Origin of the sequence: Gandjariella thermophila (assembly GCF_005405885.1) — a bacterium.
GTDB lineage: Bacteria > Actinomycetota > Actinomycetes > Mycobacteriales > Pseudonocardiaceae > Gandjariella > Gandjariella thermophila.
In genome coordinates this window covers 1-56,950 of the sequence record NZ_BJFL01000027.1, presented here as the reverse complement: position 1 = coordinate 56,950, position 56,950 = coordinate 1, and the positions used below count along the sequence as shown (strand labels likewise).

The window sequence follows — 56,950 nt, the reverse complement described above, 5'->3', positions numbered from 1 at the left end:
GAGCGCTCATCCGCCTACCACCGCCCGGACGGCGCCGTGCTCGTCCGTCCACTGCGGACCCGACGGCGTCGTCCCAAGCGGGCTAAACCCGTCTGGTGTGAAAGGTGAAGCGGACGATGCCGATTCGGACTTCGTCACCGTCGGCGAGCGTCGCCGGGGCCTCGAGGGGGTGCCGGTTGAGGTAGGTGCCGTTCAGCGAACCGGCGTCGACGATCGTGTAGCCGCCGCCGTCGCGACGGATCTCGGCGTGGCGTCGAGAGACGGTCACGTGGTCGAGCGCGATGTCGCAGTTGCGGTAGCGCCCGATGGTGGTCACCGCGGCAGTGAGGTCGAAGCAGGTCCCCACCTCGGGACCACGGGTGATCAGTAACCGGGCCGGCGCGGGAACCTCGTCCGGGCGGGCCTTCGGGGCCGGGTCCGGTCGCACCACCGGGTCCACGCGGGCGTCGGTGGGCTCGGCGGCGCGAAGCGCCGGGCGGGTCGGCTCGTTGTCGCGGTGGTCGGGCTTGTTCGGGGGACGGTCCGGGCCGGAGTTATCAACAATCCGTAGTGGGTCCATGAGTTCCACGGGGTTGGCGGGGCCGGTTCCGCGAGGGGTGCCGGACCCTTCGGGGGTCGGGGTCGGAAGCATCAGGCTAGGCGTTTTTCGAGGTCAACTGGAACCCTGCGGCGCAGAGATTGCGCTCTTGCACGCTGGGCGAGCGCCGAGACACTCAGCGCGAGAATCACGTCACCATGACGGGCCTTTCACGCTGAGTAAGCAGCGGTGCGCCGGTGCCGCGCCGCACAACCGGCCGGTACGGCTCTGGCACCAACCCGTGGCGCCGAATGCCCCGGACGAACCCGGAAAGCCGCGGGAAGTCATTGGACAGCCCTCGGCCGGCCGACCATGCTGCGAGGGGTGACCACAGGCCAGGACACGCCGGGACAGTGCCCGTTCGATCTGATCGGGGAACGCTACGAGCAGTCCTTCCAGGATCGCGCGGCCCAGGTTGCCGAGGGGGACTGGCTGATCGGGACGCTGCCGGCCGGTGCGCGGGTTCTGGACGTCGGGTGCGGCAGCGGTGTTCCGACCGCGCGCCAACTCAGCGATGCGGGGTTGACCGTTGTGGGGATCGACGAGTCGGCCACCATGCTGCGGCTGGCCGGCAGCCGGGTGCCCGCCGCGACCTTCGTGCGCCAGGACGTTCGCGCCCTCGGACCGGAGTTGGGCGAGTTCGACGCGGCCGTGTCGTTCTTCGCGCTGCTGATGTTGGGCAGGAAGGAGATTCCGGCGGTGCTGCGGGCCATTCGTGCGCGGCTGCGCGGTCCGCGCCTGCTGTCGCTCGCCATGGTGCTGGGTGACTTCGATCTCGCGCCGATCTCCTTCTTCGACGTTCCGCTGCACGTCACCGCCTACCCGGCCGACCAACTGGCCGCCGTGGTCAGCGACGCGGGTTTCGAGGTGACGGGGCTACGCCAGGTGCGGGCCAAGGTCGCTCCCGGGCGCACCGAGTCGCAGGTCTACCTGCGAGCCGTCGCGACGGACTGAGCGCCGGCGCGGCCGGTGGTTCTCCGCGCGGACCGGACCGAGCGCCCGGCACCAGCGGCGTGCTGGCCGGCGGTTCGCGTCCGGGCGCACGATCGGGGCGTGACGGGAGAGACCGGGTGGCCGCGCACCGTGGCTCGCCGGGGGCAACCGGATTCCGGGGCGCCGCCGCCGAGCGCGTGGCCGACCACGGTGCGGGACCTGGTGGCGGTGCAGGACGCGCTGCGCGATGCGCACCCGCCCGGGTGGCGGTGGACGCCCGGTTCCCTGGTGGCTGGTTGCTTCGCCGCTCCGGCGCGCGGGCATGCCGGTCCCGGCGCGGCGGGGCAACCGGTGTGGGCCGGAGCGGCGGCGTACCGCGGGCGGCGCTGCGTCGGCCGGGCGGCCCGCCCGGCCCGCGCGGGCGCCGGCTATGCGTTCGGGTTGCTCGCGTTGCGCTTCGGCGCCGTGCTGCAGGCGGTGGTCGCCGCGCTGCCGGAGCGGCCGGACGTGCTGCTGGTCGACGCGACCGGGCTGGACCATCCGCGCCGGACCGGGCTCGCCAGGCACCTCGGCGCGGTGCTCGACGTGCCGACGGTGGGCGTCACGCACCGGACCCTGCTGGCGCGGGGCGACTGGCCGCCCGACCAGCGGGGCGCCACCGCGCCGCTGTGGTTGGACGGCGAGCTGGTCGGCCACTGGGTGCGGACCAGGAGCGGCCGCCGGCCAGTCGCCGCGCACGCCGCATGGCGCACCGACGCCGAGACCGCCGCCCGCGTCGTCCTGGCGACCGCCGGGCACCGCACCCCGGCGCCGTTGCGGGAGGCCCGCCGGCTGGCCCGGCAGGCACGCGCGGCGGCCGCGTCGGCCGGCTACGGCGCCACCCGGTACCGGTAGCGATGTTCCGGGCGGCCGGTGGTGCCGTAGCGCAGCAGCAGTTCGACGACGCCGTGCCGGGCGAGGTAGGAGAGGTAGCGCTGCGCGGTGGGACGGCTGACGCCGAGTTGGGCGGCGACCTCGGTGGCGGACATGTCGGTGTCCGCGGCGCGCAGGGTGTCGCGGATCAGGGCGAGGGTGGGGGCGGAGTGCCCCTTGCTGGGAGCGGGCAGGGTTGGCGGGCGCAGCAGGCCGTACAGGTGGTCGACGTCGTCCTGCCGGGCCTCGCGGAGGGTGGTCAACCGTTCCTGCACGTCCCGGTAGGCGGTGAGCAGTTCGGCGAGCCGGGCGAACCGGAAGGGCTTGACCAGGTAGTGCACCGCGCCCAGTTGCATGGCGGTGCGGATGTTGCGCACGTCGCGGCCGGCGGTGATGGCGATGAAGTCGGGCCGGTCGGGAGAGTCGGGCAGGGCGCGGACCAGGTCGAGTCCGTGCTCGTCGGGGAGATAGAGGTCGAGCAGGATGAGTTGCACCCGCTCGGCGGCGATGGCGGCGCGCGCCTCGGCGGCGCTGTGGGCGGGGCCGACGGCGGCGAACCCGGGTACGCGGCGGAGGTAGGCGGCGTGGATGGCGGCCACCCGGTAGTCGTCGTCCACGACCAGTGTGCGGATCATGACGGCGCGCCCGTCCGCTGCGGTGTGCTCGCCGCCCGCTGGGACTGCGGCAGGCGCACGGTGAAGGTGGCACCGGGGCCCTCGCTGACCGTGATCGAGCCGCCGCGCCGCCGGGTCAGCCGGTGCACCAGGGCCAGGCCGAGGCCACGATGCCGGTGACCGTCCGCTGGTTTGGTGCTGAACCCGTCGTCGAAGATGTGCGCCGCGGCGTCGGGTGGAATGCCGGTACCGGTGTCGCGGACCCGGACGAGCACGTCGTCGGGGCCCTCCTCGAGATCCACGGTGACCCGCGCCGGAGGTGGGCCGGCGGCCGCGGCGTCCACCGCGTTGTCCACCAGGTTGCCGAGCACGGTGATCAGTTCCCGGGCGTGCGGGCACGTCTCGGTCAGCCAGGACTCCTCGGTGAGCACCAGGTCCACGCCGCGCTCGGCGGCGACCGTGGTCTTGGCGAGCAGCAGCGCCACGACCAGCGGGTGACCGATGCGCTCGCGGATGGCGTCGGCGCGTTCGGCGGCCAGCCCCTCGGTCTCGGTAAGGTAGCGCAGCGCCTGCTCGCGGTCACCGAGTTCGAGCAGACCGGCCAGGGTGTGCATGCGGTTGGCGACCTCGTGCTGCTGGGCGCGCAGCGCGTCGGTGAGGCCACGCGCGCTGTCCAGCTCGCGGACCAGGTCCTCCATCTCGGTGCGGTCGCGCAGCGTGATCACGGCGCCGAGGTCGCGGCCGGCCACGGACACCGGCGTCCGGTTCACCACCAGGCAGTGGTCGCCGGTGAGCACCACCCGGTCGGTGCCGCCGATCGCGCCGGAGAGCACATCGCGCAGCCGGCCCGGGGGCACCACGTCCACCAGCGGTACGCCGAGTTGCAGGTCCCGGGTCGGCAGCAGCCGCCTGGCCTCGTCGTTGGCCAGGGTCAACCGGCCGTCCGGGTCGAGGGTGATGACGCCCTCCCGGATGCCGTGCAACATCGCCTCCCGCTCCTGCAGCAACGCGGCGATCTCCGGCAGTTCCAGGCCGAAGGTGCTGCGCTTGAGCTGCCGGGCGAGCAGCAGCGAGGCGGCGACGCCGACCGCCAGGGCGAGCGCGGTGTACAGGGCGAAACTGGGCAACTCGGCCAGCAGGTGCCCGGTGACCCGGGTTTCCAGGATGCCCACCGACACCTCGCCGACGAGGTCGCCGGTCGGCCCGTACAGCGGCGCCTTGCCGTTCGCGGACGCGCCGAGGCTGCCCGGGTCGATCCCGACGTGCGTGTGCCCGTCGAGCGCCTCGACCGGTTCGGTGATCGGCTGCCCGACCAGCGCGGGGTTGGGGTGGGAGTGCCGGACGCCGTCGCGGTCGATGACCACGACGTAGGCGGCCTGCGAGTTCCGCCGGATGCGCTCGGCCACCATCTGCACCAGGTCACCCGCGTCGCCGTACTCCATGGCCGCGCGGATCTCCGGCACCCCGGCCACCGTCTGCGCGATGGCCAGCGCCTCACCCTGGTACTGCCGGTCGAGCTGGTGCCGTTCCTCGCCGGCGAACAGGGCGAAGCCGATCGCCACCGTGCACACCAGGATGGTGAGTTGGCTGATCGTGATCTGGGTCGACAGCTTTTTCGTGCGCATCCACGCGGCTCCTTCGGCGCCTGAATGCCCCCGGTTCGGCGTCCTGAGTGTCACCGGCCGGACCGGCCTGGTAAAGCCCGGCTGCTGAACAGAACGCACACAACCGCGAGAAACGCCGAATAGTCACGCAAGCCTCGCAAACCCCGCGCGGTGGCCGGGGCCACATCTAGCGTTCCGCGGCGAACGACGATTCCCGGACAGCGCGAGGACCTTCAGCGATGACACACTCCGATCCGTCCCCGCCGGCGATTGAGCTGCGCGACGTCACGAAGCGGTTCCGCACCCCGGCGGGATCAGTGCACACCGCGTTGCGGCGGCTCAACCTCACGGTGGCGCCGGGGGAGTTCTGCGCCGTGGTCGGCCCCACCGGGTGCGGCAAGTCCACCACCCTGTCCCTGATCTCCGGTCTGGAACCGGCCAGCCGTGGCGAGGTGCTGGTGGACGGCGGCCCGGTGCGGGGGATCAGCGAGGGCATCGCCTTCGTGTTCCAGAACGACGCCGTGTTCCCGTGGAAGTCGGTGCTGGCCAACGTGGCGGCCGGGCCGCTGTTCCGGGGCGTGCCGCGCCGGGAGGCCGTCGAGCAGGCGCGGGACTGGCTGCGCCGGGTCGGGCTCGCCGGGTTCGAGGACCGGCACCCGCACCAGCTCTCCGGCGGCATGCGCAAGCGGGTCGCGCTCGCCCAGAGCCTGATCAACCGGCCGCGCATCCTGCTGATGGACGAGCCGTTCGCCGCGCTCGACGTGCAGACCCGGCAGATCATGTCCGACGAGCTGCTGCGGCTGTGGGAGTTGACCCGGCCGGCGGTCGTGTTCATCACGCACGACCTGGAGGAGGCCATCGCGCTGGCCGACAAGGTGGTGGTGCTCACCGCGGGACCCGGCACGGTGAAGGCCACCTTCGAGGTCGGCCTGCCTCGCCCGAGGCGCGCCCAGGAGATCCGCTTCGACGCCGCGTTCGTCGAGATGTACCAGCGGATCTGGGAGTCGCTGCGGGACGAGGTCGAACTCGCCTACGCCCGCACCGCCGCCGCCCCGCCGTCCACCGCGGAACCCGAGAAGGAGACGCTGTGAGCACCGCCCGCCCCGATACCCGGGCCGTTTCGCCGACGCCGCACGCCGGAACCGACATCGCCGAGCCGGCGGAGGCCGGTACGCGGCCGCGCCGGCGCCGCCTCGTGGTGAACGCCGTCCGGTTCGTCCCGCTGGTCGTGTTCCTCGGCGGCTGGGAAGTCCTGGCCCGCGCCGGCGTGCTCGACCCGTTCTTCTTCGGGCAGCCCACCAGGATCGCCGCGCAGGTCGGCGACTGGGTCACCGGCGGCACCGAGATCGGTTCACTGTGGACGCAGGTCGGTGTCACCCTGCAGGAGGCACTGGTCGGTTTCGCCATCGGTGTGGTGCTCGGCATCGTGTGCGGCATCGCGCTGGGTCGCGTCCGCATGCTGGCCGACATCTTCGGGCCCTACATCAAGGTGCTCAACTCGATCCCGCGCATTGTGCTCGGCTCCATCTTCATCGTCTGGCTTGGGCTCGGCGTGCAGTCCAAGGTGGCCCTCGCGATGGTGCTGGTGTTCTTCGCGGTGTTCTTCAACGCCTTCCAGGGCACCCGCGAGGTGGACCGCAACCTGGTGGCCAACGCCCGCATCCTGGGCGCCTCCAAGCGCCAGGTGACCTTTCACGTGGTGCTGCCCTCGGCGCTCACCTGGATCATCGCCAGCCTGCACGTCAGCTTCGGGTTCGCGCTCATCGGCGCGATCGTTGGCGAGTTCCTCGGCGCCCAGCAGGGCCTGGGCCTGCTGATCTCCCAGGCGCAGGGCTCGTTCAACCCGAACGGCGTGTTCGCCGCGATGGTGGTCATCGCCGTCATCGCGCTCGCCGCCGAGGGCCTGATCACCCTGCTCGAGAAGCAGCTGCTGTCCTGGCGACCCCCGCAGCTCTCCGGCGCCGACCTGTGACCCAGCACGCGCCAGCCGTTCCCCATCCGCCCGTCCCGGAGGAGAAACACCATGTCCCGCACATCCCTCGGCATCGCCGCCGTCGGTGTCGCGCTGGCCCTCGCCGCGACCGCCTGCGGTGGTGGCGGTACCTCGACGTCCGGCGGTGCCGCCGCAGCGGGCGGCGCGACCACCGTCAAGCTCATGGTCGGCGGCCTGAACAAGCAGATCTACCTGCCGGCGATGCTGACCCAGCAGCTCGGCTACTTCAAGGACGAGGGACTGGACGTCCAGCTCTCCGACGAGCCGGCCGGCGTTGACGCCGAGGATGCCATGCTCGCCGGGCAGGTCGACGGCGTGGTCGGGTTCTACGACCACACCCTCGACCTGCAGGGCAAGGGCAAGCAGGTCGAGTCGGTGGTCCAGCTCCAGCAGGCGCCGGGCGAGGTCGAGCTGTGCCGCTCGGACGAGGCCGGCAGCATCTCGTCACCGGCGGACTGGAAGGGCAAGCGGCTCGGGGTCACCGGGCTGGGCTCGTCCACCAACTTCCTCACCAAGTACCTCGCCGTCCACAGCGGACTGTCCGAGAAGGACATCACATCGGTGGCCGTCGAGGCGGGCCCCACCTTCATCGCGGCGATGCAGCACAAGGAGATCGACTGCGGGATGACCACCGAGCCGACGGTGTCCCAACTGCTCAACACCGGCCAGGCCAAGGTGCTGATCGACATGCGCACCCCGCAGGGGGCCAAGGCGGCACTCGGCGGCACCTATCCGGCCGCCTCGGTCTACATGCAGACCTCCTGGGTGGACGGCCACAAGGACGCCGTGCAGAAGCTGGTCAACGCCTTCGTGAAGACGATGAAGTGGATCCAGGCGCACTCCGCCGCCGAGATCACCGACAAGATGCCGCCCGCGTACTACGCCGGGGTGGGCAAGGACCAGTACGTCAAGGCGCTGGACGCGGAGAAGGCCATGTTCACCGCCGACGGCGTCATGCCGGCCGACGGGCCGCAGACCGTGCTCACCGTGCTGACCGCCTTCGACCCGTCCGTCAAGGGCCACACCATCGACCTCGGTAAGACCTACACCACCCAGTTCGCCAACAGCGCACACTGACCACGCGACCCGGCCGGGTGCGGCGCCAGCGCGCCTCACCCGGCCTTTTTCATGGCCTCGCGCCCCCCGGCAGGGACATCGACCGGCTCGAGCCGTCGAAGACCGCCTGTTCCGGCTGATCGCCCGCGGTATCACCGCGCAGGGCACCCACACGTGTGCTTTTTCCGGCCATTCAGAACGAACCGCGGCGGGGTCGCGGCGCGCCGAAATCCCTTACGTGTCAACGTATCCCGGCCATGCCGGCGGTGCCCGTGACGGTAGCGCCGGCGAATCCGGGCGGCCTCCGGTGTCACCCGCGCGGCGCAGTCGGCTTGATGTCTTGTTGATGTTGACGTTGCCGCGGGTAGCGGCATCCTCGCCGAGTTGCGGCGAAATGGGTGAACGGATTCGGCCGTCCCGGGTATCCGGACGTGCGCCCCGACCGGTTTGCGCCGGACCCTTTTACCCGCCCAGAGCAATCGCCGCGCAATTTCGGTAGTCGGGTTGGCGGATACGCGGTTTTGGCGCGCGAAGAGTTAAATAGAGCCAGGCGGCAATGGGCTCGGCCCACATCGGCGGCGTGCACAAGTCGCAGGGATAAGACATGTGGGCGACATGTCTTTCCGGTCGCACAGAAAGGGTGAGGGTTCCTCCCATGGCCGGACTGCTGCCGTACATCGGTCTATGCGTGTTGCTGGCAATCACACCGGGGCTGGACACCGCGGTCGTCATACGCACATCGTTACAGGGCGGCACCCGGGCCGGGGTTTTCACGGCAATGGGCTGTGCCAGCGGAATGCTCGTCCACGCCGCGGTGGTCGCGCTCGGCATGGCGGAGTTGGTGCTGCGTTTCCCCATGGTCTACGAGATCATGAAGCTTCTCGGAGCGCTGCTGTTGATCGTGCTCGGCTGCCGGACGGCGTGGCTCGCGCTGCGCATCCGCGGTGCGACCCCGGAGGGGCCGTGGGAGATGACGCATCCGGGCCGGCCGTTGGCCCGCCGTGGAGCGCCGTACACGCAGGGGTTGTTGACCAACCTGACCAATCCCAAGGTCACCCTGTTCTTCATCGCCACGCTGCCGCAGTTCCTTCCGGTTGGCCGGCCATCGGTGGCGGTGCCGATCGCGGTGGCACTCGCCACGATCACGCTGACATGCAGCCTGTCCTGGCTGACGGTGACCGCGATAACCGTGAACCGTGCCCGTCGCCTGCTCAACTCCGCGCGGGCCCGGCGGACGCAGGAGCTTCTGCTGGGTGCCGCGCTGGTCGCGCTCGGCGTCTGCCTGGCGACGCAGCAGGTGTGAGCGCCGGCCCCCCCGGGGGAGCGGCGGTGGAGTCGCGGTCGGTCACCGCGCGGGCGGGCCGGGTGAGCCGGCCCCCATGCCCGATTTCTACATCACCGCGGCCGCGGTGGTCGAGGCTCGCATCATGGCGCGAGCAACGTTCTGCCGAGCGACGTCGGGGAGCTACGGATGAGCCTGCTGGAGGCCGCGGGGCGCCCGCCGGCGGCCGCGTACGGCCTGCACGTCTCGTCCGCGCTGTTCCCCAACAAGTACGCGTTCGTGGCCGAGACCGTGCGGGAGGTGTTCGGCCCGCACCGGTTCCAGGAGATGGAGCACCCGCTCGCCGGCGCGGAGGACTTCTCCCGGGTGCTGCAGGCGGTGCCGGGGCGTACGTGTTCCTCGGGGCGTGCGTGGGCGACGACCCCGAGTCGGCGCCCAACAACCACTCTCCGCTGGCGGCCTTCGACGACGGCGTGCTCGCCGACGGCGCGGCACTGCTGGCCGAACTCGCCGCCCGGCGTCTCGCCAGGGGAGACTGACCGCCGCCCACCGTCCCATCCCGACGCCCCGAGGGAGTTTCCGTGATCGTGTCAAGCCGCGGGCCGCACGATCGCGGAGGCAGGGCATCCCTGCGCGGCAAGCCGACGCCGTCCGCGAGCCGGCCGTGCCGACGGGATCGTGGGCGCGCATACCCGCGGACAAGAAGGAGGCACGCATGCGCATCCACTACCTGTTCCCGGCGATCCCGGTGGTCGCACTCCTGCTGATGCCGTTCCTGCCGTTCGTCAACACCAGTGCGCTGTGGCTGGGGCTGCCCCGGATGTTCGTCTGGGGCGGCGCCTGGTGCCTGCTGCTCACTCCGGCGTTGCTGCTCGCCGAACGGTGGATGACCCGAGGGCAGGAGGGGGCGACCGGGAATGAGCACGATCCTCGCGTTCACCTTCGCCGGCATCGTCCTGATCGGGGTGCTCGGCTTCGTCGGGCGGCGCCGGCCCGCCGCGGACCTCACCGAGTGGACCGTGGTCGGCCGCCGGTTCGGCGCGCTGACCATGTGGTTCCTCCAGGCCGGCGAGATCTTCACGACGTTCACCTTCCTGGGCATGGCGGGTCTGGCCTTCAGCGGTGGGGTGGCCGCGATGTACGCGCTGCCCTACGTGCCGATCGGGTACGTGGTGGTGTTCTTCATGGCCGACCGGGTGTGGCGGCTCGGCAAGCAGCGCGGCTACCTCACCCAGGGCGATTTCCTCGCCGACCGCTACGGCAGCAGGGCGCTGGGCACGCTGTCCGCCGTCCTCGGCGTCGTGTTCGTGCTGCCCTACCTGCAACTGCAGATCACCGGGCTCGGGCTGATCGTCAAGCTGGTCACCGGGGACGCGGCGTCCAGCACCGCCAGCATGGTGATCGGCACGCTGCTGGTACTCGCCTTCGTGCTGTGGGCCGGGCTGCACGGCGTCGCGACGACGTCCTACTTCAAGGACGCCATCATGCTGGTCGTGCTCGCCGTGCTCATCTTCGCCATCCCGGCGCACTTCGCCGGCGGTATCTCGGCGATGTTCCACCGGGTCGCGCAGCTCCGGCCGGACATGCTCACCATCCACGCCGGGCACAACGACCACGTCTGGTTCATCAATGTGGACTCGCGCTGCTGCTCGGCATCTTCCGGCCCGACCTGCTGGCGAACCTGCTGCTGCTGACGTTTAGCGGCGCCGCGCAACTGGCGCCCGCCAACGGGCTCGGCCTGCTGCGCCGCCGGGTGACCGGCACGGCTCCCGTGCTGCTCGGTCTGCTCGCCGGCGAGGTCGTGGTGGTGTGGCTCACCTTCGGCGGCCCGGCGGTGGGCACCGTGAATGTGGGGATCGTCGGCCTGGTCGTGAACATCGCCGTGCTCACCGTCGCCGCCGCCGCCGAGCGGGCCACCGGGCACGCGCCCGCGCCGCGGGTCGAGGAGCCGGTGGCCGCACCGAGCGGGAGCGTGCGGGTGTGACCGGCCCGAATGGATCCCCGGCGCGCCGCACCCTGTTCGCCGGCGGCCTGGTCTTCGACGGCACCGGCAGCCACCCCGCCTCGGCGGACGTGCTGGCCGCGACCACCTCGTCGGCGGCGCGGCTGCTCGGGTACGAGCAGGAACTCGGCCGGGTCGCTGCGGGTTTCCGGGCGGACCTGGTGGTGGTCGACGGCGACGCGCTCGACCTGGACCGGTTGCCCGGCAACGTTCGCGAGGTGTGGCAGGACGGGGTGCGCGTGGTGGCGAGGGAACCGGAGCCGGCTGCCGAGGCGGCGGAACGCACCGCCCTCCGTCCCGCCGGCCGCCCGTCGGGCCACGCCACGACGTGAGCCGCGGGCAGGTGCTCGTCGGGCCGTGCGGCGGTCACCGGGGTCATCGAGGTGTCCGCTCCCGCCGGCGGCGCAGCACGTGGCGAAGGACCAGCCCGACCACCAGTGCCGCCAGGGCGGCGAGCAGGGCGTACTGGTAGCGGTGGAGCCGTTCGATGATCGCGCCGACGTGCGCGCCGGCCAGATCACCGAGGCTGGCCCACACGCCGACCCACAGCGCGGCACCCAGCGCGTTGAACGCCAGGAACCGTCGCCACGGCATGCCGGTGATGCCGGCGATGATCCCGTTGGCCTGGCGCAGGCCCTCCACGAACCGGGCCACGACGACGATCTTGCCGCCGTGCCGGCCGAAGAAGGTCTCGGCGGCGCGCAGCCGGGCCGGTGTGAGCCACACGTACCGGCCGAACCGTTCGACGACGCGGCGCCCGCCGAGGCGGCCGATGGCGAAGCCGATGTTGTCGCCCAACACCGCGGCGGCGAAGCCGACGAGTGCGACGACGCCGATGTTGAGGCGGCCGGTGCCCGCGTAGACCGCGGCGGCGATCAGCACGGTCTCGCCCGGTGCCGGCACGCCGAAGTCCTCCAGCGTGATCAGCGTGGCGACCGCGAGGTAGCCGTAGCGGTCCAGCAGCGGGCCGAGAGCGCCCAGCGCTCCGGGCAACGACGGCCCACCGGCCATGAACTCACATCACTTTCGGTCGACGGTGCGGGCACCGGCGCCACCGATGTCGCCGAGACCACGCGGCTCATCCAACAACGATCATCGGTCGCCGCCGGTGACGTGGCGCGGCGGCGCTTCGCGGATCTCCCGAATCGGGCTACGTCCCGGTTCCGGCTGTGGTAGGTGCCGAATCCGGCGGCGTCGTCGCCGTCGCGCGCTGGGCCCGCGAACCCGCGACACACCGGCTGAGTGAGGAAGAAAGTGGCCTCGACGCCGGCGCGGAACCTCCGGTCGGGTGGTCACCCGCGTGTCGGCATCCGATTCACCCGATGGGCGAGATCGTCACCCGCCCAGGTGTGACCTTCCGGCCGCGGGAACCGGTGCCGGGGCGGCATTTCTTCGTGGTCTCGTGATTCCGTCGATTGGGAACGTCGCGGTCGGTCCGATACGTGGTCTGGGCCGCCAGGATGTTCGGCGGTGGGCATGATTCGCTGGGCCGGTGTCGTTTTCCGGTGGCGTTCCGTCATGACCGCTTATCGGCATGCGACCCGTTCTGGTGGGTAGGCGTCGCACGGGCCGGTGTGAGAATGGTGCCGCAGCGCTACGTTTTTCGGCCGTCTCGGGAACCTGACTGCCGGCGAGAATGACGACCTCTGCCTACCTTCCGCGCAATGGATGGCGCTGCGCGGCGGTGGGGATTCCGGCCCGACATCGAGGGCCTGCGGGCTGTGGCGGTGCTGGCCGTCGTCCTCTTCCATGCCGGCGTGCCCGGTGTCTCCGGCGGGTTCGTCGGCGTCGACGTCTTCTTCGTCGTCTCGGGCTTCCTCATCACCGGGATGCTCTGGCGCGAGGCGGAGAGCACCGGCACCGTCCGGCTCGCCCACTTCTACGGCGCGCGGGCCCGCCGGCTGCTGCCGGCCGCGGGCACCGTGGTGGTCGTCACCGCGATCGGCGCGGCCACGCTGCTGCCCCCACTGCAGGCCCGCGACGTGCTCGGCGACGGCATCGCCAGCGCGCTCTACGTCGCCAACTACCGGTTCGCCGTGCAGGGCACCGACTACCTGGCGGCCGACGCGGCACCGTCACCGTTCCAGCACTACTGGTCGCTCGGCCTCGAGGAGCAGTTCTACCTGCTGTGGCCGGCCCTGGTGCTCGGCACCGCCTGGCTGGCCCGGCGCGGCAGGGGCAGCGGCGCGAAGGCCGCGCCGTCGGCGACGCCGTACCTGCTCGTCCTCGCGTCGCTCGGGGCGGCGTCACTCGCGGTCGCGCTGGCCTGGACCCGCACCCTGCCGCCGTGGGCGTTCTTCTCGCTGCCCACGCGGGCGTGGGAGTTGGCGACCGGGGGCGTGGTGGCGCTCTCGGCGCGCCGGTGGTGCCGGCTGCCTCCGGCGTCGGCGGCCGTCACCGGGTGGATCGGGCTGGCCCTGATCGTCCTGGCATGCGCCCGGCTGGGCGGGACGACGCCGTATCCGGGTACCGCCGCGCTGCTGCCCGTGCTGGGCACGGCGCTGATCCTCGGCGCCGGCTGTGCCGGGCCCCGCCGAGGGGTCGGCCGCGGGCTGTCGCTGCGGCCGATGCGGGCGCTCGGCCGCCTGTCCTACTCCTGGTACCTCTGGCACTGGCCGGTGCTGCTGCTCGCGCCGCCGCTGCTCGGCCGCTCGCTGGGGCTGGCCGGTCGGCTGGGAGCGGCCGCGGTGTCCGGCGGGCTCGCGGTGCTCACCCTGCACCTCATCGAGAACCCCGGCCGGTTCGCCGCTCCGCTGCGGCGCTCGGCGGCGCGCAGCCTCACCCTCGGCGGCGCGGTCACCGCGGTCGCCGCGAGTGCGGGGCTGGTGCTGCTGGTGGCGGTGCCCGTCCCGGTCGGCCACGGGGCGGTGGCCGCCGCACCGACGGTCCGCACCCCGCCTCCGCCGGCGTCCCCCGCCGCCGATCCGCAGGCCGCGGCGGTGCGGCAGATGATCGCGCAGGTGCAGGCCGCGGTCGCCGCATCGGCCGGGGTGCGCGCCGTCCCGGCGAACCTCGCACCGCCGCTCGCCCACGCGCCGGCCGACAAGCCGGCCGTGTTCCTCAACGGCTGCGTGCGCTCCTGGCTCGACGTCGGGCAGCCCCCGTGTGTCTCCGGCGACCCAGCCTCGACTACGACGGTGGCACTGGTCGGCGACTCGCACGCGGCGATGTGGAGCCCGGCGTTCGAGTCGCTCGCCGAGCAGCGGCACTGGCGGCTGGAGACCCTGGCCAAGGTGACCTGCCCGCTGCTCGACCTGCCGATCACCAGTCCCTACCTGGGCCGGGAATACACCGAGTGCGAGCGGTGGCGTGGCGAGATCCTCGGCAGGTTGCGAGCCGAGCACCCGCGGCTGGTCGTGCTGAGCATGTCCCGCCGGTACGGCGCCGACTTCGGGTTCCCCGTCTACGGCCGGCCCTGGCTGGACAGCCTGACCCGCGTGGTGGCGCAACTGCGGGCCGCCAGCGCCGCCGTCCTCGTCCTCGGGCCGATCCCCGACCCGCACTCGACCGTGCCGACCTGCCTGTCCGCCCACCTGGACGACGCCACGGCCTGCGCGCCCAGGCGGTCCGTGGCGATGAGCGACGCGGGTATCGCCGCCGAGGCGTCGGCGACCGCGGCCGGCGGCGGTCAGTACGCCGACCTCACCCCGCTGTTCTGCACCGCGGACCGCTGCCCGGCCATCGTCGGCAACGCCCTGGTGTACCGGGACGACAACCACCTGACGATCAGGTACGCCCAGGTGCTCGCGCCCGTCGTCGGCGGCCTCGCCGAGCAGGTTCTCGCGCGGCCCGAACCGCCCCGGACCCCGGCGGAGCCACCGGGGCCGCGGTAGCCGCATCGGGCTGGCTCCACCCGGAAGGCAACGAGTTCCGTGGTGCCCTGTCGGAGCGGCCGTGCGTGGTTTCCCCCGGCTGTCAGGAAGGGATCACGCCGTCGGGGTCGAGCACGGGGACGTCCTCAATGGACACCGTGTCGGGATACTTCAGCCCGGCACCGGTGTTGAGCACGACGACCTCGTCGTCCGGTGTGATCCAGCCGGATGCGGACAACGCTCGGACGGCGGCCAGGGCGGCGGCACCCTCCGGGCAGACGAAGGTTCCCTCCAGCGCGGCGCAGCGGGACTGCTCGGCCAGGGTGTCCGCGTCGTCCACGGCGATCGCGGTCCCGCCGGTGGCGTACAGGGCGTCCAGGATGAGGAAGTCGCCGAGCGGCTTGGGCACCGTGATGCCGAACGCGATCGTCCGCGGGTCGGGCCACGGCTCGCTGGTGGACGCACCGCTGTGGAACGCCTGGACGATCGGCGCGCAGCCGGCCGCCTGCACCGCGACCAGCCGCGGCAACCTGTCCCCGATCCAGCCGATTCGCTGGAGTTCCCGCAGTCCCTTGTGGATGCCGATCAGGCCGACGCCGCCTCCGGTGGGGTAGAGGATCACGTCCGGCACGCGCCACCCGAGTTGCTCGGCAAGCTCCAGGCCCATCGTTTTCTTGCCTTCGAGCCGGTACGGCTCCTTGAGGGTGGACACCTCCTGGTATCCGCCGCGCTCGGCGACGGCCCTGTTGACCAGTTGCCCGCACTGCCCGATGTGGCCGCGGACGGCGTACAGCTCGGCGCCGGCCACGACGCACTCGCGTCGGGTGATCTCCGGGGCGTCGACGGGCATCGCGATCAGGCTGCGCATCCCCGCACGTGCGGCGTAGGTCGCCCAGGCCGCGCCGGCATTGCCGTTGGTGGGCATCGCGACGCCCTTGACGCCGAGTTCGTGTGCCCGGGACACACCGACGGCGGCGCCGCGTGCCTTGAAGCTGCCGGTGGGGATCAGTCCCTCGTCCTTCATCAGCAGTCGCGGTGCGCCGTACTCGGCGCCCAGCCGCGCGAGCGGCAGCAGTGGCGTCATGCCCTCGCCGAGGGTCACCACATGGTTCGGCGATCGCACCGGCAACAGCTCGTGGTACCGCCACAGCGACGGCGGGCGCGTGGCGATCACCTCCGGGCCGACGCCCGCGGCGACCTGGTCCAGGTCGTACCCGGCCAGCAGCGGAGACCCGCAGTGGCAGAGGTTGGTGACCCGGTCCGCGTCATGGCGGGCACCGCACCTCGGACATTCGAGGTGGCTGAGGGCCGAGAACATCATCCAGTCCTCCCACGACGATCCGGACGAGGGTATCCCGGCAGGCGGTCGGTTCAGCCCGCCCGGTTCTCCGGCACGCCCGCTGGTGCCGGTCCGGATACGGCGGGCGGTCGCCCGGCCCGGCGCCCGCGGGACCTCGCCGGCGGCTCAGTCAGGGTCGGGGACGCGGAGCGCGTCGTCGTCGAAGCGGGCCGGCAGCCACCGAGGTGGCGAGCTTTCCGCGTCCAGCAGCCAGGCCACGCGTGGATACCCGCCGGACGGAACGGTGTGGAAGCCGGTCTGGGCCACCTGGTAGGACTGCGGCGAATAGTCCGTGACGCCGACTCGGCCGTCCACGCTCCACACGATCTCGGGCACCCAGGTGCGGTCGCAGTGGTAGCTCAGCAGGGTCAGGTCGAACTCCTGCGGGTCGCCCTCGGAGACCGAGTAGGGGAACGTGGTGGTTTCGCCGCGGTCCGGTGCCAGGCGCGGGACCGGGTCGTCCCGGCTGGCATGGAAATGGTGGGGCTCGATGTTCCCACCGCAGCCGCCGCTCTGGAGTTGCACCACGGTGGCGGCGTCCGGGGTCGGCGGGGCCGCCCGGCGCAGGATCTTGACGCGGATGTCGTGGATGACCACCGTGTGCCCCGGTTTGGCCTGCACGGTCAGCGCGACGATGGTCCAGTCGGGGTCGGCGGCGCGGTAACGCCTCAGGTAGTCGAGGAGGGCGTCACCCTGCGGCTTTCACGCCCGCCCGCCGCCACCACGGCTTGCCCCGCGGCCGCGCACGGTTACCCCCCGCAACCGTGCGCCGCCGCGAGGCCGACCCCGCCGACCGTCGACGGCCGGCACGGGGGATGCCGGTCCCTCCCGCCTGCCCCGAGGTGTCCGCCATCGTCCCCCTGCCCTCGTGAACCCGCTGCCCCGGCCGGTCCCCGCGCCGTCGCCGCCTTCGACGGCCCCGGCCGTCCCAGCATGGCGGACGATCAACCCTGGTGGTATACGGAAACGTACGTACCGGGCGACTCGCGGTAAGGGGACACAGTGGCGCGGCTGTCCGCACGTGACTACGAGCGGATCCTCGATCTCACCGCCGAGGTCGTCACGCATTTCGACGCTCCGGCGCCGTGGCAGCCCGTACTCGAGGATCTCGTGGACCGGCTGGACGGCAGCGCCGCCGTGTTCTCCGTGCTGCACTGGAACTCCGCTAGCGGGCAGGTCACCACGTGGACCCCCGCGCGGCTGGCACGGCTACCGCTGGACTCCCTGCTGGCCGACAACATCCGCCGCGACCACCCGCTGGCCAAGCACTACGCCACCACGGCCGATCGCCGACCGCTCGCCGTCACCGACGTCATCGACGCGCGCGCCTGGCGTCGCACCGACACCTACGCCGTCATGCGGGCCGCGTTCGGCGCGACCCGCCACATCGCGCTGCCGCTGCCCACCGAGCGGGGCCGCACCCGGGCCGTTGTCGTCCACCGCCGCGGCCCCGACTTCACCCGCCTGGAACGGGACTACCTGGAGCGCGTCCAGCGACTCCTGGTCCGCGTCGACGGGCACCTCCGCCAACTCGCTGGCTGGCGCGCCACCCTCGACCCGTCACGGCGCCTCCCGCACGCGCTGGCCGGCGCGGTCGAGCACAAGATCACGCCGCGCGAACTCGCGGTACTGACCATGCTTGCCGAACCGTTCACCGCGGAGACCATCGGCCGCCGGCTCGGCATCACGACCCGCACGGTGTACAAGCACACCGAGAACCTCTACCGCAAGCTGGGTACCACCAGCCGGCTGGCCACCGTCCGCCGTGCGCGGCAGTTGGGCCTGCTGTAGAGCGGGCTTTCCTTGTCCACCCATCGGGTGAAGTTTGCCGCGATGAATCTGGGCGCAGGCGCAATCTCCGGCCGCGAGTTCGCCTGCCGCGCGCCCGCCATGGCACATAGGTGCAAAAACGCATCGGTGGCGGTCCGCGGAGTGATGGTCGACCATGGGGTGGCTGGTGTGGTCACGGTTTGGTACGACAGATGAAGGGGCTTGCGGCGATGGGTATTCCGCTGCGTCAGGCGGTAAAGATCGGCGCCTACCTGCTCAAGCAGAAGGTGAAGGGCCGCAAGAGATTTCCTATCACTCTCGAGTTGGAGCCACTGTTCGCGTGCAACCTCGCGTGTCAGGGTTGCGGCAAGATCCAGCACCCGGCGAACGTGTTGAAGCAGCGGATGCCGGTGCAGCAGGCGCTGGCCGCTGTCGACGAGTGCGGCGCTCCGGTGGTGTGCCTGGCCGGCGGCGAGCCGCTGATGCACCCCCAGATCGAGGACATCGTCGAGGGCCTGATCCGGCGCCGGAAGTTCATCTACCTGTGCACCAACGCGCTGCTGATACCCCGCAAGATCGACAAACTGCGGCCGTCGCCATACCTGGCCTTCGCGGTGCACATCGATGGGTTGGAAGAGCGCCACGACGCGTCGGTGGCGAAGCGAGGGGTCTTCGCGCAGGCCGTGGAGAACATCAGGGAGGCGCAACGGCGCGGTTTCCGGGTCACCACCAACACCACGTTCTTCAACACCGACACGCCGCAGACCGTCATCGAGGTGCTGGACTTCCTCAATAATGATCTCAAGGTGGACGGGATGATGCTCTCGCCTGCCTACGCCTACGAGAAGGCGCCCGATCAGGAACACTTCCTGGGCGTGGAGGAAACCCGTGAGTTGTTCCGCAAGGCGTTCGCCGACGGCCGCCGTAGGCGGTGGCGGCTGAACCATTCGCCGGCGTTCCTGGACACCCTCGAGGGGAAGCGGGAGTTTTCCTGCACCGCGTGGGGGATTCCGTCGTACTCGCTGTACGGGTGGCAGAAGCCGTGCTATCTGATGGGCGACGGCTATGCCAGGACCTACCAGGAGTTGCTGGACACCACGGATTGGGATGCCTACGGTCGCGGCCGTGACCCGCGTTGCGCGAACTGCATGGCGCACTGCGGTTACGAGCCCACCGCCATTCTCGCCACCATGGGCTCGTTGAAGGAGTCGCTGCGCGCGGTGCGCCCCTCGGCGTGACCTCGCCATCGGCACCACCGCGCGGTCGGCGCGTTCCGGTCTGCCGCAGCGGCGACCCGTTGGCGGCGGCAGGGTCGATCAGCCCAGGAGCGCGTCGACGAGTTCCCGCGCCCAGCCGGCCTGGGGCGGGTCGTTGGTGAACACCGCGCGGTAGTACAGCGGTCCGAGCAACGCGTCCGCGGCGCGCTCGACCTCCGGAGCGGAGCCGCCACGCGATCGTTCGCGGTCCAGGATGGCGGCGAGCTGGGCGTGCCGGTCGGCGGTGCAGGCGCAACCGCCCTCGGGTCCCGAGCCGACCGCGGCGCGCATCAGCGCCAGCACGTCCGGGTCGGCGAGGTCGGTGGCCACGTCGCTGACCCACCGCTCGAGGTCCTCACGCAGCGACCCGGTGTCCGGAACCACGATGTCGCCGCTGAACCGGCTGGTCGCAACGTCGCCAAGCAGCTCGGCGACCGAACCCCACCGACGGTAGAGCGTGGTCGGGTGCACCCCGGCGCGTCCCGCGACGACGGGCAGGGTCAGTGCCTCGGCGGGCTGTTCGGCCAGCAGCTGCTGCACCGCCCGGTGCACGGCGGCGCGCACCCGTGCGGAGCGACCGCCCGGCCTGGTGGTGCCTGTGGTCGTCCCGGACATGACCTCATTATCGCATCGATCGTTGCGTTTGCGCTATGGTGGCGTAAACGCACTGATCGTTGCATTAGAGGAGCCGCTGGTGTCCCAGGCATGCCCCGCCGCGATCGCGGCCGCACCCGCCCGGCGCGGACCGCGCAGACTGTCCCGCCGGGCCGCCTTCGCCGTGGTCGCGGCGATCATCGTGCTGTTCCTGGCCGCGTCCAGCGCACCGTCCCCGCTGTACGTGGTCTACCAGCACCAATGGCACTTCTCCTCGGGCACGCTCACCGCCGTCTTCGCGGTGTACGTGGTGGGCATGCTCGCCTCCCTGCTGGTGTTCGGCGGGCTGTCCGATCACCTCGGCCGGCGCCCGGTGCTCGCCGCCGCGATCGGCCTGGAGGCCGTGGCGCTGGTGCTGTTTCTCGTCGCCGGTGACGTGTCCGTCCTCTATCTCGCCCGGTTCCTGCAGGGCGTCGCCACCGGGACGGCCATGACCACGCTCGGCGCCACCCTGGTCGACCTCAACCCGCCGCACGCGCCCGGCCGGGCCGGACTGGTCAACGGCGTCACCCCGACCACCGGCCTGGCGCTGGGTGCGCTCGGCTGTGGCTTCCTCGTCGAGTACGCGCCCGCGCCCACGCGGCTGGTGTACGCGCTGCTGCTGAGCGCCATCGTGTTGGCCGCCCTCGCCGTCGCCGCCATGCCGGAAACCTCCGCCCGCCGGCCCGGCGCCCGCGCATCCCTCGTGCCCCGGCTCGGCGTTCCCGCAGGCGCCCGCGCGGACTTCTACGCACTGGTGCCGATCATCGTCGCGAGCTGGGCGCTCGGCGGGCTGTACCTCTCACTCGGCCCTTCGGTCGCCGCGGGGATCTTCGGCCTGTCCAACCATCTCATCGGCGGCCTCGTCGTCACGGCGCTGTGCGGCACGGGTGCGCTGACCACCTTCGCGCTGCGCAGGCGTGCCACCGGCGAGGTGCTGCGTATCGGCGCCGGCCTGCTCGCCACCGGGACCACCGTGACACTCGCCGGGATCGCGACCGACTCGGTGGTATCCGCGCTGGCCGGCACGCTGATCGCGGGCGTCGGTTTCGGCGCGTCCGCCCTCGCCATGTTCGGCGCCCTGGGAAAGCTCGCCGGCCCGGCCGAGCGTGGCGCGCTGTTCGCCGTCGGCTACACGATCGCCTACCTGGCCTTCAGCGTGCCCGCGGTGGCCGCCGGCCTCGCCACCACGGCCGCCGGCCTGCGGCCCACCGCGATCGTGTACAGCCTCACCGTCATCGTGCTCGGCCTGGCCGCGCTCGCCGCGCACGGCTTCCGCGCGGCCCGCGCCAGGGCTAAAGCAGTGCGGTGACCTCGGCCGGGCTCGTCAACGGTGCCGGCGAGCCGGCGGAGTGACGAGCTACCGGCTTCCCGGAGCCGACCCCGTGGCCGCGGGAATGCCCACCGCGGCCACGGGAGGCCGCCCGGCTTCGACGTGGCCCAGGCCGGGTGGCGTTCCGTGCACGTGATGAATCGCTCTCAGCGGATGCCCTACCAGTCCGGGTAATGGGACGTGCCCCACACCCAATCCCGGCTCCAGCCGAACTTCCAGAATCCGCTCTGCCAGAACCAGCCGGCGGTGGTGTCACTCCAGAAGCACCGACCCAGAAAGCCGGCGCGCCACCAGCCTCCCCGGTGCCAGCTCGGCCCGTACTGGCGGAGGCCACGGCAGAAGTCGCCGGACCCCGCCATCGGCGGGGTCCGGCCGCGGTAGGCGGACATCGCCACCGACCGTCCACATGTGACCGCCGCGCTGGACGGCTTCGCCCTGGGAACTCGCCCTTGTCACGTCGTCGCCACGGTCGTCGGCCGGGAGGACGACCTGACCGGCTGTGCCGCGCGCCGGTTCACGCCACCCGCCCCGCGTGCCGGCCGGATGATCCGCTGCCCCTGGCGGATACGCGCGTCTCGGAGCACCCTGGTACCCACCCGGTCATCACCGCGGAGGTGAGAGGGCGATGCGGATCCTGGGAATGCTTCTGGTCGCGGCCAGCGCCGCGTTCGTGGCACTGCTCGTGCGCGACAACATTCGTGGCCCGGTCTACACGCCGACGATCATTGGGCACGCGTTGCCGAGCCTCAACGTCTTGGCGATCTTCGTCTCGGGCGTCGTCCTCGCCGTGCTCTTCTGCCTGGGGATCTGGATGGTCGCCGCCGGAGCACGCCGGCATCGGGCCGCCTCCGGTGGCCGGCACGGACCGTCGCAGGCGAGCGCGACACGCGCGAGCTGACCTCTGCTACGTCGTGGTGCGCGACGACCGCTGTAGATCGTGGCGGTTCACCCGAGTGCGTCGCGCGCGGTCAGTGCGTGCCTGCGGTATTCCGACGGGCTGATGCCGTAGGCGGCCCGGAACGACCTGCTCGCGTGCGCGGGGTCGGGCATTCCCCACCGGGCGGCGATGGCGGCGACGGTGCGGTTGGCCAGGCCGGGATTCTCCAGGTCGCGGCGAATCCGGTCCAGCCGCCGGGACCGGATCCATGCGGCCAGCGGCTGGTCGCGCGTGGCGAACAGCTTGTGCAGGTAGCGGGTGGATATCCCGTGCGCCCTGGCCACCGTGTGCACGGAAAGGCAGGGGTCGGACAGGTTGGCCTCGCAGTGCGCGATCACGCGGTCGATCAGCGCGGACCGAGCGCAGTCGTTTCGCCGCTCGGGCCCGAGAAAGGCCATGACAACCATGTCGAGCAGCGAGTCGGCGAGGTACGCCCCACCTTCCGGCACGGTGCTGTCCAGTTCGCCGGCCAGGCCGTTGAAGAAACCGGCCACCAGCCGTCGAACACCGCTGTTGGTTCCGATTGGCACGGCCGTGGTTCTGCTCAGAGCGTTGGCGTGCGCGGCGAGCCGATCGCGGGGGCAGGCGATCACGACGGTGCGGTAGTCCTCACGGAAGTCCAGCGTGTAGGGACGAGTGGTGTCGTAGATGACCAGATCACCCGGCCGTAGCCGGTGCTGCCGCCCGTCCTGGCTGATCGTGGCGGTGCCGGAGACGTGCAGGGCGACCTTGTAGATCTCGTTGTCGCCGGAGGTGATCAGCTTGGCGGTGCGCGCCACGGTGACCGGCGCCGAGCGGATGTCCGCGACGACCAGACCGCCGGCCTGCTCGTGCCGGATGTGCCCGGCGAAGCGGTCGAGGTTCGCCGGCCTGATGCGCAACGGAGCGAATGCCGTGGAGGCCGCCTGCTGGTAGTGGGCCAGCCGGTCATCGGCCGGCATCGACGCGTCGGCGACGAAGTCAGCCACGCTTCCACCACCTTGTGGTCGCCCACCGAGGACTACCAGGGGTCACAGCACCATCGCTACTTGCCACGAGAGGGTACTCGGATGGGCAAGATCCAGTGCGCTCATGGCCAAGACCCGGGGCTCCGACCGCCCTACGGTGCTGGCCACGACATCGGGACAGGTGTACTCCGCTCGCTGGGCGGGCGGTATCGCGTGGACGCGGCGTTCGCGGTCGGTCCGCGGTACCGGTGCCGCCCGCTCGCGGCGACAACAGCGCCGAGGACGGTGATGACGACGAGTTCCTCTGGCCAACCGGGCGCCGACACGGAGTCCGCCCTGCGCCGGCTGGTGCTGCGCGGTTTCCGGTTTCTGCACCCGCGGGACGGCGCGGGGGAGTTGGTCGCGGTCATCGGTGTCCGCGCACATCACCACGTCATCGACGTCGTGCGGCTGCATGCCGAGGACGACGCCGTCGCCAACCGGATCCCCGCCTCCGAGATCGACGTCCTGGCACCGCGCCGAACGCTGTGGCAGGTTTCCGGCCGGGCCGCCGACGTGCTTGCGGACCTTCTCGCGCTCCCGGACGACTACCCGGCCGGCGAACCCGCCGGCCGGGAGCAGGCGCATGCGGCCTGCTGGGCGCCGGTCGCGACCGGCCGTCTCCTCTGGGCGACCCGTCGGTGGTGACCACCGTCCGACGCCGGCGAGCGCGAGCCCTGCCGGGGGATGGTGGGCACAGCCGCCAGCCCGCGCTACCGGGGTTGGGGTGGAGCACCGGAAGCCGGCGGGAGTGCCGGCACGGACCCGTCCGTCCGGTCCGGTGTGCCGGCCCGCCAGACCAGCTTCACATCGAACTGGCCGTGCACCCCGGTTTTCGCGATCACCGCGCCGGCCTCCGCGTCCAACTTGATCCCAAACTTGATCTCCACCTCGTCCGGCCGCCGAGCCATCGACTGAAACTGGCCCAGCGCGGCCGCTGCGGCGTCACGGACCGGACGGAGCGTCCGCTCCAGGGTCTTGCTCGCCGCGTGCAGCACCTCCTCGCCCCGTCCCGCCGGGGCCGGCCCGCCGGGCAGGTCCACCTCGACGAGCACCGTGCCACCACCATCCAGATCGAACCTGGCCAACGGCATGTGACTTCCCTCCCGAACAGGGCTACGCGCGTCCACATTTGAATGTGCCGGTCTGCGTCGAGTACGCCTGTTGCCGCAGGCTCTCCAACTGGGCCAGCAGAGCGTCCAGCCGCGCGGGGTCGCTCAGGTAGGCCAGCACGGCCTGGTTGAACGCGGCGCTCAGGGATGCCGGCATGAGGTCGGAGGCGTTGAAACAGAGCGTGCCGCTGTGCAGCGTCGCGGCCACCCGGCGTTTCACGTCGTCCGAGTACACGCTCGGCGGCAACTCGGCGTCGGCCGAGAACGCCGAGCCCGTGGCGATGCCCGGCCAGATCCGCTGCGCGGCGTCCGAGGCCAGGAACTGGATCAGCTTCTCGGCCTGTGGCGTGGCGTTGAACATGGTGGCGAAGTCGGCGGACACCTCGCGCACGTCGCCGGTGCCGCCGCCCGCGTCGGGAGAAGGGAAGAAGTCGAAATCGGCGCCGGGCTGGGCCGGCGGCGTGCCGCCCCGGTAGTTGGCCATCACGAACGCCGCCTTGTGGTCCAGGTAGCACCCCGGCGGCTGGGCGAACATCAGGTTGCCGGCGGCGGCGTAGTTGGTCAGCAGGGCGCCCTGGGTGCCGCCGGCCACCGCACCCGGCCCCTGCACGAGGGACCCCCAGGTGGTCCACGCCTGGCGCACCACCGCGGACGTCCACGGCAGCCGGCCGTTCGTCCAGTCCTGGTAGGCCTCGACGCCGGACTGGTGCAGCAGGATGTCGGCGATCCAGTCGGTGCCCGGCCAACCCGAGTTCGGCGTCGACTCCATGCCGACGCACCAGGGGATGCCATGTGCGGCGCGAATGCGGTTCTGCAGCGCGACCAGTTGGTCCCAGGTGGCCGGCATCGCGGCGGTCTCCTGTGGGCCGAGCAGCGCGCGCAGCGCCGTCGGGTCATACCAGATCGCGCTGCGCAGATCGGCCTTGAACACGAAGGCGTACCACTGGTCCGGTGCCGCGTCGCCCGGTCGCACATCCTGCGACCACCGCAGCCACTGGCGGCCGTACCGGTTGGTTTCGGCGCCGGGCAGGGTAAACGGCTTGAGCACGCCGGCCGCGGCGTAGCCGGCCAACTGGCCGAGGCTGGACACGATGGCCACGTCTGGCGGGTGACCCTGCCGCACGTCCGTCTCCAGTTCCTTGTTCAGCGACTGGGACCCGTGGTAGATGGCGTGAATCCCGGTTTCCCGCTCGAACTCGTGCAGGACCTCCTGGAAGCTGTTCTCCTCCGCGCCGCTCCAGTTGCCGATCACGCTCACCGTGCCGGCCGGCGCGGGACCGGCGCAGGCCGCCGGTACGGCACAGCCGGCCGAGAACGCCACGGCCAGCGCCAGTCGACCGAGTCCCGCGCGCACCTCAGCTCACCTCGTAGCGGTATTCCCGGACGCGGACCTCGACGCCCAGCACGATCAGCACGGCGATGACCACGCCGAGTCCGGGAATCACGTAGCGCAGGCCGTAGTCGGCGCCGGCGGCGCCGGCCGCAGCGGTGGCTGCCGCGGCGTCCTGGGCCTGGACCGCGTCCGGCGCGGCCGGCTGGCTGCTCCCGCAACCGAACCCGGCACCCTGCGCGCACCGGTCGTTCAGCAGCCCGACCGCCGCCGGGTCCGCTCCGCCACCGCTGATCGGCCCGAGTGACACGTGCTGATCGGCCACCACCTGCTCGAGGTTGGTCCTGGCCACGGTCAGCCGGTCCTCGGCCTGCCGGACCACCATGACGATGCTCACGCACAACACCACCAGCAGCGCCGTGGCCGCCGCCAACCACCAGTTGATCAGCCGCCGGAACCGCCGCGCCAGGCACCGCTGAGTGGACAGCAGCAGGACGAACAGGACCGCGGCCGGGACTCCCCAGAGCAGCACCGCGCGCGGCCCCAGCCACCAGGACGCCGCCTGGTCGGCCAGGGCGCGTCGCTGGGTTCCCTCGAGGGAGGAAAGGCCGGCCAGGATGCCGTCCTGGGCATGCATCAGCGCGGAGGCGTAAAGCGTCTCGGCGAGACCGAGTTGGGTGGCGCCGCTGGCATAGTCGGCGTGCGCCTGCTCGACCTGGGCGATGTACGCGGTGAGCTGGCCGTCCACCTGGCTGAGCGTCAGCTCGCCGAGCACCCCGGCCTGGTTCACCTCGGCGACGCGTTGCAGGCTGAGCTGGGCGAGCGCGATGTGGTTCTGGTACTCGTTGCCCGGTCCGGCCAGACCCGCCACGCCGGCGGCGAAGGCGTGCACCGCCGCACTGTCCGCCTCGCGCAGGGCCTGTTCCGCCGAGGACACGTCCATGATCGCCTGGGTGGTGCGCTGGCTGGCCACCACGATGGTGTCCTGGGCGTGGGTGAACACGGTGTACGCGGTGGCGAGCACGGTCATGATCGCGACGAGCATCGCCATCCGGAGCCGCCGCAACACGATTCGGGTGGTGGACGGCCGGTCGACCAGGGTCAGCCGGCGTAGGTCCGCGCGCACGACCCGACCCAGCCGGCTCGCCGCGCCCGCCGGGGCGGTCACGACGGTTCCCTTTCCGCGGGTTCGCGCGCGCTCGCGACCGTGCCGGGGGGGCGAGCGCCGAAGTCGGCCAGGGCGTCGCGGCCTGACACACGCATCAGTGAGCATCCTCCTGCCGAGCCGGGAACTGATGGCTGCACCGCTCGCACACCAGCGGACCCGCCGGCGCCGCACCCCGCGAGACGAACGAGCACTCCGGGCAGGTGCGGGACACCGTGGCGGCGGTGCCCTCCGCGTCGAGTCGCCGCGCCCTGCCGCCGCGGCTGGTGCTCACCGATCCGGTGTAGGTCGCCAGGATTTCCGACAGCGGCACGTCCGTGCGTAGCCGCACCAACCCGGCCGCCGCGTCGACGACCTCCACCAGCCGACGCAGGTTTCGCAGGATGTCCTCGTTGCCGGACCGGTCGGCCAGCATGACCGCCCGGCCGAGTTGCTCCACCGCGGTGGCCGCGTCGCCGCTGTTGTACGCGTCGCAGCCGGCCCGCACCGCGTCGCCGAGTTCCTCCTGGCCCGCGTAGTGCGTGACCTTCTCGTCCAGGCGGGTGAACAGGCCCGGGTCGTCGGTCCAGTGCACCAGGATCAGCGCGGGCGGGATCGGCCGCGCGTCGAAGCCGGCGCCGCGCACCAGCACGTCCACCCGGGCGGCCAGCAGGTCCTCATCCTTGGGCTGGCCGGCCGGGTCGACCGCGATTCGCACCTGGTACTCGCGGGTCTCGTCGGCCCAGGAGCCGGTGGCGATCTCGACGGTCCGGTCGTCGCGGCGCACCACCCGCGGGGTGAGGTCGGCGAAGGTGGGGTGCACCTGCTGGATCTCGTGCAGCCTGGCGGTCGCCACGGTGCGTACCCGCAGGTCGACGTCGGGCACGCTCCTGCGCATGGCCGCCACCGTCAGGTCCCGGAAGTCCGCGACCATCTCGTCGAACCGGGCCACACCCCTGGCCTGTCCATTGAGGACGGCGGCGATGTGCAGCAGCTCGGTGGGTTCCCAGTGGTCGCCGATGCCCCGCGCGTCGCAGACGAAACGACCGGTGCAGTCGGCCAGCACCGCGTCCAGCTCCGCCCGGGTCTCGTGCTCCTGCCGGCCGTCGGTGATCAGGGTCGCGTGCCGCACCGCGGACGGATGGTCGGCCAGCAGCTCACCGCCCAGCGCGAGCCACCGCCCCATGGCCGTGCCACCGCTGGCGACCAGCCGGTTCACCGCGTCCTTGGCCTCGGTCCTGGTCCGCCGGTCGGCGACCGCCAGGCCGGGCCGCTGCGGGTAGGCCAGGGCGGCCTCATGGGTGCCTCGCACCACCGCGAACCGCACACCGTCGCGGAGCGCGTCGATGGCCGCGCACGTGGCCCGCTTGGCGGCGGCCAACTTGGTCGGCGGGTCGGACATCGAGCCGGAGCAGTCCAGCAGGATCACCTCGGCCGTGTCCGACCCTGCTCCGTCCACCGTGGACAGGCGGCCCAGCCCCGTCGCGCTCACCGTGAGCACGGCGACCACCTCGGTGTCCTGCTCGGCCAGGTACTTGTTCTCGCTGACCGTGATGGTGAACCCGGTTTCCGCGCGGTCCGACATGTGTGCCCCTCAGCGCCCGTTCCGCGAACGCACGCCGCTGACCCGTCGCCGGGGCTCGGACGACCCGGACCACGGCTCTGCTCGGCCTGCCGGGGCGCCCCGGCGCGCTCGTGTACTCCTCATCGCGGCTCCGTTCGGTTCTGGAAACAGGCTGTCAACACCACGTCCGGGGACGGGCCGTGTTGGCCAGGTCGACGAGGACGTCATGGTGCGTCTCGGTCTCCGCCTGCCGGGCGGCGAGTTCCCGGAACGAGGCGGACAGCAGCGACCGCACGCCGCGCTCGGTCACCGGGTCGCCGAGGACGGGCCCGGCGGGTAGCTCCCCGGGCGCGGCCGGCATGCTCCGAAGCCGGACCAGGGCGGCCTGGCGGACGAAGGTCACCAGCCGGGCGCGTGCTCGGGCCGCATCCGCACCGGCGAAGTTCTCCGGCGCGAGCCGCCGCACGGCGTCCGCCAGGTCGGCCGGGCGGGGCGGTCCGGCGGGCCGGAAATGCCCGGCCCGTAACCGGATCGCGGCGACCCGCGACCGGTCGTAGTGCCGGGACCGTTGCGGCACCTCGTCCAGCACGGCCACCGCGGCGTCCCGGTCACCGCTGGCGAGGTGCACCCTGGCCAACCCGAACGCCGCGCTCACCGCGGTGCCGTCGGTACGCCACACCGAGTGGTAGTGATCGGCGGCGTCCGCCAACCGGTCCGTGTACTCGGCGGTGAAGCCGAGGGCCAGCCGCGGCGTCGGTTCGCCCGGCAACCAGCCACGTACCGCGGTGAACAGGTGGTCCGCCCGTGGCAGGCGGCTCGGGTCCACCGCGGACATGGCCAGCGCGAGCAGCCCACGGTGCCAGGTGATCCGCCAGTCGTGCGGCGCCGGTGCGATGTCCGCGGCAGCGGTCAACGCCCGCTCCGCCTCGGTGTGCCGGGCCAGCGCGAGATACGCCCGGCACCGCCACAGCTCGATCTCCACCGAGGGATCGCAGAACGTGGCCAGTTCGTCGAGCAGCCGGCGCGGGTCGGTGGTGCTCACCCCGGCGAGGAAACTGGCCGCCGGATCGGATCCGTCCGGCCGCGGCTCGGGCAGCCCGCTGGCCACCGAGGCCACCGGCGGCCGGCCGTCGGTGGCCTCGGTGGCCAGCAGCACGGCCTCGCTCGCCGGAGCCGCGGTCCAGGTGGTCAGCGGGGGCACCGCGCCGAGGCCGTCGTCCAGCAGGTCGAGCCGGTCCGCGAACAGTGTGGACGGCTTGGGATCCGGCCGCTTCCCGGCGAGCGCGGTGATCTCCCGCAGCACGCCGACTAACTGCTCGCGCAGTTGCGCGGCGGAGGCGAACCGCTGATCCCAGTCCTGGTGGCAGGCGCGGTCGAGGACCAGCCGGAACGACCGGATACCCGCCTCGATCTCGGGCGGCGCGGGAAGCTGCGGGTTGCCGCCCGGGCTGGCCGCGAACAGCGCGCGCAGCGTCCGGCCCACCGTGTACAGGTCGGAGCGGACGGTCAGACCGCGGGCCCTGATCTCCTGCCGGGACACCTGGAAACCCCGGGTACCCCAGGTCGGTGAGGTGCGGTCGTCGATGGCGCGCACCGCGCCCATGTCGATCAGCCGGACCTGGTCGCCCTGGTGGATCACGTTCTCCGGCTTGAGGTCGCAGTAGAGAAATCCGCGCTCGTGCAGGTACTCGAACGCGTCCAGGATGCGGATCCCGTAGCTGATCACGTCCTGCACCGGCAGTTCGCGCTCGCCGGCATACGCCTGCATCTTCAGCTTCTGCAGGGTCCACCCGCCGGCGTACTCCATCACGATGTAGCCGACCGGATCACCTGTGCGCGGATCGAGCTCGGTGACGAAGTCGAAGATCCGCACGATCCCCGGATGGTCGAGCAACACGAGGGCCCTGCGTTCCCGGTCGACCGATTCTGCGGCGTCCGGGTCGTTGGGCCGGATCAGTCCCTTCACCACGACCTGCCTGCCGCCCAGGTGCGTGTCCTGGGCGAGGTAGGCCCAGGAAAGGCCGCCGTGGCCGAGCGCACCGACGATCTCGTACCGGTCGCCGACGCGGTCGCCGGCGCGCAGCTTGGGCACGAACGAGTAGGGCGCGGCGCAGCGCGGGCAGAACCCCTCGGTGAGCGCGGGTTGCCCGTCGTGGCTGCGGCCGACCGGGGCACCGCAGTTGCCGCACTCACGGTGCTGTTCCGGCACCGCGACCCCGGTGAACAGCTGGCTGGCCAGTGCCGGTGGCTGCGCCAGCCAGGGCAGCGCGTCCGGCCGGTTCGCGCCGTCCGTGCCGCGGCCCTCGCGCGCCGTGGATCGCAGCGTGGTGGTGTGGTCGACGCCCAACGGATCGGTAGCCGCCGTAGCCGGGGCGGTGAGCGTGGGCGGCGGGCGGGCCACGGCCGTGCCGCTCGCCGCCGGCGCGGCCGCTCGGACCGACTGCTGGTGTCCACGCAGATCGCAGAATCCCGTTTCATCCACCGTGCCGGTGCATCCGGGGCGATCGCACTGGCTCATCGTGCGCCCTCTCCCCGGTCGACGGCCGTGCCGAGCCGCTGGCGGACGGCCGGCAGGTAGCGGTGCACCGCCTCCTCGGCGGCCGCGAGGTCGCACGGACCGCACGCCAGCAGCCGGTAGGCGTGCTCGTACCGCGCGGCCAGATCGATGTCCTCGGCGAAACCGCCGGCCACCGCCCTGGCCCGATAGGCGTCGAGCAGCCCGCGCAGCCGGGCTCGCCGGTCGAGTAACTCGTCGTACCGCCGCAGCGACTCCCTGGCCTGGCGCAACGCCTCGGCCACGTCGTGCTCGACCGCGGCCAGGCCGGCGGACAGCCGTGGCTCGTCGGGCCGGCTGTGGCCGACCGCCCGGAGCTGGGTGGCGCGCAGCCGCAACAGCGGAGTCCGTTCGGTCGGTCTCGGGATGCCCCTGATCCTGCTGGCCACCGCGCGAAAGCGTTCGCGGGCAACGGTTTCGGCGGCGTCCACCTCGTCGACCAGGCCATCGAGCCGATCGAGCCGCCCGGCCAGCGACTCCGGCCGGTCCGGGCTCCGGGGCGCCGAATACCCGCGCCCGCTCAGCCGCAGGGTGGTGGCGCCGGATCGGGTGGGCAGGGCGGCCCGGGACCCGATCACCAGGCGGGCATGCCGCCCGGTGGACCGGCTGTCCGCCATGGGCAGCAGCACCTCGGTGAGCAGCGACTCCGGGTCGGCCGCCTGGTCGACCGAATCCACCACCACGGTCACCGGCGGCAGCGCGTCGCCACTGCCGTTCCGGGCGTTGCCGTTCTCGGGCGGGCCGACCCGCTCGGCGATCCGCCGGCCGACCTCCTCGGTGGTCTTCCCCGCGGCGTCGACCGCGAGGTCGATGGAGCGCATCGGCAACACGGCGTCGGCAGGCACGGCGGCGATCATCTCCACGGGCAGCGCCGCGCGCAGCCGAGGGTCGGCGAGGGCGACCAGCACGACCAGCACCACGGAGCGGTCCGGAGGATCGCCGACCAGGTTCAGCACGTCGGTCGCACCGGCGGACGCCAGGCGGTCGACGAGTTCACGCACGTCCCGGAGCAGTTCGCCCGCCTGGCCGACCTCGGTGAGCCGGTCGATGCGGTCCTGGAACGCCGGGTCGACCGGCGGCGTGCCGGTGACCTCGCCGGCCAGACCGGGCAGGTAGTCGAGGATGGTCTCGGTGGGGAACATCCAGGACACGTCGCGGTCGGCGTACGCGCTGACCACCATGCCGAGCACCTGGCCGGTCTGCTCGTCCAGCACGCCGGCGCCGCTGAACCCCCGTTCCACGCGCAGCCCGCTGGTGGAGATCGGGTCCAACTGCATCAACTCGTCGTGCGGCCCGGTGGGTCCGGCGATCATGGCACGGACCCACGCGCCGTCCGGGGTGTCCGCGGGAAAGCCCTGCACCCACACGGTTCGGCCGCGCACCGACCTCTGGTGCAGGACGGCGTGGCGCCCTGCGGGCACCGCCCCGGCCAGATCGAGCAGGGCCAGGTCACCGCGCCGATCCGCGAAGGACGGCTGCCACCCGCCTTCGGCGACCGTGGCTTCGAGCGGAGACACCGTTGGCATGCCGACGAACTCGACGAGCACCTCGGGCGCGGGCCGCTCGGCACCGCGCTGCCGCACGACATGCGCGCAGGTCAGCACCTGCCGATCAGGTAACAGGATGCCCGCACCCCGGATCACCTTCCCCACACTGATCCGCACCCGCCACGGATCAATGGGGTGGGAATATCCCCCCATGTGACTGATCTTACACCCATGGTGATCGCCCGACCTGCGAGATCCCACCGGTTGTGCGGTCGTATCCGCACGTGAGTTGATGGGGTGACCGCCTGCCGGCGGGAACCGGGTGACATTCCGCCGCGACCGCGATGATGCCGCTACCCGAACGATGACTGCGGCCGGTGAATCGTGATGGGCGTTGCTGCGAACGGGGAATGGTCCGCGGGTGGCGCGGTGCTATCCGTTCCGGCCGCTGTTCCGCCCGTCGGTACGCGCGGCCGCCCTGCGCAGTTCGGCCAGGCTCAGGCCCTGCAGCGCCCGGGAGGCCACCGAGTTGGCGATCTGGCGTGGCGTCATGCGTCCCCGGCCCGGTGGAGCTTGGTAGGACTGGCCGTCGGGTCCCTTCCGGTACTCGAGGTCGGAGGCGACACGCTGGTATCGGAGATGCCGGCCGCGCTTGGTCGCCTCCCATCGCTCGACCCTGACGGCGAGCCCGCAGCAGGTGCAGGTGACCCGGCGGATGAACAGCCCGTCGCGGTCCACGCCGGTGAACTCGATCCCGGCCTGGCGGATGGTGGGAAACAGGTGGCGGCCGCGTTCCCGGCAGGCGAGGACCTCGTCGGGAGCGTCGTCCACATAGCGGTCGACGTCGTCGTCCGATGCCCGGACCGGACCCTGCTCCTGCTGCTGCTCGCCCTGGATGGACAGCGGCCTTGCCTTGTCCGCCACGTGACTGACTCCTCCCGTCCGAGCGCGCCCGCTTCGCGGTGAGTGTTTGCGTTGACAACCATCTTGCCTTGCTGGTGATCCGCCGGCGCCCACCGGTCGGCGGCGGAACGGATCATGCGGACGTGGTGCACGACGGCCGCGGTGCGCGGGTACCAGCACCCGCCGCGTGGTCGTCGCCCGGCCGGGTGGTGGGCGCGCTCCGGGGTCGGACACGCGGTCCAGGGCAGACGTCCGATTCTTGATTGGTTCCAGAAATTGCGGCACACTGCGGCGCGTGCCAACGCCCTCGGACTTCGAGCGCATGCTGCGCGAGGTTGCTCTGCGTGTGACGCGTCCTCGGGTAGCAGTGCTGTCCGCGGTGCACGACCATCCGCACGCCGACACGGAGTCGATCATCGGTGCGGTGCGGGAGAACCTCGGTGCGGTGTCTCACCAGGCCGTCTACGACGTGCTGCGCGCGCTGACGGCGGCGGGTCTGGTGCGGCGCATCGAGCCGCCGGGCTCCGTGGCGCGCTACGAGGCGCGGGTCGGGGACAACCACCACCACGTGGTGTGCCGGTCGTGCGGTGTCATCGCCGATGTCGATTGCGCCGTTGGCACCACGCCCTGCCTGACCCCGTCCGACGACCACGGCTTCGTGATCGACGAGGCGGAGGTCATCTACTGGGGCCTGTGCCCCGCGTGCTCCATCGCACCCAGTTCCTGAGCACAACCTCTGATCCCGGAAGGATTGCCGTGTCCGACAGCCCTGACGCCGTTGTTGGAGAGACGAACGACGAGCCCACGGGCGGGTGCCCGATCTCAGCCGCGCACCCCAAGCACCCGACCCAGGGCGCGAGCAACCGCGACTGGTGGCCGAACCAGCTCAACCTGAGGATTCTTCGGAAGCACCACCCGAGGGCCAACCCCATGGGGGAGGACTTCGACTACGCCGCCGAGTTCCAGACCCTCGACCTCGACGCCCTGGCCAGGGACGTTGACGAGGTGCTCACGACGTCGCAGGACTGGTGGCCGGCCGACTTCGGCCACTACGGCCCGCTGATGATCCGGATGGCCTGGCACAGCGCGGGCACCTACCGCATCCACGACGGTCGCGGCGGCGCGGGCGCCGGCATGCAGCGTTTCGCGCCGCTGAACAGCTGGCCCGACAACGCGAACCTCGACAAGGCGCGCCGGCTGCTCTGGCCGGTCAAGAGGAAGTACGGCCGCAAGATCTCGTGGGCCGATCTGATGATCTTCGCGGGCAACCGCGCCCTGGAGACGATGGGCTTCAAGACCTTCGGCTTCGGCGGCGGCCGCGAGGACGTGTGGGAGCCCGACGAGGACGTCTACTGGGGCCCCGAGGACACCTGGCTCGGCGACGAACGTTACAGCGGTGACCGGGAGCTCCAGAACCCGCTGGCCGCCGTCCAGATGGGCCTCATCTACGTCAACCCCGAGGGCCCGAACGGCACTCCGGACCCGCTCGCCGCGGCCAGGGACATCCGCGAGACGTTCCGGCGCATGGCGATGAACGACGAGGAGACGGTCGCACTGATCGCGGGCGGGCACACCTTCGGCAAGACCCACGGCGCGGCGGACGCGGACGCCCACGTCGGTCCGGAGCCGGAGGGCGCCTCGCTCGAGGAGCAGGGCCTGGGCTGGAAGAACAGCTACGGCACCGGTAAGGGCCGGGACACGATCACCAGCGGCCTCGAGGTCACCTGGACGCCCACCCCGACGAAGTGGGACAACAGCTTCTTCGAGACCCTCTTCGGCTACGAGTGGGAGCTGACCCGCAGCCCCGCCGGCGCCCACCAGTGGGTGGCGAAGGACGGCGCCGGGGCGAACACCGTGCCGGACCCCGAGGACGGCTCGCTGACGCGCCCGCCGACGATGTTGACGACGGATCTCGCGCTCCGGGTCGACCCGGTCTACGAGCGGATCTCGCGGCGCTTCCTCGAGCACCCGGACGAGTTCGCCGACGCGTTCGCCCGCGCGTGGTTCAAGCTCACGCACCGTGACATGGGGCCGCGCGCCCGCTACCTTGGACCGCTGGTCCCCGAGGAGACGCTGATCTGGCAGGATCCCGTCCCCGAGGTGGACCACGAACTGGTCGACGCGGAGGACATCGCCACCCTCAAGGAGCGGATCCTCGCCTCCGGGCTGTCGATCTCCCAGCTTGTGTCCACCGCATGGGCGTCGGCCTCGACCTTCCGCGGCAGCGACAAGCGCGGCGGAGCGAACGGGGCGCGCATCCGGCTCGAGCCGCAGCGCGAATGGGAGGTCAACGAGCCCGACAAGCTGGCCACGGTGCTGCGCACGCTGGAGGGGATCCAGCAGACCTTCAACAGCTCCCAGACCGGGGGCAAGCGCGTCTCGCTCGCTGACCTCATCGTGCTGGGCGGGTGCGCCGCCGTCGAGTTGGCCGCCAGGAACGCCGGTCACGACATCCGGGTTCCCTTCACCCCGGGACGCACGGACGCGTCGCAGGACCAGACCGACGTGGAGTCGTTCGCCGTGCTCGAGCCGACTGCGGACGGGTTCCGCAACTACCTCGGCAAGGGCCACCGGCTGCGGGCCGAGTACCTGCTGCTCGACCGCGCGAACCTGCTGACCCTGAGCGCGCCCGAGATGACCGTCCTGGTGGGCGGCCTGCGCGTGCTGGGCGCCAACTACCAGCAGTCCTCGCTGGGCGTGTTCACCTCGACGCCGGAGTCGCTGACCAACGACTTCTTCGTGAACCTCCTCGACATGGGCACGGAGTGGAAGGCGACGTCCGAGGACGCGGAAACCTTCGAGGGCCGCGACCGCGCCACCGGCGAACTCCGGTGGACCGGCAGCCGCGTCGACCTCGTCTTCGGCGCGAACTCCGAGCTGCGTGCGCTCGCGGAGGTCTATGCGAGCGACGACGCGCAGGAGAAGTTCGTGCGCGACTTCGTGGCCGCGTGGGACAAGGTCATGAATCTCGATCGGTTCGATCTCGCCTGATCCCGAGGTCCGGGTCGGTCGTTCGCCGGCCGACCCGGACAACCTCGGTCGGGTGACCCTTCCTCGTCGATGCCGTCACCGGAGGAGACGCCCGGCCTACGACTCGGCGGTGGCTTGGGCGAAGGCGCGGAAGATCAGCGCGGTGGACGTGGCCCCCGGGTCCTGGTGGCCCATGCTGCGCGGACCGAGGTAGGAGGCGCGGCCTTTGCGGGCCTGCAGTGGTGTTGTCGCGCGCATGCCCGCCTCCGCGGCGTCAGCCGCCCGGGCCGCGGCGGTGGCGAGGCTGGCGCCCGCCGACAGCGCCTGGTCGAAGGCCGCCATCGCGGGCGTGTAGGCGTCAACGATGGTCTTATCCCCGGGCACCGCCGCCCCGAGTCGCTGTATCGCGGCCAGCCCCTCGGCGAACGCCGCAAGCAGTTGCTTGCTATCGGCGACCGGCTCGTCGAGCGCCTTGCCGATCGCGCGGAACGCGGCCCCGTACAGCGGGCCGGCAGCACCACCGACGTTCGCGAACAGGTGGTTGCCGACCCTGACGAGGACATCCCCCGCGGTCCGGTCCCGGGGATCTTCCAGATCGGCCAGCGCGGCGGTGAACCCCCGATGCATGTTGACGCCGTGGTCGGCGTCGCCGATCGCCGCGTCGAGCAGGGTGAGATAGTCGACCTGCCCGGCAATGGCCGCTGCGATGGCCCGCACCCAGTCGCGGGCGAGGGCGATGTCCACCGCATTCTCCTTCGATTTCGGTGACTGTCAGCGTCGTCGTTGCCTGGAAGCACGGCCGCGGCGAATGTGGCAAGGAACTCCTACGGGTGGCTGTCCTGTTCCATGATGCGTCCGCTCTGCCCGTCCTGCCACGCGGTTCTCTTCGTGGGGTGTTGACGCCAGTCCGAGTTTCGGTCATTGCCAGTCACATTCGGCATCACCGAACATTTTTCCGGCCGAGCTGTCAGGCCGATGCGGGCGGTGGAGAAACGGGGGACCAGCGGTTCAGACACCGCGGGGGCCGGCGGTCCGCGCGGCGCCGAGGTCACGAGACAGATTCCGCGCGACTTCCCGCACCAGGATGGCGTGCGTTTCGCGGGCCTGCTCGGCCAGCAGCCGTTCGACCGGCCCGACGAGGCCGATCGCGCCCACTGGCAGCCCGGACCGATCGAACACGGGGGCGGCGATGCCGGCGTCGCCGAGTGCGGACTCCTGGTCTTCCACGGCGTAGCCCACCCGACGGACCTGCTCCAGCTGGTCGGCCAACTGGTCGCGGTCGTTGATGCTCGCCCCGGTCAGTACCGGCAGTTCCCCGGCGAGCAACGCCTCCCGGTCCGCCTCGCCGGTGAAGGCGACGATGGCCTTGCCCAGGGCGCAGGTATTCCACGGGATGCTGGCGCCGACCTCGAGAATCTGGACGGTCCCCTGGGGGCGGAACGCATGGTGCACGACCAGCACCCGGTCGCCGGTGAGCACCGCCACCCAGACCGCCTCGTTCGCTCGGCTGGCCAGCGAGTCAGCCCAGGTCAACGAGCGGGTCCGCAACAGATGCGTGTCGAGGTAGGCGTTGCCGAGATGGAGCAGCGCCGGGCCGAGCAGGTACTTGCCCGTCTCGACGTCCTGCACCACCAGCTTCTCCGCCTCCAGCGTGCGCAGCAACGCGTGTACTGTCGGTTTGGCCACGCCGATCCGCTCGGCCAACTCGCTCACACCCAGCCGAGGACCCGCGACCGCCAGCTCCTGGAGGATCTTCGATGCCCGGCGCACCGACTGAACCAGCATGCGAACCAAACCAGCTTTCGGTATTGCTGAACGGCGTTCTGATAAGGTAGCATCGTGTTCAGACCTAGCTAGATCCTACTCGTACCACACAGCCCGACCTAGCCACCGGACTCTGAGGGTCGCGGGCGGACGACAAGTCCGACCTGCTTCGCATCCGGTGTGCTGGCTGCCCAGGGGGCCGCCACCAATGTCACCAGAATCGGAGACCACCCCGCGGAGCCTCCTCCGGATGATCGGCGACCAGGGCACCTCCAGCCCCGGGGACGTCGCCACCCTGCTCCGACCCGAGTCCGCTGAGATGCCCGCCGAGCTGGCCAGCTTCGTGGGACGTCGACGCGAGCTCAGCGAGGCCAGGAGCCTGCTCTCCCGATCGCGGCTGCTCACCTTCACCGGTGTCGGCGGGGTGGGCAAGAGCCGGTTGGCGCTCCGGTTGGCAGCGGCGGTGCGCGGGGCGTACCCGGACGGCGTGCGGGTGGTCAATGTGGCGGCGCTTTCCGACGGGCGCGCACTGACCAGGGCGGTCGGGGATGCCTTCGACCTGCCCGAGGAGCACACCTGCCGCGGACCGACAGCCGTGGCGGAGGCCCTGGCCGGCGCCAGGTCACTGCTGGTGCTGGACAACTGTGACCGCCTCACGGACGCCTGCGCCGAACTCGTGCTCGCGTTGCTGCGGACCGTGGCCGACATGCGGATCGTCGCGACCAGCCGCTCGCTGCTGGGCGTCTTCGGCGAGCATGTGCTGGCCGTGACGGGGCTGTCGGTGCCGGAACCGGACCAGCCCGTGATGCCGAAGACTCTGCTGCGATACGAGGCACCGGCCCTGTTCGCCGAGCGCCGGGCAGCGATCCAACCGGGGTTCCGTATCGATGCGGACAACTGCGCGATGGTGGCGGTGCTGTGCCGTCGGCTGGACGGGAATCCCTTGCAGATCGAACTCGCCGCCAGGCGACCCGTCCCGACCATCGAACAGCTCGTGCAGCGGTCCGGCGATCGATTCGAGTTTCTCGCGACGCAACGCACGCTGGTCGAGCCACGGCATCGCAGTCTTCGGGCCCTCATCAGCTCCAGTTTCGAGCTGTGCTCACCGCGCGCGCAGGAGTTCTGGGCGCGGCTGTCGGTGTTTCCCCGCGACTTCGACCTGGCGGCGGCCGAGGAGGTCTGCTCGGGCGGCCGGGTCGATCGCGCCGAGGTGCTCGATCTGGTGACCGAACTGGTCAACGGTTCGATACTGCTTCGCCATGATTACGATGGCCAGCCCAGGTTCCGGCTGCCGTCGGCGATGCGCGAATACGGCAGGGAACGTCTCGCCGCCCGCGGCGACGAGCGTGTGTTCCTGCGACGGCACCGCGACTGGTGCCTGTCACTGGCCAGGCGGGCGGAGGCGGAGTGGCCGACGCATCGCCAGCTGGAATGGTTCGCTCGGCTGCACAGCGAGCACCTGAATCTCCGCGCCGCCATCGACTTCTCCCTGGCCACCCGGGACGAGGCCGGCGCAGGAGCCGAACTGGCGGCCGCCCTGGGCAGCTACTGGATCGCCTCCGGCCGGCTGGGCGAGGGACGACGTTGCCTCGACCGGGCGCTCACCCTGCTGCCGACCCCCGCCGCGCCCCGTGCCAAGGCACTGCGCGCCGCTACGGTTCTCGCCCTGCTGCAGGGCGACATCTCGGCCGGGCTGCCCCTGTTGGCGGAATACCGAACGGCGGCACACGACCTCGGCGACCGGTCCGAGATCGCCCATGCCGCGCAATGCTCCGGGTTGGCCTCGATCTGCCAGGCTGATTTCGAGCAGGCACATCGGTGCCTGACCCAGGCGCTGGCGGAGCACCGCGCGCTCGGCGACCTCCATGGCGTGCTGGCCGCCCTCGTCCTGCTGGCCACCGCTGCCGCGCTCGCCGGCGACGGAGACCGGGCCCGGACACTCGGCGCGGAATGCGTGGCCACCAGTCAGGCGCTCGGCGAGGCCTGGTACCGCTCCTACGCCCAGTGGGCGATCGGTGACGCCCTGTGGCAGCGCGGCGAGGCGCGGCAGGCGACCGAGCTCGTGCAGGACAGCGTGCGACTGCACCGGCACTTCAACGACTGGCTGGGTGTCGGGCTGTGCCTGGGACTGCTCGCCCACACGGCGGTCGACGGTGGCGAGGGCGAGCGCGCCGCCCAACTGCTCGGCGCATGTCGCGCCGCGTCGCGGAAGGTGACGTGCGGCCGGGCATCGGCGTACCGGTTCTCGCACGGCCGCGGACTTCGCTGCGCGGGACAAGCCCGTGACCTGATCGGCAGCAGTGCCTTCACGGTGGCCTTCAGCCGCGGCACGGAACTGTCGCACAGCCAGGTGCTGGCGCTTGTCCTGGGCGCGGCAGAACGAAAGCCGAAAAAGGTCCACCCGGCGACGGAAAACGCCTGCGACACGATACTCACCCCGCGCGAGCACGAGGTCGCCAGGTTGATCGCGAAGGGAATGAGCAACAAGCAGATCGCGACGACCCTGGTGATTTCCCAGCGCACCGTGGGATCGCATGTGGAGCATATTCTCTGCAAGCTCGGCTTCACGTCGCGGTCCCAGGTGGCCAGTTGGCTCGCACGCAGTGGCGAGGGCTGACGGTGGGAGTTCGGACCTTCACCGAATACCCTCTGGAGCGTTCCTGACCGGTCAACGGAGGGCTCGGGGGGTGGCGGACGGCCGGGCCGGACCGGCAGCGGGCCTGACGTTCACCCCTCGCGGAGTGCTCCGGCGACCCAGATCATCGCCCGCGCCACCGCCGCGCGGGATTCCTTGGTGTGGTCAAGGCTGTCGAAACCATGTTGACCGCCGGGGACCTCGATGGCCTCGAGCCCCACGCCGTTGGTGCGGGCCACGTCCACGAACGCGGCCTGGGTGCCGCGATCTCCGGGTACTCGTGTCCGATCCGGATGAGAGCAGGATGGGCGGCTTCGGGCCGGCGGACACGGCGGCGACGGCGTCGAAACCCACTTTGTCCCAGCCCGGAGGGGACGCGAGAACCACCCACTCGGGATGCCGCGCGCGGTTCCCGTCGAGCGCCTGGTGCCGGTACTGCGTAACGCCCGGAATGCTCCGCTGATTCGTGGTTTCTGGCGGACCCGCGGCGTTCGGCTGGTGGCCACCGACCTCGACTGGTCGGCCGGCGCGGGCCCGGAGGTGCGCGGTCCGGCCGAGGCGCTTCTGATGGCGATGGCCGGTAGGCATGGGATCGTTGCCGAACTGACCGGCCCGGGCCAGGCGATGCTCGCGTGCCGCATCGACGCGTGATCATTCCCACTTCCCAGTGGTGCCCGCGCCCCGCCGATCGTGCGGCGCTCATCCCACGTCGAAGGTGTTCGGCAGGCCGAACCGGTAGCGGACTTCATTGGCGCGCTTGAGCCGCTCCATCTCCGGGGGCCGGTCCAGGGTCCAGACGTGACACCGCTCAGCGTTTGACCCGATCATGGAGCGTTTGGAGGATCTCCACAAAAATACCGGTTCGGCGCGTCGCGCGGCGGACGACCGCCTACCGGCCGGTAAACCGGGATGCTGGGCGGGCGGCCATGCCGCCTTCGTCTGTCGTCGACTTTGCGAGGCTCGATTCGGTGTTCAGTCGTGTCGCGATCATCAACCGGGGAGAGGCCGCGATGCGGCTCATCCACGCCGTCGGTGAGCTCAACGCGGAGGGCGGGCCGCGGATCGAAACGGTGGCCCTCTACACCGACGCCGACGCCACGGCCACGTTCGTACGGGAGGCGGACCTCGCCTACCGCCTCGGCCCCGCCGCCGCGCGACCCTACCTCGACCTGGCCGTGCTGGAGCGCGCCCTGGTCGAGACCGGGGCCGACGCCGCATGGGTCGGCTGGGGCTTCGTCGCCGAGGACCCGGCGTTCGCCGAGCTGTGCGAGAAGCTGGGTGTGACATTCATCGGCCCGGACCCCGACGCGATGCGCAAGCTGGGTGACAAGATCGGCGCGAAGCTGATCGCCGAGGAAGTCGGCGTTCCGGTCGCACCGTGGAGCCGCGGCCCGGTGGACGACCTCGACGCGGCGCTGGCCGCAGCCGAGCGGATCGGCTACCCGCTGATGCTCAAGGCGACCGCGGGCGGAGGGGGCCGCGGTATCCGCGTCGTCACCAACCCCCGCGAGCTCACCGACGCCTACGAGCGCACCAGGCTGGAGGCCGAGCGCGCCTTCGGCAGCGGTGTGGTGTTCCTGGAGCGCCTGGTCACCGGTGCCCGGCACGTCGAGGTCCAGGTGATCGCCGACGGCCAGGGCACCGCGTGGGCGCTGGGCGTGCGGGACTGCTCCGTGCAGCGCCGCAACCAGAAGATCATCGAGGAGTCGGCCTCGCCGGTACTGTCGGCCGAGCAGGCGGCCGAGCTCAAGGCGGCGGCCGAGCGCCTCACGCTCGCCGTCGGCTACCGCGGCGCCGGCACCGTGGAGTTCCTCTACCACCCGAAGGAGCGGCTGTTCGCCTTTCTCGAGGTGAACACCCGGCTGCAGGTCGAGCACCCGATCACCGAGGCGACCACCGGTATGGACCTCGTCAAGGCCCAGTTGCACGTGGCCGCGGGCGGGAGGCTGACCGGCCCGCGGCCCGCGGAGCTGGGGCATGCGGTCGAGGCGCGGCTCAACGCAGAGGACCCGGACCGCGACTTCGCGCCCGCCCCCGGCCGCATCGCGCTGCTCGACCTGCCCGCCGGCCCGGGCATCCGGGTCGACACCGGCGTGAGCGAGGGCGACGAGATCCCGGCCGACTTCGACTCGATGATCGCCAAGATCATCGCCTACGGCCGTACCCGCGACGAGGCGCTGTCCCGGCTGCGCCGGGCGATGCGGGAGACGACCGTCCTCATCGAGGGCGGCACCACGAACAAGAGCTTCGTGCTCGACCTGCTCGACGCGCCCGAGGTGATCGAAGGAAGCGCCGACACCGGCTGGATCGACCGGGTGCGGGCCGAGGGTCGGCTGGTGTCGCAGCAGCACTCCGGCGTCGCGCTGGCTGCCGCGGCGATCGAGGCCTACCAGGACGAGAAGCAGGCCGAGGTGCAGCGGCTGCTGTCCACCGCGCACGGCGGGCGCCCGCAGGTGCGGCACGAGAGCGGCCGCCCGATCGACCTCACGCTGCGCGGCGCGGGCTACCGGCTCACCGTCGCCGAGACCGGCGCGGGCCGCTACCGCGTCGGGTTCGTCACGGGCGACGACGTGCGGACCGTCGACGCGGTGCTGGAGCGGTTCGGCGAGCACACCGGGCAGATCCACCTCAACGGTCACCGGTTCCGCCTGGTCACGGGCACCCACGGGCCGATCCACCTGGTCGAGGTCGACGGCGTCACGCACCGGATCAGCCGGGACGAGGGCGGCGTCGTGCGCTCCCCGGCGCCCGCGCTGGTGGTCGCCACGCCGGTCGCGCCCGGCGACGAGGTCGAGGCCGGCGCCCCGGTGCTGGTGCTGGAGAGTATGAAGATGGAGAACGTGCTGCGGGCGCCGTTCCGCGCGGTCGTGCGCGAGTGCGCGGTGTCCGTCGGCAGCCAGGTCGAGACCGGCGCGCCGCTGCTGCGCCTGGAGCCGGTCGGCGAAGCTGGCGCCGAGTCCTCGTCCGGGGCCGCCGCGATCGACCTGGACCTGCCCGCCGAGCCGGACGGGCTCTCCGCCGAACATCGGGCGCAACGCTGCCTGGCGGACCTGCGCAGCATGCTGCTCGGCTTCGACGTCGACCCGCGCGACGGCGGCCGCACGCTGGCCGGTTACCTCGCCGCGCGGGCGGAGCTGCCGCACCGGCCGCTGGAAGCCGAGATCGGGCTGCTGGAGCTCTTCGCCGACCTGTCCGAGCTCAGCCGCAACAAACCGGAAGGCGAGGAGACCAGGGCCGAGACGCGGGTACACAGCCCGCGCGAGCACTTCCACACCTACCTGCAGAGCCTCGACGCCGAGCGGGCCGGGCTGTCCGAGACCTTCCAGGGCCGCCTCGCCCGCGTGCTGGGCCACTACGGGGTCGACGGGCTGGATCGCACCCCCGCGCTGGAAGAGGCGGTGTTCCGGATCTTCCTCGCGCAGCAGCGCGCCACCTCCGACGCCGCCGTGATCACCGGGGTGCTGCAGCAGTGGCTCACCGAAGCGCCCCCGCGCGGCGAACTGCGGCAGACCGTCGGGCAGGCGCTGGAACGGCTGATCGTGGCGACCCAGCTGCGTTTCCCGCTGATCGGGGACCTCGCACGCAGCCTGGTGTTCCGGTGGTTCGCCCAACCGCTGCTGCGCCGCACCCGCGCCGAGGTCTACACCCGGGTGCGCCGCCACCTGCGGTACCTCGACCAGCACCCGGACGCGGCCGACCGCGACCAGCGGATCGCCGACATGGTCGCCAGCCCCGAGCCGCTGGTACGGCTGCTGGCTCAGCGCATCGACCGTCCCGGCGCCGACGCCGGCCCCCTGCTCGAGGTGCTCAGCCGCCGCTACTACCGCGAGCACGGGCTGTCCGGCGTGCGCTGCGAGTCGATCCGGAACCGGCCGTTCGTCACCTGCGGCTACCAGGTCGGCGGCCGGCCGCAGCAGCTGCTGGCGACGGTCGCCGACTTCGGTGACCTTTCCGGCGCGCTGGCGGCGGTGGGGGAGGTGGCCGCCGCGGTGCCGGACTCGACCCCTCTCGTCGCCGACATCTACCTCACCTGGGCCGGCCAGCCCACCGACGCCGACGTCATGGCCGCCGAACTGCGTGCGGCACTGTCCGCGGCCGCGCTGCCCAGCGGGCTGCGCCGGGTCACCACGACGGTCGCCGGGAGCAGCGGTGCCGTGCTGCACCACCACTTCACGTTCCGGCCGTCCTCGGACGGGTTCGGCGAGGACCGGTTGATCCGCGGCCTGCACCCGCTCATCGCGCAACGGCTGCAACTGTGGCGGCTGCGCCACTTCGACCTGACCCGGCTGCCCTCCGCCGACGAGGACGTCTACCTGCTGCGCTGCGTCGCGCCGAGGAACCCGTCCGACGAACGGCTGGTGGCGATGGCGCAGGTCCGTGACCTCACCCCGCTGCGTGACGACGAGGGCCGTATCCACGCGCTTCCCGCGGTCGAGGGCGCGCTCGCCGCATGCCTCGACGCGATCCGCAAGGTCCAGGCGCAGCGCCCGGCGAAGGAGCGGCTGGACACCAACCGGATCGTGCTCTACGTCTGGCCACCGAGCGACCTCACGCCAGAGGACCTCGAGGCGGTCGCCCAGCGTGTCGTACCCACCACGGCGGGCGCCGGGGTCGAGGAGGTGCTCGTCCTCGGGCGCCAGCGCGACGCGGAGACCGGGCAGCCGCGCCCGACCGCGGTGCGCATCTCCTACGACGTGGCGACCGGCGTCCGGCTGGCGGTCACCGAACCGCCGTCCGAGCCGATCCAGCCGCTGGACGACTACGGGCAGAAGGTGCTGCGGGCACGGCGCCGCGGCACGGTCTACCCGTACGAGCTGACCAACATGATCGCCGGGTCGGGCGGGTCGTTCACCGAGTACGACCTCGACGACTCCGGCGCGCTGGCCCCGGTCGACCGGCCCAAGGGCCTCAACAAGGCCGGAATCGTGACCGGAGTGGCGACCACGCCGACCGAGCGGTACCCGGAGGGCATGACGCGGGTGGTGCTCCTCGGCGACCCGACGAAGGCGCTGGGCGCACTGTCCGAACCGGAGTGTGCCAGGGTGATCGCGGCGCTGGACCTGGCGGAGCGGCTGCGGGTGCCGGTGGAGTGGTACGCGTTGTCCGCGGGTGCACGCATCGCGATGGACTCGGGCACCGAGAACATGGACTGGATCGCGGCCGCGCTGCGCCGCATCGTGCACTTCACCCAGAACGGCGGCGAGATCAACATCGTGGTGGCCGGCATCAACGTCGGCGCCCAGCCGTACTGGAACGCCGAGGCCACGATGCTCATGCACACCAGGGGCATCCTCGTGATGACCCCGGACTCGGCGATGGTACTGACCGGCAAGCAGTCACTGGACTTCTCCGGCGGCGTTTCCGCCGAGGACAACTTCGGCATCGGCGGCTACGACCGGGTGATGGGCCCGAACGGTCAGGCGCAGTACTGGGCGCCGGACCTGCGGGCCGCGCACGCCGTGCTGCTGGCGCACTACGACCACAGCTACGTGCTGCCGGGCGAGGACGGGCCGCGCAGGGCCGTGACCTCCGACCCGGTCGACCGGGACATCTCCGACTATCCGCACGCCGTTGTGGGCAGCGACTTCAGGACGGTCGGGGAGATCTTCTCCCGGGAGGCCAACCCGGACCGCAAGAAGCCGTTCGACATCCGCACGGTGATGCGCGCGGTGTCCGACCAGGACCACCCGATCCTGGAGCGCTGGGCCGGCATGGCCGACGCGGAGACCGCCGTGGTACAGGACGTGCACCTGGGCGGCTGGCCGGTGTGCCTGCTAGGCATCGAGTCGCGGTCGGTGCCGCGGCGCGGCTTCCCGCCCACCGACGGCCCGGACACCTACACCGCCGGCACGCTGTTCCCGCGGTCGTCGAAGAAGGTCGCGCGGGCCATCAACGCGGCAAGCGGTAACCGGCCGCTGGTGGTGCTGGCGAACCTGTCCGGGTTCGATGGGTCGCCGGAGTCGATGCGCAAACTGCAGCTCGAGTACGGCGCCGAGATCGGCCGTGCGGTCGTCAACTTCCGCGGCCCCATCGTGTTCTGTGTCATCTCGCGCTATCACGGTGGCGCGTTCGTCGTCTTCTCCAAGGCGCTCAACCCGAACATGACGGTGCTTGCCGTGGACGGCTCGTACGCCTCGGTGCTGGGCGGCGCCCCGGCCGCGGCGGTGGTGTTCGCCGCCGAGGTCAAGGCACGCACCGCGGGCGACCCGCGGGTGGCGGAGCTGGAAGCGCGCGTCGCCTCGGCCGAGGGGGCGGAACGAGCCGCGCTCCTGACCCGGCTGGCGGACGTGCGGGCACAGGTGCGTGCGGAGAAGCTGGGCGAGGTCGCGGCCGAGTTCGACAGTGTGCACTCGATTCAGCGGGCTCAGCGAGTGGGTTCGGTGGACGCGATCATCCGGCCGGAGGAGTTGCGGCCGCAGATCATCGCCGCTGTGGAGCGCGGTCTGGCCCGGGCGTAGCGGTGCGGTTGTCCCAGCCGTCCGGCGCGGAGCTTTTCGGGAGGGAGCCGTCCGCCACTGTGGAGCTGACGGTTGCGCTTCGCGTACCCGCCGCCGGGCCGGAGCGTGGGGACCGTCAGCCTTGGCCGGTCACACGCGCACGCCCCTCGAGGAAGCTGACGACCGCTCGATCAGTGAGATCGGCGGAACCGTGCGGTGGCCCTGACCGACCCTGTGATCGTCGACGATCACCGGGCAAGGTGAGGAGAGCTGATGACGACGCGGTCCGTCTACACGGTGCGCGGGATGAGCTGCGGGCACTGCGCGACGTTGGTAAGCGAGGAGCTGGGCGCGCTGGGCGGGGTGCTGAAGGTGGAGGTGGACGTGGCCACCGGGCGGGTGATGGTGACCAGCGCGGACCCGTTGCCGGCCGATCGGATCGGCGCTGCGGTCGGGCGCCTGGGCTACGAGCTCGTCCGGTAGGCGTCCATGAGCGAGACGGTGCGCGAACCCGCACTGAGCCAGCGGATCGAACTGACCATCGGCGGGATGACCTGCGCCTCCTGCGCGGCCCGGGTGGAACGCAAGCTGAACAAGCTGCCCGGGGTGCGAGCCACGGTCAACTACGCCACGCGGAAGGCCCTGGTGGAGCACCAGACGGCGGTCTCCGTCGCCGACCTGGTGGCGACCGTGGAGGCCGCCGGCTACACCGCCGAGGTGCCGCGCTCCGCCGAACCCGCAGGGCTCGCGTCGCCCTCCGAAACCGATCCGGTGGCCGAACTGCGGCAGCGACTGGCCGTGTGCCTGGCGCTGACGCTGCCGGTGGTGGCGCTGGCGATGGTGCCGCCGCTGCAGTTCCTGCAGTGGCAGTGGGCCTGCCTGACCCTGGCGGCGCCGGTGGCGGTGTGGGGCGCCTGGCCGTTCCACCGGGCCGCGTGGACCAACCTGCGGCACGGCACGGTCACCATGGACACCCTGGTGTCGCTGGGCGTGTCCGTGGCGTTCCTGTGGTCGCTGTACGCCCTGTTCGTCGGCGGTGCGGGCATGCCGTGGCGGCACCACACCTTCGAGTTGATCCTGCGTCCCTCGGCGTTGCTGCCGGACAGCTACCTGGAGGTGGCCGCGGGGGTGACCACGTTCCTGCTGGCGGGCCGCTACGTCGAGGCCCGGTCCCGGCACCGGGCCGGCGCGGCGCTGCGCGCGCTGCTGGAACTGGGCGCGAAGGACGTGGCCGTGCTGCGCGACGGCCGCGAGCAGCGCGTTGCCGTCGAGCACCTGGCGGTGGGCGAGGTGTTCGTGGTGCGGCCCGGGGAGAAGATCGCCACCGACGGCGTGGTCCAGGAGGGTCGGTCGGCGGTGGATGCGAGCATGTTGACCGGGGAGTCGGTGCCGGTGGAGGTGGCGCCCGGCGACACCGTGGTGGGCGGCTCGGTGAACAGCGGCGGGCGGCTGGTGGTGCGCGTCACCCGGGTCGGCTCGGACACCCACCTCGCCCGGATCGCCGCGCTGGTGGAACGGGCACAGACCCGCAAGGCCGCGGTGCAACGGCTGGCCGACCGGATCTCCGCGGTGTTCGTCCCGGGGGTGCTCGGGCTGTCGGTGCTGACGCTGGTGTTCTGGCTGGGCGCCGGCGCCCCGGTGGAGGGCGCGGTCACCACCGCTGCCGCCGTACTGATCATCGCCTGCCCGTGCGCTCTCGGCCTGGCCACGCCCACCGCGCTGCTGGTCGGCTGCGGGCGCGGCGCCCAGTTGGGCATCCTGGTCAACGGCCCGGAGGCGCTGGAACGCAGCCACCGGGTGGACACCGTGGTGCTGGACAAGACCGGCACCGTCACCACCGCGACGATGAGCCTGCTGGCCGTGCACCCCGCCGGCGGGGTGTCGGAGGCGGAGGTGTTGCGGCTGGCCGGCGCGGTGGAGCACGCCTCCGAGCACCCCATCGGCCGGGCGATCGCCACCGCGGCCGCCGAGCGGGCGGGCGCCCTGGCGCCGCTCGCGGACTTCCGCGCCCACCCGGGCCTGGGTGCCGAGGGCACCGTCGACGGCCGCATGGTGCTGGTCGGTCGGCCGGCCTTGCTGGAACAGCGCGACATCTCCTGCCCCGAGGAACTGCGCCGGGCCGTCGCCGCCGCCGAGCAGGCCGGGCGGACAGCGGTCGCCGTGGCCTGGGACGGGCAGGCCCGCGCGGTGCTCGCGGTGGCCGACACGGTCCGGCCCACATCGGCGCAGGCGGTGCGGGAACTGCGCGCCCTCGGATTGCGTCCGGTACTGCTCACCGGCGACTCGCCGGCCGTGGCCCGCGCGGTGGCCGCCGAGGTCGGCATCGACGAGGTGATCGCCGGGGTGCTGCCCGAGGACAAGGTGCGTGCCGTCGAGGACCTGCGCGCCGAAGGGCACGTGGTGGCGATGGTCGGCGACGGGGTCAACGACGCCGCCGCGCTGGCCGCCGCCGACCTCGGCCTGGCCATGGGCAGCGGCACCGACGCCGCCATCCACGCCAGCGACCTCACCCTCGTCCGCGCCGACCTGCGCGCCGCCGTGGACGCCATCCGGCTGGCCCGGCGGACCTTCGCCACCATCCGGACCAACCTGTTCTGGGCCTTCGCCTACAACCTGGCCGCCCTGCCGTTGGCCGCCGCCGGCCTGCTCAACCCGATGATCGCCGGCGCGGCGATGGCCTGCTCCAGCTGCCTCGTCGTGTCCAACAGCCTGCGACTACGCCGCTTCCGCAGCGCGGACCCGGTCACCTGACGGCCGCGGGCGGGACGCGACCGGGCGGGTGGTGGCGCCCCTGGGTGCCCCCGTCGTTGCGGCCCGTGGCCCGGCGCCCCGCGCGCGGCGGGGGAGGAGCGCGGCGGGGGCGCCGGGCCTGTCGCCGATAAGGGGGCAATCGGCGGCGCCGACCGGGGAGAGTCGGCGGTCGGAGTGGGACCGACACGGGGCAGGCTAGGCCCAGTCGACGGTTGAGCTCCACCCGTAAACCACACCGCTTTCCCGCTCGCGCCTGTTGTCACCGATCAATGCGAAAGTTTCTCCGGTTCGATGCTACTGTCGGCGCTTCCGTGATCGGCGGCGCGGGCGGATTCGACGCAGTACGCCCCCCTCTCTCGGCAGCCACCGCGTCCGGGACCACGCTGTGTCTGCCGGGCGCGGCCGGTCTGCTGCAGATGGCTGAAATTTGCAGATCGCAAGTCCAGTGTCACTACGGTCAAGGTTGGACCGGTTGACGAGGGTCTCTGTGGCTTTATGACATGGGGGTGCCTTTCACCGCGGGCGTGGCGCTGATTAGTCTGCTACGCGATGGCCATCGGGCATGGGGTGACAGCCGAGCACAATCGCGTCATCACCGACCGCTCATTGTGGGTGCGGTTGCACGCCGTTCTGGCCAACCATCCCGTGGTGACCGCCGGGCTCGACACGTCGGCGGCCGGGCATGGGGCCCCGCAGCACGCGGTGCGGCAGATCGACCGCCTCGCCGACCACCTGAGGCTCGCGATGTTGCCCGGTGAGCAACCGGCACAGCCCGGAACGGCCCGTGCGGTCGCACGCTGGCTGGTCGACATCTGCGGGGCTTTCGTGCGGGCGTGGTCGCGGCGCCCCGCGTCCACGCCGGCCGAGCGCCGGCAGTTCGACCAGGACCTGGAGTGCCTGGTGGCCATCCTCACCGGCGTCGCCGCCACCACGCCACCGCACCTCACCGCACACCGCAGCGAGCCGGTCGACGAACGCGCTGGCACCGCGTGGTAGCCGGCGGGCGGCCCGCACAGGCCGCCGGCACGGTGACTCGGCCTCCGTTTGACGCGGTCATTGACGAACTGGGCCGCGCGGTGACGAGGTGGAAACCGGAATGGTGGACGTGGTGGACCGTTCGCCAGCGAAGGTCTGGGTATTGGCAGCGTGGGAACCCAGGCGTATCTGTCGAGTGTTCTATCTCACGACGCGGCACAAATCTGCCATCCACTGTCCGGTGAGGACACACCCCATGTCTTCCTCGGCACGTCTGGGTGAATACCGGAGGTGTCCCACGGCTCGAACCAGCGCGCTGAAGATACCCAGGTAATGACTTGACGAAGCGGCGGTGAGGCCAATTCGGTGGTGTGTCGGGCCCGAACATGGCGCGGGGTGTTCACCACCGGGACGCCGTGCCTACACTCCCCGACGCTCCGAGATCACGGCTCGGTTTCTGCGACGGCAAGAACGACGAGACCGCGCTGTACCGCCTTCCCAGTCGGGCGGGTGCGCCGGTCAGAAGGGAGCGAGGTGGCCTGCTCGCACGCCGTAGGATGTCCCCTTTTCCCCCTGCTCAAGGCGAGCTTACAGAGTTGGCGCGACTACTACTGCGACAGCGAGGACCGGTGGCGCGAATGCGCGCGCTACCAGTTGGCGCTCACCGGCGAGCGCGTGCCGATCAGCCTGTTGCCGAACGGACGCCATGCGCAACACCTCAGACAGGCAGCCGACGCGGGCCGGTCCGGCGCGGCCGATCCGCGGCAGGCATTCGGGCAGGCCCCACCGCCGCGGCATCACCCGGGGTCGGCGGAGCCCGCATCGTGGTTCCACCCGGTACCGCCCCGGCAGCCTGAGCCGCCGTCCCGACCGGGAACCGGGGCAGCGGAGACCACGGCCCAGTTCGAACCGGCACCTCCGCCGGCTCCAGCCTGGTATCACCGGGCGTCACCCGCTCCGGCTCACCAGCCCCCACCCAACCCACCAGAACACCCCGCCCCCAGCAGACCGCAGGCCCCCGGCTCCAGGCGCGGCTGGTGGGCCCGGCTCGTCGACTGGATGAGAGGCCCCGCATGAGTAGCTACTGGCCCTGGTGGGCGGGCGCGATCGGGCTCGCTCTGGTCACCATCGGCTACACCGTCGCCACCGATCGATCCCTCGGGGTGTCCTCGGCGTGGGATCGCGTGGTGCACTGGCGCCGCGAGCGCGACCTCGAGCGAGTGGAGGAGGAGTTCACCGACGACCGCGCGCTCGCCGACGCGCTTGCCGCGGCCACCGCCGAGCACTTCGGAACCGCCCCCGCCGTACCCATGCCGCCGCACGGCGATACGCGGCCGCCGGAACCAGCGGCCGAGTCGACGCCGGGCGAGAACCCCTCGGCGACGGGCCTCCGACCGGCCCCGGTCGTCACCCAGGCCGCCCTGCTGGTGTCGATCGTCCTCGGCGGATGGATCGCCGCGATCACGTCCGGGCGGTTCCAGGTTCGCTTCGACATGGGCCCGGATTTCCGGGACCTGGTCACCGCCAACCCCACCACCATGGTCATCGTGTTGTTCGTCGGGGGAGTGCTGGTGGGATTTGGCACCCGGCTGGCCGGCGGGTGCAGCTCCGGCCACGGGCTCAGCGGCTGCGGCCGGCTCCGCCCGGTCAGCATCGTGGCGACCGCCGTGTTCTTCGGCATCGCCGTCGCGGTGTCGTTCCTGCTGTGGAAGGTGATCTGATGCGTACCCGGGGCGCCGTTCTGCTGGCCAACATCATCACCGGGTTGGCCCTCGGCTACACCGTCGCCAACATCGGGTTCGGCGATTACGGCGAACTGAACCGTATGTTCACCTTCCAGGACCTGCGCATGTTCCTCGCCTTCGCCGGCGCCGTCGTGATCATCGCGGTGGCGTTCGCTCTGCTGCGGGTTCGTCGCACTCCGGGGCGCATCCACGCGGGCGTGATCCCCGGCGCGGTCCTGTTCGGCACCGGCTGGGCGATCTCCGGTGGCTGCCCGGCAATCCCGATCGTCCAGGTCGCCAGCGGCTACCTGCCCGCGCTGGTCACGATCGCCGGCGTGGTCGTGGGTATCCGGCTGTGCCGCTGGGCCAACGCCCGTTATTTCCACCTCGACCGCGGCTCCTGCGGGCTGTAGGAGCTTCCGACGGCGACGGAAGACAGGGTGGTCCCAGTCGCCGCCTCGCCATTGCCAACGGCCTCTCCGCGCAGCGACTGCGGCGGCAGCTGGACCTGGTGGCCGAGCTCAACAGCGAACTCGCGCCATTCCGCATCCTTACCGGGATCGAGGTCGACATCCTTTCCGACGGTGGCGTCGACCAGGAAGAGGAACTGCTCGAACGGCTCGACGTGGTCGTCGCCAGTGTGCACTCCCAGTTGCGGATGCCCGCCGCCGAGATGACCGATCGGATGCTGACCGCGATCGCCAATCCACACGTCGACGTGCTTGGGCACTGCACCGGGCGACTGGTGGCGGGCCGGGGCCGGCCGGAGTCGACGTTCGACGCCGAGGCGGTGTTCGGCGCGCCTCGCGGTGGCGGTGGGTCGCGTCCCGTCGCGGGCGGCGTCGGCCCACCGCAGCCAGGTCTCCTGGACGATCCTCGGCCTCGGCGGCGGAGCCGAGCCTCTCGCAGGCGACGGTGAAGAGCAGGCTGCGGTGGGTGACGAACGGGTCGTCGGTCATGTCGTCGGGGCTACGGGGAGCGGCTTGAGACCGCAGGCGGCCGAGAACTCCTGCGACTTGATGCCGAACGCGGTGTTGGTACGGGTGTAGAGGTTCGCCAGCGCGATGAACGCGGTCAGCTCCACCAGCGCGGGCGCGCCGAGCTGGTCGAGCAGCCGCGCGGACATCTCGTCGGTGACCGTCGGCGGGGTCTGCGTCATCGCTTCGGCGTACTCCATGACGTCGCGCTCCAGCGGCGTGAAGACATCCGACTCACGCCACCTGGGCACCTCACGTGCCTTGGTCACGTCGAGTCCCTCGTTGTGGGCTTGGAAGTAGCCGAGGTCCAGGCAGAAGCCGCAGCCGACCAAGCTGGCCACCGCCATGTGGGCGAAGGACTTCAGGTTCTCGTCACACTGGTCCCACTTCTGGGTCTGACGACCGAGGCTGAAGCTGAAGCTCAGCACCTTCCGGTTGTGCCACGCGACCTCGACCGGCTCGGGCACGTCGCCGAACATCCTGCGGGACATCCGCTTGACCACAGCGCCGTATACACCCGTCAGCTCGGCCTTCGGGATCCGGGTACTGCTGGCCATGATTCCTCCTCCGGTTGGGTGCTCTCGGCATGGAGACACCAGCCACGGGCCGAATGTGACACCCGAGCCGGATTTTCTTGCCAGCCGTCAGAGTTCCAGCACTCCGACCCACGCCTCCCGTCCTCGCACACTTCACCCCGGCCTCGTCACCAGGGGTCTCTGGGGACGACCGTCAGCGCGCATCGTCGAGGACCCCGCGCAGCTTGCGCGCGAAGGCCTCGGGCTGCCCGGCGTAGCCGGAGTCGCCACCGAGGAAGCCGCCGTGGTGGCTCGGGAACACCGTCGCCTGCTGACCGAGCAGCCTGGCCGTCGCCACCGAGGTGCGTCCGGTGAACATGTCTCGGGACTCCTCGCCCACGGCGATCACGACCCGCGTCCGCGCCGCGGTCAGCGCGTCGACGTCGGGGCGGTAGCTGCTGACCGCCCAGGACCGGTCGGAGAGCAGCGGATCGTCACGGGAGCCGTCATCCTCGGCCGGCATCCCGAACGCGGCGGCATCCGGCGCGGGCTGGGCGAAGTACTCGTCGGTGAACTCGCCCCGCCACGACGTCATCGCGATGAAGGCCGCCATGCCGGCACCCCAGCCCTTGGCCTCGTACGCGTCCCGGACGCGCGCCCGGGCGCGCTCGGCAGCCTGGGCGTCGGGGAGAACCGGAATGAGCGGCGGCTCGTGCGCCACCAGGATGGTCACGTCGTCGGGGTACGCGGCCACGAGGGCGAGTGCGGTCACCGCGCCGCCGCTGCTCGCGAACATCTCGACCGGGCCCGCGCCGAGCGCCTCGATGACGGCGTGCACGTCGGCAGCCTGGGTTGTGGGCGCATGGTCGACCCGGCCGTCCTTGCGGGTGCTGCGGCCGAGGCCGCGCGGGTCGTAGGTCACCACAGTGCGGTCGGGGAAGTGCGACGCCAACGTGCTGAAGCCGCTGGCGTCCATGGGCTGGCCGATCATCACCAACGGTGGGCGTCCGTCGGTGGTGGGCAGCGGTCCGTGAACGTCGTAGGCGAGGTCGACCTCGGGAATCTCGAGCAGGTGCGTAGTCATAACCGAGTAGACACCTTCCCCGTCGAGAACTCATCGCACCCCTGGGCGCCAGTGGTCCCGTCGGCGGTTAGCGCTCCACGTAGGCGGCAAGATGCGCCAGCGACGAGGCGAGCCCGGCGGCGTGATCTTCGGCGCGGATACCGGCAGGAACGTCGTCCGCGCGGATCTCGACGCGAGCCCCGCCGTCGGCTTTCGTGACCTCCCAGGTCATGGTCATTGTGCCGGCATAGGCGGGGTCGTCCGAGACGAAGTCCACGGCCAGCACGACCCTTGTGCCGGAGATGATGTCAACGAACCGCGCTTCGACGACGTCGGAGTCCGCGGTGGTCTTGCCCGCTGCCTCCGAGGCGTCCGCGTAGGTCAGGATCATCCGAAATGACCCGCCGGGCCGCGCGTCAAATCGTTCGAGTTCGCCGCTCATCCCGTCAGGGGGTAGCCAGGCCGTCAGCGCGTCCGGGTCGACGAGGGCGGCGTAGACGCGCTCAACCGGGGCGGAGATCACACGCGAGGCTGTGTCCGTCCGTGTCACAGCAGCGCATCGTACCTGCGTGTCAGCGGTCCGCTGCGGGGTAGAACTCGTCGCGGCGGCCTGGTGACCGGACTTCGTCACTGTGGCTCAATGCCGCGCCGTGCTCGCCCGGACGCCGGAAAGGGGGTGCCCACCCCCTGCCACTCTCAACATATAGCGCACGGGTGGTCTTGCGGCAATACCCGGGTCGTGCCGCAGAATTCTCGGCCGAGGCCAGGGGCTGCGGAAATCAGAGGTTCACGAAGTACCTGTTTTTGTCGACGTATGGGGAGGGGAGACGTCGAACCGGCGGTGGGACTCGCGGTGCGGCTGGCCGAAATTCAATCTCGCCGAATGGGGATTTTTTCGTGGTTGACGTGATCGTGGTCGGCGGTGGACCGACCGGCTTGATGCTGGCCAGCGAGTTGCGGTTGCACGGTGTGCACGTGCTCGTGCTGGAGAAGGAAGCGGAGCCGACCAGGTATTGAGCGGGAACAGTTCGGTTGCCTACATGATCGCGTAGCGGACGTGAGGGGCGTGGAAGTAGCCGCTGACAAGGCGTGGCTGGCGTTGGCGGCGTCGCAGGAAGCGCCGGGTCTCGTGCGCGAGGTCATCGGTCGAGCGGGCGCGGGAGGCGTGGACGGGGACCTCCCCCCGTTGACCGGACACCTCAGATGACAGGAGAGAGTGTTCGCTGTGGGAGAGCGACCGACGGTGAAGCGGGCTCGTCGGAGGTTCACCGACGAGTTCAAGCGTGATGCCGTGGAGTTGGTCCGTACCTCGGGAAAGTCGATCGCCGAGGTGGCCCGCGAGCTAGGGATCTATGACTCCACGCTTGGCAACTGGGTCAAGGCCGACCGCATCGACCGTGGTGAACAGGAGGGCCTGACCACCGAGGAGCGGGCGCGGCTGCGGGAGCTGGAACGGGAGAACGCCCGGCTGCGTATGGAGCGGGAGCTGCTCAAGCGAGCCGTGGCCTTCTGGGTGAAGGAGTCGACCGAGTGACCCGCTACCGCTTCGTCGACTCCCAGAAGGCCGACGGGTTCCCGGTAGCGGCAGCCTGCCAGGCCGCGCAGGTGTCTACCTCGGCCTACTATGCGTGGAAGGAGCGCGAGCAGGAAGGACCCGGCGACGCTGAACGAGCGGAGCAACGGCTGCTGGCCGAGATACGCGCGATTCACGAAGAGTCGGGCCGGACCTACGGGTCCCCGCGGATGACCGCCGAGTTACGCCGCCGCGGATGGCGGGTGAACCACAAGCGGGTGGAGCGGCTCATGCGTGACAACGACATCGTCGGGGAGCTACCGAAGCGGCGGTGCCGCACAACGATCCCTGACCAGGGGCCCACATCCGTCCCCGACCGGCTCCGGGGCGACTTCAAGCCCACCGCGCCCGACATCGCGTGGGCCGGGGACATCACGTATATCCCGACGCGCGAGGGGTGGCTCTACCTGGCGACCGTAGTTGACCTGGGGTC

Annotated in this window: 51 protein-coding genes and 2 pseudogenes; 30 read left to right on the top strand and 23 right to left on the bottom strand. The window is 71.5% G+C overall.

The annotated features are described in order from the left end of the window. Positions 1–82: 82 nt before the first annotated feature. Positions 83–439 carry an FHA domain-containing protein gene (locus tag FFT21_RS21300; protein ID WP_225978614.1) on the bottom strand — a complete coding sequence of 119 codons (357 nt, stop codon included), beginning with the start codon at positions 437–439 and terminating at the stop codon, positions 83–85. Between the two features lie 462 nt (positions 440–901). Here FFT21_RS21300 and FFT21_RS21295 point away from each other — a divergent pair, with 462 nt between their 5' ends. Further along, positions 902–1,531, top strand: a complete 630-nt coding sequence (locus FFT21_RS21295; RefSeq protein ID WP_192909671.1) for a class I SAM-dependent methyltransferase — start codon at positions 902–904, stop codon at positions 1,529–1,531. 99 nt (positions 1,532–1,630) lie between these two features. Continuing rightward, positions 1,631–2,404 carry an endonuclease V gene (locus FFT21_RS21290; RefSeq protein ID WP_225978613.1) on the top strand — a complete coding sequence of 258 codons (774 nt, stop codon included), beginning with the start codon at positions 1,631–1,633 and terminating at the stop codon, positions 2,402–2,404. Here the strand turns inward: FFT21_RS21290 and FFT21_RS21285 are convergent. Next, entirely contained in the window at positions 2,380–3,057 is a 678-nt protein-coding gene (locus tag FFT21_RS21285; protein WP_137815686.1) for a response regulator, read from the bottom strand. The genes FFT21_RS21290 and FFT21_RS21285 overlap by 25 nt on opposite strands. Continuing rightward, positions 3,054–4,661, bottom strand: coding sequence for an ATP-binding protein (locus FFT21_RS21280; protein ID WP_137815685.1), 1,608 nt, complete (start codon positions 4,659–4,661; stop codon positions 3,054–3,056). Before FFT21_RS21280 ends, FFT21_RS21285 begins: the two co-directional genes overlap by 4 nt. Positions 4,662–4,879: 218 nt before the next feature. On the opposite strand from FFT21_RS21280, the gene FFT21_RS21275 reads away from it, so the two are divergent. The 8 genes from FFT21_RS21275 (at position 4,880) to FFT21_RS21245 (ending at position 11,305) form a co-directional block, all read left to right on the top strand. After that, positions 4,880–5,731: an ABC transporter ATP-binding protein gene (locus tag FFT21_RS21275; protein ID WP_137815684.1), complete on the top strand. Its 852-nt coding sequence runs from the start codon at positions 4,880–4,882 to the stop codon at positions 5,729–5,731. Continuing rightward, positions 5,728–6,612, top strand: coding sequence for an ABC transporter permease (locus FFT21_RS21270; protein WP_225978612.1), 885 nt, complete (start codon positions 5,728–5,730; stop codon positions 6,610–6,612). Before FFT21_RS21275 ends, FFT21_RS21270 begins: the two co-directional genes overlap by 4 nt. A 51-nt stretch (positions 6,613–6,663) precedes the next feature. Beyond that, complete coding sequence (locus tag FFT21_RS21265) at positions 6,664–7,710, top strand: ABC transporter substrate-binding protein (protein WP_137815683.1); 1,047 nt, start codon at positions 6,664–6,666, stop codon at positions 7,708–7,710. Between the two features lie 634 nt (positions 7,711–8,344). Continuing rightward, on the top strand, positions 8,345–8,992 hold the full coding sequence (locus tag FFT21_RS21260; protein ID WP_137815682.1) for a LysE family translocator: 648 nt from the start codon (positions 8,345–8,347) through the stop codon (positions 8,990–8,992). A 168-nt stretch (positions 8,993–9,160) separates the two neighbouring features. After that, complete coding sequence (locus FFT21_RS21255; protein ID WP_371856846.1) at positions 9,161–9,556, top strand: hypothetical protein; 396 nt, start codon at positions 9,161–9,163, stop codon at positions 9,554–9,556. A 332-nt stretch (positions 9,557–9,888) separates the two neighbouring features. After that, positions 9,889–10,665, top strand: coding sequence for a hypothetical protein (locus FFT21_RS21250; RefSeq protein ID WP_225978611.1), 777 nt, complete (start codon positions 9,889–9,891; stop codon positions 10,663–10,665). Between the two features lie 59 nt (positions 10,666–10,724). Then, a complete protein-coding gene (locus FFT21_RS29905) occupies positions 10,725–10,955 on the top strand; it encodes a hypothetical protein (RefSeq protein ID WP_225978610.1) in 231 nt (76 codons plus the stop codon). After that, the gene (locus FFT21_RS21245) at positions 10,952–11,305 is read left to right on the top strand and encodes an amidohydrolase family protein (RefSeq protein WP_225978609.1); all 354 of its coding nucleotides are present in this window, start codon (positions 10,952–10,954) and stop codon (positions 11,303–11,305) included. The genes FFT21_RS29905 and FFT21_RS21245 overlap by 4 nt, the downstream gene beginning before the upstream one ends. 43 nt (positions 11,306–11,348) lie before the next feature. Here FFT21_RS21245 and FFT21_RS21240 read toward each other — a convergent pair whose 3' ends face one another. Continuing rightward, positions 11,349–11,984, bottom strand: coding sequence for a DedA family protein (locus FFT21_RS21240; RefSeq protein WP_137815680.1), 636 nt, complete (start codon positions 11,982–11,984; stop codon positions 11,349–11,351). 653 nt (positions 11,985–12,637) lie between these two features. Here FFT21_RS21240 and FFT21_RS21235 point away from each other — a divergent pair. Beyond that, entirely contained in the window at positions 12,638–14,806 is a 2,169-nt protein-coding gene (locus tag FFT21_RS21235; protein ID WP_137815679.1) for an acyltransferase family protein, read from the top strand. 82 nt (positions 14,807–14,888) lie between these two features. Here FFT21_RS21235 and FFT21_RS21230 read toward each other — a convergent pair whose 3' ends face one another. Together FFT21_RS21230 and FFT21_RS21225 are read right to left on the bottom strand one after the other, a co-directional pair. After that, entirely contained in the window at positions 14,889–16,106 is a 1,218-nt protein-coding gene (locus FFT21_RS21230) for a threonine synthase (protein ID WP_137815678.1), read from the bottom strand. A gap of 144 nt (positions 16,107–16,250) precedes the next feature. Next, a complete protein-coding gene (locus FFT21_RS21225; RefSeq protein WP_137815677.1) occupies positions 16,251–16,745 on the bottom strand; it encodes a hypothetical protein in 495 nt (164 codons plus the stop codon). Between the two features lie 381 nt (positions 16,746–17,126). Between FFT21_RS21225 and FFT21_RS21220 the strand changes: the two genes are divergently transcribed. After that, positions 17,127–17,915, top strand: coding sequence for a helix-turn-helix transcriptional regulator (locus tag FFT21_RS21220; protein ID WP_137815676.1), 789 nt, complete (start codon positions 17,127–17,129; stop codon positions 17,913–17,915). A 209-nt stretch (positions 17,916–18,124) separates the two neighbouring features. Further along, on the top strand, positions 18,125–19,132 hold the full coding sequence (gene hpnH / locus FFT21_RS21215) for an adenosyl-hopene transferase HpnH (RefSeq protein WP_137815709.1): 1,008 nt from the start codon (positions 18,125–18,127) through the stop codon (positions 19,130–19,132). A gap of 78 nt (positions 19,133–19,210) precedes the next feature. On the opposite strand, the gene FFT21_RS21210 is transcribed toward hpnH, so the two are convergent. Beyond that, on the bottom strand, positions 19,211–19,765 hold the full coding sequence (locus tag FFT21_RS21210) for a TetR/AcrR family transcriptional regulator (RefSeq protein WP_137815675.1): 555 nt from the start codon (positions 19,763–19,765) through the stop codon (positions 19,211–19,213). A 79-nt stretch (positions 19,766–19,844) separates the two neighbouring features. Here FFT21_RS21210 and FFT21_RS21205 point away from each other — a divergent pair, with 79 nt between their 5' ends. Beyond that, positions 19,845–21,095, top strand: a complete 1,251-nt coding sequence (locus tag FFT21_RS21205) for an MFS transporter (RefSeq protein WP_225978608.1) — start codon at positions 19,845–19,847, stop codon at positions 21,093–21,095. A gap of 179 nt (positions 21,096–21,274) precedes the next feature. Here the strand turns inward: FFT21_RS21205 and FFT21_RS21200 are convergent, their stop codons facing one another. After that, entirely contained in the window at positions 21,275–21,505 is a 231-nt protein-coding gene (locus tag FFT21_RS21200) for a hypothetical protein (protein WP_137815673.1), read from the bottom strand. A gap of 236 nt (positions 21,506–21,741) precedes the next feature. Here FFT21_RS21200 and FFT21_RS21195 point away from each other — a divergent pair, with 236 nt between their 5' ends. Then, positions 21,742–22,014: a hypothetical protein gene (locus tag FFT21_RS21195; RefSeq protein ID WP_137815672.1), complete on the top strand. Its 273-nt coding sequence runs from the start codon at positions 21,742–21,744 to the stop codon at positions 22,012–22,014. Positions 22,015–22,061: 47 nt separating this feature from the next. Here the strand turns inward: FFT21_RS21195 and FFT21_RS21190 are convergent, their stop codons facing one another. Next, positions 22,062–23,021, bottom strand: a complete 960-nt coding sequence (locus FFT21_RS21190; protein WP_137815671.1) for an AraC-like ligand-binding domain-containing protein — start codon at positions 23,019–23,021, stop codon at positions 22,062–22,064. 267 nt (positions 23,022–23,288) lie between these two features. Between FFT21_RS21190 and FFT21_RS21185 the strand changes: the two genes are divergently transcribed. Beyond that, positions 23,289–23,687, top strand: a complete 399-nt coding sequence (locus tag FFT21_RS21185) for a hypothetical protein (RefSeq protein ID WP_192909670.1) — start codon at positions 23,289–23,291, stop codon at positions 23,685–23,687. Positions 23,688–23,752: 65 nt separating this feature from the next. Here the strand turns inward: FFT21_RS21185 and FFT21_RS21180 are convergent, their stop codons facing one another. The 7 genes from FFT21_RS21180 to FFT21_RS21150 all read right to left on the bottom strand — a co-directional run bounded on the left by FFT21_RS21180 (position 23,753) and on the right by FFT21_RS21150 (position 33,154). Continuing rightward, complete coding sequence (locus FFT21_RS21180) at positions 23,753–24,133, bottom strand: CU044_2847 family protein (protein WP_225978607.1); 381 nt, start codon at positions 24,131–24,133, stop codon at positions 23,753–23,755. A gap of 22 nt (positions 24,134–24,155) precedes the next feature. Next, positions 24,156–25,505, bottom strand: coding sequence for an ABC transporter substrate-binding protein (locus FFT21_RS21175; protein WP_137815670.1), 1,350 nt, complete (start codon positions 25,503–25,505; stop codon positions 24,156–24,158). 1 nt (position 25,506) lies between these two features. Then, positions 25,507–26,649: a GlnX family signal transduction membrane protein gene (locus FFT21_RS21170; RefSeq protein ID WP_137815669.1), complete on the bottom strand. Its 1,143-nt coding sequence runs from the start codon at positions 26,647–26,649 to the stop codon at positions 25,507–25,509. 94 nt (positions 26,650–26,743) lie between these two features. Continuing rightward, a complete protein-coding gene (locus FFT21_RS21165) occupies positions 26,744–28,210 on the bottom strand; it encodes a vWA domain-containing protein (protein WP_137815668.1) in 1,467 nt (488 codons plus the stop codon). A gap of 154 nt (positions 28,211–28,364) precedes the next feature. Then, positions 28,365–30,707: a serine/threonine-protein kinase gene (locus tag FFT21_RS21160; RefSeq protein ID WP_137815667.1), complete on the bottom strand. Its 2,343-nt coding sequence runs from the start codon at positions 30,705–30,707 to the stop codon at positions 28,365–28,367. Then, positions 30,704–32,443 (bottom strand): S1 family peptidase, encoded by a 1,740-nt coding sequence (locus FFT21_RS21155; RefSeq protein ID WP_137815666.1) that lies wholly within the window; start codon positions 32,441–32,443, stop codon positions 30,704–30,706. Before FFT21_RS21155 ends, FFT21_RS21160 begins: the two co-directional genes overlap by 4 nt. A 219-nt stretch (positions 32,444–32,662) precedes the next feature. Beyond that, complete coding sequence (locus tag FFT21_RS21150; protein WP_137815665.1) at positions 32,663–33,154, bottom strand: hypothetical protein; 492 nt, start codon at positions 33,152–33,154, stop codon at positions 32,663–32,665. 274 nt (positions 33,155–33,428) lie between these two features. Here FFT21_RS21150 and FFT21_RS21145 point away from each other — a divergent pair, with 274 nt between their 5' ends. Together FFT21_RS21145 and katG are read left to right on the top strand one after the other, a co-directional pair. Beyond that, complete coding sequence (locus FFT21_RS21145) at positions 33,429–33,860, top strand: Fur family transcriptional regulator (protein ID WP_137815664.1); 432 nt, start codon at positions 33,429–33,431, stop codon at positions 33,858–33,860. Positions 33,861–33,889: 29 nt separating this feature from the next. Then, complete coding sequence (gene katG / locus FFT21_RS21140) at positions 33,890–36,124, top strand: catalase/peroxidase HPI (protein ID WP_137815663.1); 2,235 nt, start codon at positions 33,890–33,892, stop codon at positions 36,122–36,124. Positions 36,125–36,220: 96 nt separating this feature from the next. Here the strand turns inward: katG and dhaL are convergent, their stop codons facing one another. Together dhaL and FFT21_RS21130 are read right to left on the bottom strand one after the other, a co-directional pair. After that, positions 36,221–36,847, bottom strand: a complete 627-nt coding sequence (gene dhaL, locus FFT21_RS21135) for a dihydroxyacetone kinase subunit DhaL (RefSeq protein WP_137815662.1) — start codon at positions 36,845–36,847, stop codon at positions 36,221–36,223. A gap of 264 nt (positions 36,848–37,111) precedes the next feature. After that, complete coding sequence (locus tag FFT21_RS21130; protein ID WP_225978606.1) at positions 37,112–37,888, bottom strand: IclR family transcriptional regulator; 777 nt, start codon at positions 37,886–37,888, stop codon at positions 37,112–37,114. Between the two features lie 229 nt (positions 37,889–38,117). Between FFT21_RS21130 and FFT21_RS21125 the strand changes: the two genes are divergently transcribed. Then, positions 38,118–40,484, top strand: coding sequence for a LuxR C-terminal-related transcriptional regulator (locus FFT21_RS21125; protein WP_137815661.1), 2,367 nt, complete (start codon positions 38,118–38,120; stop codon positions 40,482–40,484). Positions 40,485–40,594: 110 nt separating this feature from the next. On the opposite strand, the gene FFT21_RS28900 is transcribed toward FFT21_RS21125, so the two are convergent. Continuing rightward, positions 40,595–40,747, bottom strand: coding sequence for an alpha/beta hydrolase family protein (locus FFT21_RS28900; protein WP_153816567.1), 153 nt, complete (start codon positions 40,745–40,747; stop codon positions 40,595–40,597). Positions 40,748–40,898: 151 nt separating this feature from the next. On the opposite strand from FFT21_RS28900, the gene FFT21_RS21120 reads away from it, so the two are divergent. Next, a complete protein-coding gene (locus tag FFT21_RS21120; protein ID WP_137815660.1) occupies positions 40,899–41,153 on the top strand; it encodes a hypothetical protein in 255 nt (84 codons plus the stop codon). A 48-nt stretch (positions 41,154–41,201) separates the two neighbouring features. Here the strand turns inward: FFT21_RS21120 and FFT21_RS30365 are convergent, their stop codons facing one another. After that, positions 41,202–41,330 carry a hypothetical protein gene (locus tag FFT21_RS30365; protein WP_264081660.1) on the bottom strand — a complete coding sequence of 43 codons (129 nt, stop codon included), beginning with the start codon at positions 41,328–41,330 and terminating at the stop codon, positions 41,202–41,204. Between the two features lie 140 nt (positions 41,331–41,470). On the opposite strand from FFT21_RS30365, the gene FFT21_RS21115 reads away from it, so the two are divergent. From FFT21_RS21115 to FFT21_RS29900, 7 genes and pseudogenes are all read left to right on the top strand, one after another. After that, the gene (locus tag FFT21_RS21115; protein ID WP_225978605.1) at positions 41,471–46,960 is read left to right on the top strand and encodes an ATP-binding protein; all 5,490 of its coding nucleotides are present in this window, start codon (positions 41,471–41,473) and stop codon (positions 46,958–46,960) included. A 252-nt stretch (positions 46,961–47,212) separates the two neighbouring features. Then, positions 47,213–47,422 (top strand): heavy-metal-associated domain-containing protein, encoded by a 210-nt coding sequence (locus FFT21_RS21110; protein WP_137815658.1) that lies wholly within the window; start codon positions 47,213–47,215, stop codon positions 47,420–47,422. A gap of 6 nt (positions 47,423–47,428) precedes the next feature. Then, positions 47,429–49,690, top strand: a complete 2,262-nt coding sequence (locus FFT21_RS21105) for a heavy metal translocating P-type ATPase (RefSeq protein ID WP_137815657.1) — start codon at positions 47,429–47,431, stop codon at positions 49,688–49,690. A gap of 549 nt (positions 49,691–50,239) precedes the next feature. Next, complete coding sequence (locus tag FFT21_RS21100) at positions 50,240–50,686, top strand: hypothetical protein (RefSeq protein ID WP_137815656.1); 447 nt, start codon at positions 50,240–50,242, stop codon at positions 50,684–50,686. A gap of 1,052 nt (positions 50,687–51,738) precedes the next feature. Then, on the top strand, positions 51,739–52,386 hold the full coding sequence (locus FFT21_RS21090; protein ID WP_137815654.1) for a YeeE/YedE family protein: 648 nt from the start codon (positions 51,739–51,741) through the stop codon (positions 52,384–52,386). Further along, positions 52,386–52,802 carry a YeeE/YedE thiosulfate transporter family protein gene (locus FFT21_RS21085; protein ID WP_137815653.1) on the top strand — a complete coding sequence of 139 codons (417 nt, stop codon included), beginning with the start codon at positions 52,386–52,388 and terminating at the stop codon, positions 52,800–52,802. The genes FFT21_RS21090 and FFT21_RS21085 overlap by 1 nt, the downstream gene beginning before the upstream one ends. A gap of 35 nt (positions 52,803–52,837) precedes the next feature. Continuing rightward, positions 52,838–53,269 (top strand): annotated as a pseudogene (locus FFT21_RS29900) (PHP domain-containing protein); the annotation flags it as partial. Between the two features lie 75 nt (positions 53,270–53,344). Here the strand turns inward: FFT21_RS29900 and FFT21_RS21070 are convergent. From FFT21_RS21070 to FFT21_RS21060, 3 genes are all read right to left on the bottom strand, one after another. Further along, positions 53,345–53,923, bottom strand: a complete 579-nt coding sequence (locus FFT21_RS21070; protein ID WP_137815652.1) for a carboxymuconolactone decarboxylase family protein — start codon at positions 53,921–53,923, stop codon at positions 53,345–53,347. Positions 53,924–54,095: 172 nt separating this feature from the next. Beyond that, positions 54,096–54,965: an alpha/beta fold hydrolase gene (locus tag FFT21_RS21065; protein ID WP_137815651.1), complete on the bottom strand. Its 870-nt coding sequence runs from the start codon at positions 54,963–54,965 to the stop codon at positions 54,096–54,098. A 67-nt stretch (positions 54,966–55,032) separates the two neighbouring features. Continuing rightward, positions 55,033–55,494 (bottom strand): SRPBCC family protein, encoded by a 462-nt coding sequence (locus tag FFT21_RS21060; protein ID WP_137815650.1) that lies wholly within the window; start codon positions 55,492–55,494, stop codon positions 55,033–55,035. 347 nt (positions 55,495–55,841) lie between these two features. Here FFT21_RS21060 and FFT21_RS21055 point away from each other — a divergent pair. From FFT21_RS21055 to FFT21_RS21045, 3 genes and pseudogenes are all read left to right on the top strand, one after another. Beyond that, positions 55,842–55,952, top strand: a pseudogene (locus FFT21_RS21055) (FAD-dependent oxidoreductase); the annotation flags it as partial. Between the two features lie 217 nt (positions 55,953–56,169). Further along, on the top strand, positions 56,170–56,478 hold the full coding sequence (locus tag FFT21_RS21050; RefSeq protein ID WP_192909668.1) for a transposase: 309 nt from the start codon (positions 56,170–56,172) through the stop codon (positions 56,476–56,478). Further along, positions 56,475–56,950 (top strand): IS3 family transposase (locus tag FFT21_RS21045; RefSeq protein WP_153816566.1); only part of this gene is annotated, 476 nt, incomplete at its 3' end. The genes FFT21_RS21050 and FFT21_RS21045, both read left to right, overlap by 4 nt.

Bases quoted from the DNA above. Each gene is read 5' to 3' on its own strand.
- FFT21_RS21250 (WP_225978611.1), top strand. From the start codon at position 9,889: ATGAGCACGATCCTCGCGTTCACCTTCGCCGGCATCGTCCTGATCGGG.
- FFT21_RS21210 (WP_137815675.1), bottom strand. From the start codon at position 19,765: ATGTCCGGGACGACCACAGGCACCACCAGGCCGGGCGGTCGCTCCGCA.
- FFT21_RS21155 (WP_137815666.1), bottom strand. From the start codon at position 32,443: ATGGGGGGATATTCCCACCCCATTGATCCGTGGCGGGTGCGGATCAGT.
- FFT21_RS21110 (WP_137815658.1), top strand. From the start codon at position 47,213: ATGACGACGCGGTCCGTCTACACGGTGCGCGGGATGAGCTGCGGGCAC.
- FFT21_RS21260 (WP_137815682.1), top strand. From the start codon at position 8,345: ATGGCCGGACTGCTGCCGTACATCGGTCTATGCGTGTTGCTGGCAATC.
- FFT21_RS21120 (WP_137815660.1), top strand. From the start codon at position 40,899: ATGCCGCGCGCGGTTCCCGTCGAGCGCCTGGTGCCGGTACTGCGTAAC.
- FFT21_RS21285 (WP_137815686.1), bottom strand. From the start codon at position 3,057: ATGATCCGCACACTGGTCGTGGACGACGACTACCGGGTGGCCGCCATC.
- FFT21_RS21165 (WP_137815668.1), bottom strand. From the start codon at position 28,210: ATGTCGGACCGCGCGGAAACCGGGTTCACCATCACGGTCAGCGAGAAC.
- FFT21_RS21200 (WP_137815673.1), bottom strand. From the start codon at position 21,505: ATGTCCGCCTACCGCGGCCGGACCCCGCCGATGGCGGGGTCCGGCGAC.
- FFT21_RS21130 (WP_225978606.1), bottom strand. From the start codon at position 37,888: ATGCTGGTTCAGTCGGTGCGCCGGGCATCGAAGATCCTCCAGGAGCTG.
- FFT21_RS21105 (WP_137815657.1), top strand. From the start codon at position 47,429: ATGAGCGAGACGGTGCGCGAACCCGCACTGAGCCAGCGGATCGAACTG.
- FFT21_RS21280 (WP_137815685.1), bottom strand. From the start codon at position 4,661: ATGCGCACGAAAAAGCTGTCGACCCAGATCACGATCAGCCAACTCACC.
- FFT21_RS21255 (WP_371856846.1), top strand. From the start codon at position 9,161: ATGAGCCTGCTGGAGGCCGCGGGGCGCCCGCCGGCGGCCGCGTACGGC.
- FFT21_RS21180 (WP_225978607.1), bottom strand. From the start codon at position 24,133: ATGCCGTTGGCCAGGTTCGATCTGGATGGTGGTGGCACGGTGCTCGTC.
- FFT21_RS21235 (WP_137815679.1), top strand. From the start codon at position 12,638: ATGGATGGCGCTGCGCGGCGGTGGGGATTCCGGCCCGACATCGAGGGC.
- FFT21_RS21240 (WP_137815680.1), bottom strand. From the start codon at position 11,984: ATGGCCGGTGGGCCGTCGTTGCCCGGAGCGCTGGGCGCTCTCGGCCCG.
- FFT21_RS21195 (WP_137815672.1), top strand. From the start codon at position 21,742: ATGCGGATCCTGGGAATGCTTCTGGTCGCGGCCAGCGCCGCGTTCGTG.
- FFT21_RS21230 (WP_137815678.1), bottom strand. From the start codon at position 16,106: ATGATGTTCTCGGCCCTCAGCCACCTCGAATGTCCGAGGTGCGGTGCC.
- FFT21_RS21065 (WP_137815651.1), bottom strand. From the start codon at position 54,965: ATGACTACGCACCTGCTCGAGATTCCCGAGGTCGACCTCGCCTACGAC.
- FFT21_RS21085 (WP_137815653.1), top strand. From the start codon at position 52,386: ATGCGTACCCGGGGCGCCGTTCTGCTGGCCAACATCATCACCGGGTTG.
- FFT21_RS30365 (WP_264081660.1), bottom strand. From the start codon at position 41,330: ATGATCGGGTCAAACGCTGAGCGGTGTCACGTCTGGACCCTGGACCGG.
- FFT21_RS21090 (WP_137815654.1), top strand. From the start codon at position 51,739: ATGAGTAGCTACTGGCCCTGGTGGGCGGGCGCGATCGGGCTCGCTCTG.
- hpnH (WP_137815709.1), top strand. From the start codon at position 18,125: ATGGGTATTCCGCTGCGTCAGGCGGTAAAGATCGGCGCCTACCTGCTC.
- FFT21_RS21125 (WP_137815661.1), top strand. From the start codon at position 38,118: ATGATCGGCGACCAGGGCACCTCCAGCCCCGGGGACGTCGCCACCCTG.
- FFT21_RS21160 (WP_137815667.1), bottom strand. From the start codon at position 30,707: ATGAGCCAGTGCGATCGCCCCGGATGCACCGGCACGGTGGATGAAACG.
- FFT21_RS21265 (WP_137815683.1), top strand. From the start codon at position 6,664: ATGTCCCGCACATCCCTCGGCATCGCCGCCGTCGGTGTCGCGCTGGCC.
- FFT21_RS21275 (WP_137815684.1), top strand. From the start codon at position 4,880: ATGACACACTCCGATCCGTCCCCGCCGGCGATTGAGCTGCGCGACGTC.
- FFT21_RS21070 (WP_137815652.1), bottom strand. From the start codon at position 53,923: ATGGCCAGCAGTACCCGGATCCCGAAGGCCGAGCTGACGGGTGTATAC.
- FFT21_RS21185 (WP_192909670.1), top strand. From the start codon at position 23,289: ATGACGACGAGTTCCTCTGGCCAACCGGGCGCCGACACGGAGTCCGCC.
- FFT21_RS21100 (WP_137815656.1), top strand. From the start codon at position 50,240: ATGGCCATCGGGCATGGGGTGACAGCCGAGCACAATCGCGTCATCACC.